The sequence below is a fragment of the Leuconostoc citreum genome, assembly GCF_007954785.1.
GTDB classification, from domain to species: Bacteria; Bacillota; Bacilli; order Lactobacillales; family Lactobacillaceae; genus Leuconostoc; species Leuconostoc citreum.
On sequence record NZ_CP042410.1, the window covers coordinates 173014 to 230684 of the forward strand.

Genomic DNA, 57671 nt, shown 5'->3' on the forward strand with positions numbered 1-57671 from the left:
AGAAGTTTTTACACGTGGCTTGGTACAATCAACATTGCAAAATGCGTTATCGCAAACGGAAACATTAGCTGGTGGCTTTAATGGTATGAGTGCTTTACTAGATCTAACTGACGATGAAATTGAACTATCTGGTGATAATGGCGCACAATTAGTGTCACGTCTAGCACAACTAACGCAACAGCGTTTAGGCGCTGATATAGGGTTGGCAATTTTAGCAGAAACACCCGAATCCAATGGACAGCATGATTATGTTAATGAAAAAGTTTGGTTTGGCTTAGTTAGCCATCAAGAGAGGTTACTAGTCACTTCACAAAGCTTTGCAAAAGATCATCAAGATAACGTTGAAGATGCGATTTTTGTAGCACTTGACTTAATTCGTCGACACTTATCGCAGCAAAATTTAGTAGATCGTGCTTGAAAAATAGGGGGAATAGATATGGTTAAACAGTTACAAGGTAAGACGGTTTTAATAACAGGTTCTTCTCGAGGTATTGGTTTGGCAATGGCTAAGCATTTTGATATTCTCGGGGCACAAGTCATTTTACATTCACGACAAGGTGTCGCAGACAATATAAAAGCACAATTCCAGACACAACCATTGGAAGTGATGTTTGATTTGACTAATCAGCAAGCCATTGATGATGGCATAAATGCCTTGTACCGAAGTCAGGCATTTAAAGGGGTTGATATTTTAATTAATAACGCAGGCATTACAGCCGATCAACTAGCTATCAATATGTCATCAGACAACTTTGCACAGGTTATTAATGCTAATTTAGTGGGGACGTTTAATGTGACGCAACCAATTTTAAAGCACATGCTTAAAGCCAGAACAGGCTGCATTATTAACATGAGCTCGATTGTCGGTCTGCATGGTAATATTGGACAGGTTAATTATGCTACAAGTAAAGCAGGATTAATCGGCATGACAAAAACGCTAGCCAAAGAAGCGGTAAGAAGACAAGTGCGTGTCAATGCAATTGCCCCTGGTATGTTTAAATCTGATATGACTGATGTGTTATCTGATAAGATTAAGTCTCGAATTCTAGAGACAATACCGATGCAACGCTTTGGAAATGTAGCTGAATTAGCTGAAGTAGCAGCATTTTTAGCTGAAGCACCATATATCACAGGGCAAACAATTGTGGTCGATGGCGGTCAAAGTATGTAACTTAGAGGAGGAAGTATGATGAAAAGCTATTCTAGTCCAGCTTTATATATGCAGGGTCAAAATATTCTATCACAAGATTACGATCAAATAACGTGTCTTGGTCACCGTGCAATTATTCTGAGTAACGGTATTGCAGTTAATGTTGCAGCAGAACCACTATGCCAGACATTAAATACGCAAAATTTAGTGAGTGAAGTTGTTGTAATTAGTGATCATTTTAATGATCATGAATTGACTAATTTAACAGCACTCATCAAAGAAAGAGCGGCAGATATTGTCATTGCTGTTGGTGGCGGTAAAGTTATAGACATTTCTAAGATTGTCGCCGCAAAAATTGACTGTCAATTAGTTATTGTGCCCACATTGGCATCGACAGATGCACCAACCTCAAGATTATCGGCAACTTATAATGCACAGGGACATTTTGAAAATTATATTTTTTTTGATCGCAGCCCCAGCCTCGTGATGGTCGATACGGACATCATAGTCAATGCACCAACACGAACACTGATTGCAGGCATTGCTGATGCACTGGCAACATTTGTTGAATATCGTGCTGTCAAGTGTGCTCATGGACAAAATATGTTTGGGGATAAGGCTACGATCGCAGCAGGCGTGTTGGCAGAACAAGCGACTAAAACAATTTTTAGAGAAGCAAAATTAGCGATTAAAGCCAATAGTGCACACACTGTAGATCAGCATTTTGAAAATGTTGTTGAGGCGAATATCTTATTAAGCGGTATCGGTTTTGAGAGCGGTGGTGAGGCGGCAGCCCATAGTATTGCTAACGGTTTAACGCAATTTGTTTCGCCTACCATTATGCATGGTGAAAAAGTAGCTTTCGGATTGTTGGGTCAACTAGTACTCTCGCAATCATCTAGTGTATTATATCAAAAATATCTCAAATTTTTGCGAGCCTTAGGTTTGCCAGTTTGTCTAAAGGATTTAGGATTAACACGAGATCGACAAACACTTTATCAGATTGCACAAGAAGTATTAAGACCTAATGAAACAATTCATCAAATGAATCTCTCATTGACAGCAGCTGATATTGTTAATACGCTGTTACAAATAGATAGTTACGCCAATTAATTATGGATGATCAGTATGTCTGATAAGCAAAAAAAGCGACTAACACGAATAAGGTGTGAGCCGCTTTTTGAATCAAATACTGTTATTTATTTAAATCACCATCAGCTATGGCAGCTAGTAAATCGCGCGATGGAATAAAGAACAATTGACCAGAAAGTATATCAGAAAAGCTAAGTAAGAAATCGGATTGATCTAGCATGTTTTGAAGCATGCCTTTAATAATATGCCAGTGACGTGAGTAACCCATAAAGTAGGTGCCAGTTTTACCTGAGGCGGGATTAGAAAAAGGGACATTCATACGAATTATTTTTTGTTCTTCACCGTTTGGTTCAAATTTTGAGGCAACATTGTGCGCATTATGATATTTATCTTCATCTGCTAATTCAAGATCTGAGAATTTTTCGCGACCAATGGCTTTTTCTTGTTCTTCAGTCTTCAAATTGTGCCAGAAATCCATGTTATGTTGCCATTTTTGTGCAAAAGCATAAGATCCATTAATGAAAGGTGCATCTTCATCACCAATTAATGCATACTCTGCGGTATCTTCAATAGCAGGTGCCTCTGTGCCATCAATAAAACCAATAATTGCGCGACCTTCAAAATAACGAAAACCTTTCGTCTCATCCACCACACTGGTAATATTTTTTAAAAAGCGCATAAATTGTGTTTGTGCTTCGTAAACAACGGCTTCATTACTAGCACGAATATGAAAGAAAATATCACCGTCAGTTGCTGGCATGCTATATTCAGGGCCGCGCAAGGTTTGGTATGTTTCTAATTCACTTGGTTTGGCTGCATTGGGAAATAAATATGTCCATGCTTGGTTGCTGAAGCCAAAGGCTACTTTCAAACCAGATTCTGCGGCTAAATGAGAATCACGAATGCGTAGTGATCTTATAATAGCTTGTGAACGGTCGGCAAATTCTTGTATTGCCTCTTGTGCTAGCGCTTGATTGTGTCTTGTTAATTTTAAAACGGTAAATTGTACATGTTCACCAACGTCTTTCCACACATCTTGTGCTTTGCTTGGGGTAATTGCCATAGTGATAACCTCCAAAAGTTAGATTTTATTTGCAACATTAGCGTACACTATTTTAATTCATTAATCAAGAATCATTCTAATTTAACTTGAAAAAATCATTCTAAAAGTTTAGAATGATTATAAGTTATTTACAGAGGGAGAAACAAAAAATGTTTAAAAATGTGAAACAATTAACCCCATTTTCGCTCGTTTTACTCGCTATTTCATTTACAATGTCAATTAGTCAATCAACTATGACAACAGCTTATCCGATTTTAATGAAAAATTTTGGGGTTGATGCTAGTACAGTACAATGGCTAACTACTGGCTTCATGATTGCGATGACACTTGTTATGCCACTTAGTCCATGGCTATTAGATAATATTAAACTAAAACCATTACTCAACGGAATTGTAGCCGTTTTTTTAGTTGGCACAGCAGTAGCTATGGTGACGCCTGTGTTTTCGGGTATTATTATTGGTCGGTTATTAGAAGGCATGGCTGTTGGCGCACTATTTCCAACTTTTCAAAGTGTTATTATGGAAAACACTAACCAAGAAAAACGTGGGACAACAATGGGGGTTGTTGGTCTAGTGATGGGTTCAGCACTTGCTGTTGGTCCGATTATATCTGGCGTTGTGTTGCAATGGGTATCTTGGCGCGCACTATTTATTTTATTTTTTGTTATACTACTTGGCCTTTTAATAGGCTGCCAGAAGTTGATTCAAAACACACATGAGCTTAAAAAGTCGCAATTTGACTGGTTATCAGCTGTTACGCTCATCGGCTTTGGGGGTATTTTGTACGATATTTCTAGTTTGCCAAAAAATGGCTTTAGTGTACAGTGGTGGCTGATTTTAGTTGTCAGTCTGATATTACTGACTTTTTTCGTGTTTCGGCAACACAGATTAACACAACCATTCCTTAATTTAACGGTATTTAAATATAAAGGGTTTTTACCAGGTATGTTGTTAACTGGTATTTCTTATTCAGGGCTCATTATTGCTACCGTCTTAATGCCGTTATTTTATCAACGTGTTTTTCATTTAACACCCCTTTGGTCAGGCCTATTAATGGTACCCGCCGCTATTTTTCTCAGCCAGCTCAATCCAAGAGCCGGACGTTTACTTAATCAAATTGGCCTAAAAAAGCTAGTCTATATTGGAACTAGTATGATGATTTTTGGGTATTTATTATTAAGTATTGCCGGCACTACATCCTGGCTCATTGGTTTACTGGCGGCGATGCTACTAGAAGGTGGCAATGCCTTTATTATGATGCCCGCGATAACAGCTGCTAACAATGCCTTAACGAAAGACCTGATGAGTCATGGGACAGCTCTAATTACAACAATGCGGCAAGTCATCGGCGCAGCGAGTGTTGTTGTGGCGTCTATATTAATTGCTTACTTTAGTACTACTAAGACGATTGGTACCGCATTATCTCAAACGAGCGCGTGGTTTGTTCTCGTGCCGATTATAGGGTTATTAATGACTAGTCGTTTACAAAATCATGTATCCAAATCTCAAATGAATAAATAGTAAAAAAGCAAGGAGTGCCTGTGATCCTTGCTTTTTTATTGTCCTATTATAAATAAAGGGTGTAATATTCAATTTTGCATAATTTAAGATAAGCTGTTTTTGCTATGTATGATTTAATGAGAGTCTTGTGCTTAAGCGTCAATATGAAGTCATTGACCTATTATACAAGCAAATTATGAGTTCATAGGAGAACAAAAATGCAAAACGGCGAAGTGTGTCAGCGTAAAAAACTGTACAAGTCAGGGAAGATATTAGTTACAGCAAGTATTTTTGCTGTTATGGGTTTTGGTACTGCCATATCACAAGCAAACGCGAGCAGTAGTGACAATGACAGCAAAACACAAACTATTTCAAAAATAGTAAAAAGTAAAGTCGAACCGGCAACTGTTCAACCAGCGGAACCTGCGGAACCTACTAATAAAATAGTTGACCAAGCAGATATGCATACGGTCAACGGGCAAAACAGCGTGCCACCAGTAGTGACTAATCAATCCAATCAACAGGCTGCAAAACCAACTACACCTGTTACCGATGTCACAGATACGCATAAAATCGAAGTAAACAACGTCCCTGCTGATGTTATGCCAGCAAATGATCCAGATAAACAATCAGTGACTAATGCACCAGTAGTGTCGCCAAAGCATGATACGGACAAGCAGGACGATTCACTAGAAAAACAGCAAGTATTAGAACCGACCGTAAATAGTAATATACCAAAAAAGCAGACAAATCAACAGTTAGCGGTTGTTACAGCACCAACAAATTCAGCACCTCAAACCAAAACAACAGCAGAAATTTCTGCTGGCACGGAGTTAGACACGGTGCCTAATGTTAAGCATGTAGATGGCAAAGTTTATTTTTATGGAGATGATGGCCAACCAAAAAAGAACTTTACTACTATTATAGATGGTAAACCTTACTACTTTGATAAAGATACAGGGGCACTATCTAATAACGATAAGCAATATGTATCGGAATTATTCAGTATTGGCAATAAACATAACGCCGTCTATAACACATCATCAGAAAATTTTACGCAATTAGAAGGACATCTGACGGCAAGTAGTTGGTATCGTCCAAAAGATATTTTGAAAAATGGTAAACGTTGGGTACCTTCAACAGTGACTGATTTCAGACCATTATTGATGGCCTGGTGGCCGGATAAGAGTACGCAAGTCACTTATCTGAATTACATGAAAGATCAGGGCCTCTTGTCTGGTACTCATCACTTTTCCGATAATGAAAATATGCGGACCTTAACGGCAGCTGCCATGCAGGCACAGGTAAACATTGAGAAAAAAATTGGGCAACTTGGCAATACGGATTGGTTGAAAACGGCGATGACGCAATACATTGATGCCCAGCCCAATTGGAATATTGACAGTGAGGCGAAAGGAGATGATCATCTACAAGGTGGTGCACTGCTTTATACAAATAGTGATATGTCGCCAAAGGCCAATTCTGATTATCGTAAGCTGAGCCGTACGCCTAAAAATCAAAAAGGTCAAATTGCTGATAAATATAAGCAAGGTGGGTTTGAACTATTACTAGCAAACGATGTCGATAATTCTAATCCAGTTGTGCAAGCAGAACAACTTAATTGGTTACATTATATGATGAATATCGGTAGTATTTTACAAAATGATGACCAAGCTAATTTTGATGGTTACCGTGTTGATGCTGTCGATAATGTGGACGCTGACTTACTACAGATTGCTGGTGAATATGCTAAGGCTGCCTATGGTGTTGACAAAAATGACGCGAGAGCGAATCAACATTTATCAATTTTGGAAGACTGGGGAGATGAAGATCCAGACTATGTCAAAGCACATGGCAACCAGCAAATTACAATGGATTTCCCCTTGCATTTAGCGATTAAATACGCGCTCAACATGCCTAATGATAAACGGAGTGGCCTTGAGCCAACCCGTGAACACAGTTTAGTCAAACGAATTACAGATGATAAAGAAAATGTTGCACAACCAAATTATTCATTTATTCGAGCTCATGACAGTGAAGTACAAACGATTATTGCTGATATTATTAAAGATAAAATCAACCCGGCCTCAACAGGGCTAGATTCAACAGTGACTTTGGATCAAATTAAGCAGGCTTTTGACATCTATAATGCTGATGAATTGAAAGCAGATAAAGTTTACACACCTTACAATATTCCAGCTTCATACGCTTTGTTATTGACTAATAAAGACACAATTCCACGTGTTTATTATGGTGATATGTTCACGGATTGATGGTCAATACATGGCTAAACAATCACCTTACTATCAAGCCATTGATGCGTTGTTGAAAGCTCGTATCAAGTATGCTGCTGGTGGTCAAACCATGAAAATGAACTATTTTCCAGATGAACAATCTGTTATGACATCAGTTCGTTATGGTAAGGGTGCAATGACGGCAAGTGACTCTGGTAACCAAGAGACACGCTATCAAGGTATTGGACTTGTTGTCAACAATCGCCCAGATTTGAAACTATCTGACAAAGATGAAGTCAAAATGGATATGGGTGCGGCACATAAAAACCAAGATTATCGCCCAGTTTTGTTGACGACAAAATCAGGATTAAAAGTCTACAGCACTGATGCAAATGCACCTGTCGTTCGAACTGACGCCAATGGCCAATTAACTTTTAAGGCAGACATGGTATATGGTGTAAACGACCCACAAGTGTCAGGGTACATTGCGGCTTGGGTACCAGTAGGGGCTTCAGAAAATCAAGATGCTCGAACGAAAAGTGAAACAACGCAGTCAACTGACGGGAGTGTTTATCATTCTAATGCAGCGTTAGATTCGCAAGTCATTTATGAAGGCTTTTCAAATTTTCAAGACTTTCCAACAACACCCGATGAGTTTACGAACATTAAAATTGCTCAAAATGTTAACTTATTTAAGGATTGGGGTATTACTAGCTTTGAAATGGCGCCACAATATCGCGCCAGCTCAGATAAAAGTTTCTTAGATGCTATCGTACAAAATGGTTATGCATTTACAGATCGATATGATATTGGTTACAACACACCAACAAAGTATGGGACAGCAGATAATTTGTTAGATGCTTTACGTGCATTGCATGGTCAGGGGATTCAAGCGATTAACGACTGGGTACCAGATCAAATTTATAATCTACCCGATGAACAGTTAGTCACGGCTATTCGAACAGACGGTTCAGGTGATCATACTTATGGTTCAGTTATTGACCATACTTTGTATGCATCAAAGACAGTTGGCGGGGGCATTTATCAGCAACAATATGGTGGGGCCTTCTTGGATCAATTAAAAACACAGTACCCGCAACTTTTCCAGCAAAAACAGATTTCCACAGATCAGCCAATGAACCCAGATATTCAAATTAAGTCATGGGAAGCCAAGTATTTCAACGGTTCGAACATTCAGGGGCGTGGAGCTTGGTATGTTTTGAAGGACTGGGGCACACAACAGTATTTTAATGTGTCAGATGCGCAGGCCTTCCTTCCAAAGCAATTATTGGGTGAAAAGGCCAAAACTGGTTTTGTTACGCGTGGTAAGGAGACTTCATTCTATTCCACTAGTGGCTATCAAGCAAAATCTGCCTTTATTTGTGATAACGGTAATTGGTACTACTTTGATGACAAAGGGAAAATGGTTGTTGGAAACCAAGTTATCAATGGCATCAATTATTACTTTTTACCAAATGGTATCGAATTACAAGATGCCTATCTAGTACATGATGGTATGTACTATTATTATAATAATATTGGCAAGCAACTGCACAACACATATTACCAAGATAAACAAAAAAATTTCCATTACTTCTTTGAAGATGGGCACATGGCACAGGGTATTGTCACCATCATTCAAAGTGATGGCACCCCAGTCACACAGTACTTTGATGAAAATGGTAAGCAACAAAAAGGCGTGGCGGTCAAAGGATTAGATGGTCATTTACATTACTTTGACGGTGCGTCAGGGAATATGCTCTTTAAATCATGGGGTAGACTAGCAGATGGCTCTTGGCTATATGTAGACGAGAAAGGTAATGCGGTTACAGGCAAACAAACCATTAATAATCAAACGGTTTACTTTAATGATGATGGTCGTCAAATCAAAAATAACTTTAAAGAATTAGCAGATGGTTCTTGGATTTATCTTAACAATAAAGGTGTTGCAGTAACAGGAGAGCAAATAATTAATGGGCAGACACTTTATTTTGGTAACGATGGTCGTCAATTTAAAGGGACAACACATATAAATGCTACTGGTGAAAGCCGTTACTATGACCCAGACTCAGGTAATATGATAACTGATCGTTTTGAACGTGTTGGTGATAATCAATGGGCTTATTTTGGTTATGATGGTGTTGCAGTAACAGGGGACCGAATCATTAAAGGGCAAAAACTCTATTTCAACCAAAATGGTATCCAAATGAAAGGCCACTTACGTCTTGAAAATGGTATCATGCGTTATTACGACGCTGATACTGGCGAATTAGTTCGTAATCGATTTGTATTGCTATCTGATGGTTCATGGGTTTACTTTGGCCAAGCCGTAACTGGCGTGCAAGTGATTAATGGCCAAACATTATATTTTGACGCAGATGGTAGGCAAGTCAAAGGGCAGCAACGTGTAATCGGCAATCAACGCTATTGGATGGATAAAGACAATGGTGAAATGAAAAAAATAACATACTAGAATGATTAAAAAATAACCTCACAGGCGTTGGTTGCCTGCAAGGTTATTTTTTAATGTTGAAATTGCCATGTTTTTTGTTGCCAAGCAGCTTCCCAAAAGTGCCATTCCATTTCTAAACTGCATAAAAATGTTTGTGCAACATGCTCTTTTTGTTCATTATTTAGAGTCGTTACTGCTCGGTTTAGCGCTTCAAAACGCCAAATATTGTAATCAGGTGTATCTGAATTTTTTTGTGGTGCATAAAGTTCAATCCACTCTTTCAAGGGGTTTTGCTCTCGATTAGCGCCACGTGAAACGAGTTGTTCACCAATGACCGCATAACTCCAAACACATGGTAGCAAAACAGCGATGGCATCCGCATAAGTACCGTGATATGCAGATGCATACATATGATCAGTATAGCGTTTTGTTTCTGGTTCACGTTGCCAATTTTCTATGTGGTGACCAGTGATGCCAAGCATGACTTCATGTGCTTGTGACTCATTTTGAACAAAGGCAGCGGTCGCTAAAAGATTGGTAATATCTTCGGCATTCGTTGTTTTTGTAATAGCTAATGAAGTGACCTGCAAATAATCTTTTAAATAGTGTTCATCTTGTTCAACATAATAATTTAAAACGTTGTGAGGCACCTGACCATTGGCGATAGCTTCGACAAATGGGTGGCTCATAATCGCGCTCATCATAGGTTGCGCACGTTCTAAAAGTGTTTCTGAAAAAGACATGTTTTTTCTCCTTAATACCAACCTGGGAATAATAGTAGCTGAAACATAAGTAAGATAATCGCGGCAATAACCCAATCACGTAATTTGATTTTTACAACTGCCAGATGTGTTCTGGTTGCCCCCTCTGTGAAGCCATGGCTAACCATACCTTCTGCTAAATTTTGAGAACAACGAATCGCAGCTAAAATGGCTTTGAAATATAACTGTGGTGCCCAAATATGAAGTGTTTGGCCACGCATTTGTGCTGCTACGCGTATAGTTTTAACTTGTTGATTCACTGCTGGCATGAAGTTCAAGACGCCAACAAGGGCATAAACAAATGTCGCGCTTAAATGTGCGCGTTGCTCAAGTGTCGCCAGGAAAATATCACGTTCATCATTGAGTTTTAATGTGAATAAACCACCAAGCCATAAGTAAGCAAAAACACGAGATAACATGATCCATGCCATATGAACATGATCACCGGTACCAAAATACATCAGTGAGAACCATGATCCCAGGCCAGGCAAAATTGGAAGTAACAATAGCCAAAGCCATTGTTGCCAACGCAATTTAAGGACAGTATAAATGAGAGCACTAACGATAATAATTACCAAATTAACAGTGACGCTTTTAATAAAAGTTAGTTCCAACGCAATCAACATAATAACACCAAATTTCATTAGTGGATTCATGAGGCATCCCCCTGAAATGTTAAGTGTTGTTGCTCGAATTCGAGATGATAGTCAAACCAATCCGTTACAGCATGCAGTTGATGACTAATCATGATAACAGTCTGTGATTGTTTATCGGTTACTTCGGCAATTAAGTCTAATAGTTGTTTTTGTGATTCAGCATCTAGTCCGGCCAGCGGTTCGTCAAATAATAACACTGGGGTACCTGTAATTAGCATCAACAAAACTTGCAGCTTTTTTTGTTGTCCACCAGATAGTTGATAAACAATATGGTCGCGAACATGTTTGAGATTTAAGCGTTGCAAGGTGGAAGTAATGACATCATCTGACCATTGTTTGGCGAAATGACTGGTAGCTTGCGCTTGTTTGAGTTCTTCTGCCATTGTCATTGCAATAAATTGTTGTTCAGCATTTTGAAAGATCAGGGCAACCTGACGTACATGCTGTGCAATACGGCGTTTAGCAATGTCTTGGCCTTGGTAGCTGATTTTACCACCATAAGGGTAAAGTTTGACTAACGCGGAAAAAAGAGTCGATTTACCTACACCATTTGGTCCAGTAATCAGGGTGCGTTTAGCTGTAGGAAAAGACAAACTTGTCTCATTTAGTAGTAGTCTGTCACCATTTGATAGGGAGACTTGTTTGAGATCTAAATCACCAGGCTGGGCTGCCGGTAATTTTGTATGAATTTCAGGGGCAATAGGTAACTGCGATAAAATATGATGGCTTTCTTCGGCATTTGCTACATGGAGTTGGCCATCAGACATCACAAAAATATCGTCAATGACATCAGCATAACCACTCCAATCATGATCAGCAATCAGAATGGTTTTACCTTGTTTTTGATAATCCTTAATTAAATGAATGAGCTGTAACCGTGATTGAGGGTCTACATTAGCAAAGGGTTCATCGAGTAATAGATAATCGCTGTCTGCTGCTAAGATAGCTGCTAAGGCTACCTTTTGTTTTTCACCACCAGATAATGTCATGAGGTCATGCGTGATAAATTCTTTCATACCGACACGTGCAAGTGATTGCGTAATAAGATTAGGTATTATTTGAGGAGAACGCTGTAAATTTTCCAGACTGAAACGCAATTCTTCAAATGGTGTTTTCATCACGAACTGGCGGGTTGGGTTTTGGAAAAGATAACCAATATGGTCAACGCGTTGATAAGGGACGATATCATGAATCGCATAGTTGTCAAGTGTTAGTTCTCCTGTCAGTTTACCACCACTAAATGTTGGATAAAGACCAGCAATTAATTTAAGTAGTGTTGATTTGCCGCTACCACTAGGTCCAACTAGCAAATTGAGACTACCAGGTCGCAACGTCATCGAGACGTTTTCGAGTACGGTGGTGTCTTGATAAGCAAAACTGACCTGTTTGACAACCAGATTAGCCACGATGCAAGACACCTGATTTTTCAATTAATTTTTGAATAGCAACAACTAGTACACCGCCAAAGAAAAACAATGAAATGAACCGTGTAATAAATAGGGCCACCAACAAACCAACATGATATGAAGCATAGCCATCACGGAATAATGACCAAATAAAAGTGATAATTGTACCAGTAATTGCTGAGGCGAAAATACCTCGCCAATGCCAATCTTTATAAGCTAAAGCGGCAAATCCGGCTTCACTACCCACACCTTGAACCAAGCCTGAGAGCAATGTTGCAACCCCCCATTGACCACCAAGCAACATTTCGACTGCTGAGGCAAAGAGCTCGCCTAATACACCAGCGCCAGCCTGACGAATTAATATGCTGGCTAGTGGCGCGGCCATCATCCAACCCCCGATTAATAAATCGTTAGCAAATGGGGCTAATCCCATGGGTGTCAAAGCAGCTGCTAGTATATTATAAACAGGGCCGAGGACCCAAAAGATAAAGCCAATAAACACCGCAACAAAAGCGAGCAGTAAGACATCGCGTAGCGCCCAATGGTGTTGTTTAGATTCTGAAACAGTTTGCATAATTGTTATGCCTCCATAAAATTTTTTGTAGTTTCTATTTTATGTCTGGCAAAGTGCAGTTATTGTGTGCTGATGCTTGAATTTTAGCAAATAAAAAACGCCTGGCAATTAGATGAGCCATGCGTTTGCTAAAATACACACTAAAGCGCAATGCTCCCTTCGCTGGTGCTAACCAGAGCAGGTTCAATGGGTGTTTCTCAGCCAAATGGCACCCCAGATTGTTAAATATAAAACTACACGTTAAACTTAACATAAATTGTGTAGATATGCAATTATTTTCATGAAAACGACCAGTATATTGACTTGACATTGCCTGATATAATATAAGTAACGAGGTAAATGATGGTTGAATATCAGTATGAAGTTGGTGTTATTGGCGCTGGTCCAGCAGGACTTGCAGCCGCTTTTGCCGCAAAAGCTTTGGGTAAAAAAGTGGTCATTTTAGAGCAATACTTATGGGGTGGAACCTGCCCAAATTACGGCTGTGATCCTAAGAAAATTTTGCTTGCAGCAGTTGAGAATATTAAAAGACAAAAAGCCTTACAAACGCGAGGTTTGCATGGCTATTCACAAATTAATTGGTCTGATTTAATGGCTCACAAACAGCGTTATGTTGATGCTGTGCAACCGCGTAAAATTCGTGGTTTGGATCAAGCAGGTATTGCGCGCTTTTATGGTCATGCCAGCTTTATCAATGAAGATACTGTTCGTGTCGGAGATTCTAAGGATACAATTAGAGCAAGTGATTGGGTTATTGCAACGGGTCAGCGACCGCAGACATTAAATTTTCCGGGATCAGGCTATACACAAAATTCAGAAGATTTTTTGAACATGCCAAATATGCCAGAAGACGTGACATTTATTGGGGCTGGTTTTGTGGGCGTTGAATTTGCAACAATTACGAATACGGTTGGTGCACACACGCGTATTGTTACTGAGGGGCAAACTGCTTTGCGGGCATTTGATCAGATATTGGTACAACAATTGATGACAGAGATGCAGGAAACAGGGATTGAATGGTATTTTAATGCTACTGTGTGCCGCATTGATAAGACTTTAACTGGTCGCTTGGTCGTTAAACTAACCAACGGAACAACATTTGAAACAGACCGTGTGTTTGTTACGGCTGGACGTATTGGCAATTTTGATCAGATGAATTTGGCCGCAGCTGGTGTGGCTTGTCAGGTGGCCGATTTGCCTGTTGATGAGCACTTACGTACCAGTAATTCCCATGTTTATGCTGTCGGGGATGTTGGCGGCTCACCAGTACCAAAACTTGTCCCAACGGGTAACTATGAAGGACGTTATGTGGCACAAGTGATTGCCGGAAAAACGAACGCGCCAATAAGTTATCCAACAACACCAATTGTCGTATTTGGATCACAGCACATCGCCCAAACGGGCTTAACGGTTGCCGCCGGTCGAACAGCAGGTTATCGTGTGATAGATATGGATATGAGCGATGTGATTACTTTTTTCCGTTACCATGATCAAGTGCGTGTACGTGTGGTATTGGACCACAATGACTGCATTGTCGGCGCGAGCGTCATTGCAGCTGAAGCAGAAGAAGTGATTAATTATTTTGTGACAGCGATTAATGAACGGCGTACATTAGCGGAAACACAGGCAAATTTGTATGCTTATCCATCTTTGGGTTCGGAATTTGCAACATTTTATTAACCTTGCATCTAAAAATGGGCCGACATTTAATGGCAAAAAGCATAACATGACTTTGTTCTGTCAATCAATTGTTACTATACGCGTTTTTAAACCAAAAAAAACAGTCCGAAGACTGTTTAGAAATTGCCCCTGTTGGATTCGAACCAACGCATAGTGGCACCAGAAGCCACCGCCTTACCGCTTGGCCAAGGGGCAATTACTCTATATATTTTACAGGGTCTCCTACCATTTTGCAAGTAGAAATTTGTCTTTGTCAAAAATAAGATTTTTCGTTATACTTAGGAAACAGACTAAGGGGGATACCATGCAGTACGCAACCTATGAAAATACCGTTGAGAAGCTAGAGCGTCATCACATTACAATTCGTGCCATTGCCGACATTGCTTACAATAGCGAAAAAGCTTATCTGCCGAATTTATCTATTGAGCAAGTGGAAGAAGCTGTTATCAGTATTTTGCATAAACGTGTTGTACAACACCAAGTCTGGGTAGCCTTAGAACTTGATCGTTTAGCAGAAGCACATTTACTCGAGTCGCCATTGCAAGATCTTGTTGAAAGCGATGATTCTTTGTTTGGTGTGGATGAAACACTAGCCACTGCTATTGCTATGTCTTACGATACCATTGGGGTAACGAATTATGGCTATATCGATAAATTAAAAATTGGTTTGGTGGGTGAACTTGACCGCAAAGGGAAAACCACCTCAGCTGTAACAACTTTTGCAGACGATATTGTTGGTGCTTTAGCTGCAGCTGCAGCATCTAAAGTTGCTCATAAATACCCAACTGGTATTTTGGACTCAGATAAAATTAATTAAAAACGCGTTGACGTTTTTTTTTATTGCCTTGATTTGCATAATCGGTCTATACCAATTATAATGAGTATAGACACAAGGAGGAGAGGTGCTCAAATGTCTACGTTAATAAACATGTTGTGGTGTGCGGTGTGTTAGTAACTAGACTACCTCGCAGATAATTATGGCAAAGTTACTGAAAAATATTGATTTATATACGGGTTATCAACATATAGCAGATGCCTATGTGCGTTTCACGGATGTTATACAAGATGTTGGCTATATGGTAGATTTTTCAGAGCAAGCAGATGATGAGCTAATTGCGGAGGCAACAGGACGATTGGTTGTCCCAGGATTTATTGATGTCCACAAACATGGTGGCTATGGTTTAGATACGATGGATGGTGATCCAGATAAATTAAATAACATGGTTAATTTGATGGTTACTGAAGGGATTACATCATTATTTCCCACAACAATCACGCAATCGCCCGAGAACATTGAGCGCGCACTTGTCACAATTAATCAGGTTGCAAAAAAAAATCCTGTGATTCAGGGCATTCATTTGGAAGGACCGTTTATTAATAAAGTCTTTATGGGCGCACAACCAGAAGAATACATTATTAATCCGAATACGGCTTTACTTAAAAAGTGGTATGCTTTATCAGGTGAACGCATTCGGCTAGTGACCTATGCACCAGAAAATGGCGGCATTCCTGATTTTGAAGCATTTATGTTGGCACATCGTATTGTTCCTTCTATTGGACATTCTAATGCTACACGCGCACAATTGTGCCATTCACGAGCAACGCATATCACGCATCTGTATAATGCCCAACGGCCATTACATCATCGTGAGCCAGGTGTCACCGGGCATGGTATGATAGAAGAAGCAATTACTGGTGAGCTAATTGCTGATGGTTTCCATATTACCCCTGACATGTTGGAGTTGGCTTTTCGCTTGAAGGGTGCGCAACGACTTGAATTAATCACTGATTCAATGCGTGCTGAAGGTTTAGGTGATGGTATCTCAGAACTTGGTGGTCAAAAAGTCACCGTAAAGGATAAACAAGCACGTCTAGATAATGGTCATTTAGCTGGGTCAGTCCTAGCTTATGATGATGCCTTCCGTAATATTCAAACGATGACTTCAGCCAGTATTCAAGACGCGGTGCAGATGAGTTCTGTTAACCAGGCACTTGAATTTGGATTAACACAAAAAGGGCATCTCGCGATTGGTAAAGATGCTGATTTCAATTTATTTAATAAGAAGGATATGCGATTACAGGCGACTTACTCAATGGGTCGCCGCTTTGCAAGGGAATAATGATGACAAAATCCGCCACACCACGTTATATTCAAATTCACAATCAAATAAAAGCGCGAATTGAAGCCGGCGAATGGCAGTCCGAAAAACGGCTGCCGGCTGAACGTGAGTTGGCGGAAACATTTGGCGTATCACGAATGACGCTAAGACAAGCTATTCAAACACTGGTAGATGAAGGCATACTTGAACGTAAAGTTGGTTCTGGGACTTATGTTGCCGAGCAGAAAGTAGCCGAGCGTGCTTTAGGGATGACTAGTTTTACGGAATTGATGTCAGCGACTGGACGTGTAGCAAAAACACAAACAATCAGTTATAAAATGACTTCACCCTCGGCCTCAGAAATGGCACAACTGGATTTATCAGAAAATGATGAAGTGTTGGTCATGGAACGCTTGAGAATGGGGGATAACGAACCAATTTTGCTGGAACGGGCAACGGTGCCCGCAACACTTGTGCATGGCTTTTCGCGCCATGATCTAACGGAGTCGTTGTATCATACTTTAGCAAAAGCGGGTATCAAACCAGGCCGAGCTGAGCAGACGATATCAGCCAGCCTAGCCAATGAACGTTTATCGGAATTATTACAAATTAAGCGCGGGGATGCTATTTTAAGTGTACGTCAAGTGTCATTTGACCAAAATGACCGTCCCTTTGAATATGTGAGATCGTATTATGTTGGTGAACGATTTGAGTTTAAATTAGCACGTTAAAAAAGCCTTGGTTATACACCAAGGCTTTTTATTTATGACTGAGCTTTTTAGCTAGGAAATCCCCAACTAATTGGACAATTAAGACAAAAATCAATACAAGAATTGTTGCTACCCATGTCGTATCTGAAGCAAAGCGATTATAGCCATACGAGATAGCCATATTTCCAAGCCCACCGGCACCAATTGCGCCAGCCATAGCGGTTAAACCAATTAAGCTGATTAGTGTTACAGTTGACACACGAATAATTTCTGAACGACCTTCGCGTAAATAAACACCAAATACAATATCCCAAAATGAGGCGCCAACTGCTTGTGCAGCTTCGACAATGCCGCCATCTACTTCAGCTAATGCTACTTGTACTTGACGTGCATAAAAGGGAAAGACACCCAATGATAAAGGTACTAATGCAGCAGTTGTACCAATTTGTGTACCGACAATTAGTTTCGTGAAAGGTGCGATAGCAGCCAGCAAAATAATGAATGGCACGGCACGGAATATTGAAACGACTTTATCAAAGAGCCAGAATAGAGCCCGATTTGGGGCGATACCATTTGGTGCAGTAATAACCAAGCCAATACCAAAAATCAAGCCCAGCAAACCGCCAAATAATGCAGACCAAAAGGTCATGAATAATGTTTGTGTAATAGCAGTTAGCCAACCGGTATCGCCGGTCCAACCTTGATAAACGACGTTAGGAAATGTTTGTGTAAACCATTGGCTCATAGTGTTGAACCTCCTTTAAGAACTTCTACTTCGACATGATGATCAGCTAGTGTTGATATGGCTGATTTGACTTGTTCTGCATGACCAGAAAGTACAACCAGTAAAGACCCTACCGGCGTATCCTGCAAAATTTCAATATTACCATATAAAATATTGGCCGTGACATTGAAATCGCGGAATAATCCAGTAATTAGTGGTTCGTCTGTCGTATCACCCACGTAGGATAAGCGAACAAAGACCTCGTCTGACTTTAAGTTTTGAACGAGTGGTTGGAAAGAAATTGTCTCGATAGCTTTATCAATATTAGTTGCTGTTTCGATAAATTCCTTAGTCAGTTGTTCAGTTGGTTGTGCAAAAATTTCTAGTAGTGAACCGCGTTCTATAATTTCACCATTTTGCATCACGGCAACTTTGTTGGCAATTTCTTTTACTGCCTGCATTTCGTGTGTGATTAAGACAATCGTTAGACCAAGTTCTACGTTTAATTTTTTCAAAAGTGCAAGAATTTGGTTGGTTGTCTTCGGGTCAAGAGCTGAAGTGGCTTCGTCTGAAATCAGTATTTCCGGATCATTAGCCAATGCCCGCGCAATGGCAACGCGCTGTTTTTGTCCACCCGATAGTTGTGAGGGATATTGTTCAGCACGGTCTGTTAAATCGACTAAGGCAAGTAATTCTTTAACTTTTGCCTCTTTTTGTGCTTGGGACAACGAACTGTGTTGTAGGGCGAAGGCAACGTTTTCGGTAACGGTACGTTCGTTTAGTAAATTAAAGTGCTGAAAAATCATACCAATTTTACGGCGACGATTGCGTAAATCTTTTGCTGAAATATGTGTTTTAGCCCCTGCTTCTGTATCAGCTTTGAAAAATGTTTCGTCGTTAACAACAACAGAACCGCTAGTTGGCTCTTGTAACAAATTGATAACGCGAACAAGAGTTGATTTACCGGCACCCGAATAACCAACGATACCATAAACATCCCCACGTTCGATGTGAACAGAAACATTTTTTACCGCGTTGATTGTTCGTTTTTTTTGGTGAAAGGTAACATTAATATTATCTAGTGCAATAATTGGTTGGCTCATAGAGTTACTCCCTTAGTGATTTATGATTTTATGTTTTGACTCATTGTAGCTGTTAATAAGCGCTTTGATGACATCAATATGCTCGTTATAGTCCGATAAACGAACATTTTCATTTGGCGCGTGATCATATGTTTGCGCATAACCAATGCCTAAACTGGCAATTGGTGCTTGCAGCGCATCGTGAATAATGGCCATTGGTCCAGTCCCAGGGGAGGTTGGCATCACACTTGGTTCAGCATGGTAGTATTGTCTGGCAACATTAATCACGCGTGCAATTTCTGGGTGAGACATGTCGCTTCGGTAACCCGGCTGTCCCAATGTCATAGTCAATGTGATATCTGGAAAACCTTGCGAGACTAGGTGATTATTGATATGTTGAATCGTTGACTCTGGGGACATATTTGGCACTAGTCGTGATTCCAATTTAGCATGAGCTTGCGCTGGTAAAACTGTTTTGACGCCTTTACCATTATAACCCGAGATTAAGCCTTCAATGCTAATTGTTGGTTGAAAGTACAAGATTTCTTTAAAATCAGCATCATAGCGATTAGTATATAGTGGTGCGTTCAGGCTGTATTTCTCAATGAGAGATTCAGGTGTAATTGGTAGCGCAGCGACTAAATCTTTTTCACGCTGATTAGGCGGCAACACGTCGTCAAAAAAATGTGGAACGATAATGCGACCGTGTTTATCGAACAGTGTCGCAATGGCTTGCGACAAGCGTATTGCTGCGGAATCGACAACGCCTGCTAACGAAGAGTGTAAGTCAGTATTAGCTGTTGTGACAGCTAAGTCAAAAGTGACGATGCCTTTATTACCACCAAAAATTTCAAGTACACCGTCATCGTTTTTACCACCGGATTCCCAAATAACTAAGTCAGCAGTTAAACCTTGCGTATGCTTAATCAGGTATTCTTGTAAGTAACGAGAGGCCGTTTCCTCTGAACCTTCAACAATAAAAACAATGTTAACTGGTAATGTCTCATGTTCATCGATATATTCTGCAACAGCAGCCATCCGTGCAGTGAGATTACCCTTATCATCGTCGACACCACGGCCAAATAATTTATCATCATGTGATGTCAATGACCATGGATCAGTTTGCCATAATGCCAGTTGCTCGGCGGGTTGCACATCATAATGATTATATATCACGATAGTTTGCGCATCTGGATGGGGACTGTGTAATTGGGCCATGATGAATGGTGCAAAGTAAGTGTCATCATAAATGACTTCAGCGCCGAGTAATCTAAAAGCATCAGCGATACAAGTTGCTGCCTCTGGTAGATGCGATTGTTGCGCCGAAACACTAGGAATAGCGATTAATGTTTTTAAAAGATTGAGATAATGATCACGAATAGACACTGGCTTCCCCCTTTTTTGTGATGAAGTTATGTACCTGCAAACTTAGTTTGCAGATGAGTGGGACTATTTTTTATAATCCCAAACAGTGATTTCAGCTGAACCATAATATTTCTTAACAAGCGCCTTTGTTTTATCAGTTTGTAGTGATTTCACAACATCCTTATAAATTTGCTTATCTTTATCTTTCTTATTGGCAGCGATGAAGTTAAAGTATTGCTCTGAATCTTTGTTTAAACGTTCAATGTAGATAGCTGTGTCAATATTTAACTTGGCAGATTTAGCAAAGTTTGTGTTAACTACGGCAGCACCAACCTTTGGATCTTTTAATGATGAGGGTGTTTGTGAGCCATCGACGGGCGTAATTTTAAGATTCTTAGGGTTGTCAATAATATCTTTAGGCGTAGCTTTGTCAGTCTCTTTAATCTTAATTAAACCGGCATCTGCTAATAAGTGAATGCCACGATTTTCGTTGGTAGGATCATTAGCAACTGTGATTTGCTCGCCATCTTTAATATCTGAAACATGTTGATACTTATCTGAATAAATGCGCAATGGTGTTGTCCATGTGTCACCAATCGATACAATGTCTGTCTTATATTGTGCATTCCAGTTTGCTAGATAAGGGTAATTTTGGAATGCATTTAAATCAATATCACCAGCAGATAGCGCTTTATTGGGCTGAAGGTAATCTGTAAATTTCTTTGTTTTTAAAGTAATACCATATTTATCTTTGGCTGTTTTAATGACAGATTTCCAAATTTCGTCTTCATTTTTGTCACCAGCCATCACACCAATTGTGACAGTTTTGTTCGCTTTTTGACTACCGTGACCACCAAAACTAAAATAAGCAGCAACAGCAATCACAACGACGATGATACCGCCAATTAACCAATTCTTTTTACGCATAAATAAACTCCTTTTCTATTCAGCTTATTGCTTACTATCCCAAGCGGGTAATTCTGCACCATCGTATACTTTTTTAATCACATCTTTTGTTGTTTGAGTTTGATAAGCTTTGACAACATTTTTTAGTACTTGTTTATCTTTATCCTTGTCATTTGCAGCAATAATGTTAACCCACTGATGAGAATCCTTATTGATTGGTTCTACAAAGATAGCCTTTTTATAATCAAGTCCAGCAGTGTCGGCGTAGGTACCATTCACCACAGCACCTTGTACATCAGATAGTGTTCGTGCAGTTTGGTCAGCGGCTAACTCTTTAATTTTAAGTGATTTAGGATTTTTGGTGATATCCTTCACGGTAGCTGTTTTTAAGCCGGCTTTTAGATCAATTAGTCCCGCAGCCTTTAAGACGTAGAGTGAACGGCTTTCATTGGTAGCGTCATTTGGTACAGCAATGGTATCACCCGCTTTGAAATCTGATACTTTTTGATAAGTGTTTGAGTAAAGTCGAATAGGGGAGATAACAGTATCACCGATCGCAACAATCTTATTGCCGGTTGCTTTGTTAGAGGCATCTAAGAAAGCATAATGCTGAAAGGCGTTGATATCTACTTCACCATCAGACAAGGCCTTGTTAGGCTGATTATAATCTGAGAATTGTTTGAATTTAAGTGTGATGCCGTATTTATCTTTAGCTGTTTTAGAAACTGAATCCCAAATAGACATGTCTTGCTTGGATCCAGACATAATACCAACTTTAACCACTTTACCATCAGTTTGGTTTGACGCTGGTTTACCAAAACTCAGGTATCCGATGGCGCCAATAGCAATGATGGCAGCGCCACCAATCAGCCAGTTTTTTGTTTTACTCATAATTGATTCTCCCAATAATATATTCATTTTAGAGATAGGCTAAGCAGCAGCAGTTAAACGAAAAAAAGCCGCTTCTGTATACCTAAATACAGAAGCGGCTAAATAGCGCGTTACCATTCTGAGTTGTCAGTTATTATTACTAATAACTTGCTCACTAACCATCGAGCATTGGGAGATGACCCTAGCTGAATGGTGTGCCCAGTAACGAGGGCCAAACCGTTGTCAACTAAATGGTAAACCAATTCGTCAACACCAATCACAGGTCATTTTCGCAATCGCACGCATGCTAATTTTCATCAACCATTAGCTTTCTGATTTTTGCTTAATTGCTACTTTTCTGCTCTACTTGTTTATCTCTAAAATCGTTAAACCTAATAATACATATCTCGATTATGTTTGTCAACTATTTTATTTCGTATTGTCAAAAATAAGGAGAAAAATACCAGTTAAAATAGCAGTCGAACCAAATAGTGTGTATTGTCCAAACCAAGGGACAAATAGTGTAGAAAGCAAGGCGCCAAAGAAGAACGCTAAAATAATTAGTGTAAATAGTCCAGCATTTCTCAAAGCAGCATGATCCTTGGTGTAAATAAAAGTCATGAGGTTTGCACCAACGTTACGCAGATTACCTGTTGACATCACACTTGTGAAAGGTAACCCTTGCACTTTAGGAAAAGCATCTAGTTGAATCGCTAGAAAAAAGGAAAGCAAAGTGATATATGTGGTACTACTGATATGATGTGATAATATCACAACTAAAATGATACCGATGGTTTCAACGAGGATACTGTGTTGTTGTGTCGATAACTGCTTAGGTTTGAAACGGTGCTTAATAATACCATTGAAAGCTGCGCCCAAAAGAAAAAATAAGATAGGCAAAATGAAGTTGACCGCACCTGTGTAATTGCCCTTGGCAAGCACGATGCCAGCCTGAATGATATTGCCTGTTTGCAAACTGGCGAAACGTTCACCATGAAATTGAAACGTGTAAGCGTCGACAAACCCAGAATTAGTGGCTAACAGTAGTGCAATCGGGAGGCGCTCGTGAATGGGGTGGTTAATCGTGTTTTCTGACATAATTTTGTGGACAGCAGCGCCGGTGTGATTCTTTTGGCCTGTGTCGATTCTCCGATAAAATTTACTTTTCTATTTTACGCTATTTTATGTGATACGTGGTGAAAACAATTGAAAATAGCATCATTAGAAACGGAAAAAACTTATTTTAGTCATCATATTTGTTATAATATGAGCAATGAGGAGAGCTAATGAAAAAAATAATCACAATTATCTTAACTATGATAACGACGTTTGTGATTGGCATCGGCATGGCGCAAGCCGATTATCAAATTACAAAATATCAACAGCACATCACAATTAATGAGGATGGTAGTGCTTTGATTGAAAAAGAGGTTCATTATCATTTTGATAAGCAGATGAATGGTATTTATCTTAATGAAACGTTAAAGGGGGCTGCTGACCAGAAACGCAACTACACTTGGGGCGGATTAAAAGCTATTACTATATCTGACAATGGTGGACCTTTTAAATCTGTTCCGCCAATGGAAAAATCAGCAGTCATAGGCTACGTAGAAACGCAGCATCAGGACGAGGTGCAAGAAAAAGTTTACTATCCGATAAAAGCTGATAAACAATTAGTTGTCAAGTACCTTTACCAAATCAACAATCTTGTCGTTAATTGGGATGATGTATCAGAATTAAATTGGTTAGTGATTACTAACTGGGATGTGGCGTTACATGATGTTAAAGTGACCATGTCATTACCTCATCAACCCAGTCAAACTCTGAAAGCTTGGGTACACAATGATCAAGGAATACAAGGACGTGTAGCTATCAATAAGGACAAGTCACAGCTGACTGTTACCACAGATGAAGTTGCACGCCATAAACGATTAGAATTAAGAAGTTATTTTGACAAAATGCAGACACCGCGTAATCAGAACAGCCAATCCGGTCAACGCGCTAAAGTAATTTCAAATCAGGAAGCAGCAAAAACGATCAAAGCCTATCGCGCTTTGCAACGTGTTAAACTATTCGGATTAGTGGTATTGCCAATGGTAACGTTATTATTACTACTTGCCATGCTAGGGTTTATGTATCATGTGAGACGAGCCATTAAGCAGGGAAAGCAAGCCAGCGGTGCCAGTCAACCGCCTGTGCATGTTTACGATATTCCTAATGACTTGGGACCAGCAATTATTAATGCGCGTATTGATTATAAGGCTGATGTGTCAAAAGTGATTGTGGCAACATTATTAGATTTGGTCGCTAAGCATAAAATTACAATAGCATACACGCAAGTCACTGATGTTTCGCATGCGGTTTACAAAGTAATCAATGAAGATGGTTTGCAAAATTATGAGCGGACATTTATTCGCATGATTTTTGGTCCATCGCGTGATAATGTGTTTCAATCTGAGTTTAAGCGACAAGATTCGGCTGTTTCTGACAGAATTCGGAAAGGTGTTGGCTTGTTCACGCAACAAATACGCAACCATGATGAGACAAAGGCGCTAATCAACCAAAAGCGCACAGATTATTATAATAATTTGAAAATCAGTCTCAATGGATTGATTGGTTTTAGTGGCTTTATTATTTTTATCGCCAATATACTAATGGCCAATTATAGTGGTATTTGGCAAATATGGTTAGCTGCAGTGTTTGAACTGATTATAAGTATTGCCATGTTTGGTATCGTTTATTATCAAAATACAACAGTATATAGTGTGCCCGATGGTTTTTCAGAAAAATGGGCATGGGACGGCTTTCGCTTGATGTTACATGATATTGCTAATTTGAAAGATAAAACAGTATTGGATGTGCAATTGTGGGATAAGTTACTGGCATATGCTGTGATATTTGGCGAAGCTAAAAAGGTGTCCCAAACTTTGAAATTATGGGCACAAGATGAAAACGTCGTTGTCCCTAATTTGCCACTCTATATGGTATACAGTAGTTTTGGTGTCGACTGGGCTGATAATTTAGCCCAGAATATCCAAACAAATAGTGCCTTTGAGAGTAACGTTTCTGGTGATGGGGGTAGTTTCTCTGGTGGTGGATTTTCAGGCGGTGGCGGCGGTGGCGGCGGTGCTTTTTAGCTGTGACACGGGGTTCAGCTTGCGTAGTTCACATGATTTTGATAAAATTAAAGTATAATTAAATCATTCCTGAGGGAGTAACTGGCGGATTTTCCGCGATAATACCGTCAAAGCAAGTAATTTCAAAGAGATTACTTATATCGAACACTATGTTCCGGTACTATCTGAAACGGTGAGACTCATGTAAAAACCAGACGTTGTTCGTTGGGTTATTTACATGAGTCTTTTTGTTTCTTGTGAGACACAGGGTGATGAGCGCAAAATGCGTGGGAGGAAAATATATGCCAAATCGGCCATTGTATAATCAGGATGCGACGGAGATATTATCTGATTTAAAGACAGATCGTCATCATGGGTTGAGTCAAGACGCGGCAACAGCGTTGCTAGAGAAAAATGGCTATAATCAGCTTAAAGAGGCAGCCTCAACGAGTTTATTGCAAAAATTCATTAATCAGTTTAAAGATTTTATGATTGCAATTTTGTTAGTTGCAGCTGTCGTTGCAGCTTTCACTGGTGAACTAGTTGATGCTATTTTTATTTTGGCCATTGTCATCATTAATGCCGTTTTTGGTGTTTTTCAGGAAGCCAAAGCGGAAGATGCTATTAACGCACTAAAAGAAATGTCAACACCCAACGCCAATGTTATTCGTGATGGGAAGGAAATGTCCGTGAAATCAACAGCGCTAGTTGTTGGTGATATTATTCGGTTAGAGGCTGGTGATATTGTACCAGCCGATTTGCGGTTAATTGAATCTGCTTCATTACAGATTGAAGAAGCCTCGCTAACTGGGGAATCTGTTCCGGTGAATAAAGTGTCTGATACCCTAACAGATAAAGATTTGCCATTAGGTGATCGTACTAATTTAGCTTTTATGAATACTAACGTGACTTACGGTCGTGCCGTCGGCGTTGTCATTGGGACGGGGATGCAGACTGAAATTGGTCATATTGCTGGAATGCTGGAGGCTGCAGACGAAACGAAGACACCTTTGCAAGAAAACTTAATACGACTAGGTCGTGTTTTGACATATCTGATATTAATTATTGCTGCGGTCACCTTTGTTGTTGGTCTCGCAAGAGGCAGGGAAACAATTATCGACATGTTGTTGACATCAATTTCCTTAGCTGTTGCGGCTATTCCCGAAGGATTACCTGCAATTGTCACGATTACATTGGCGCTAGGGACAACACGAATGGCTGCACGGCAAGCCTTAATTAGAAAATTACCAGCAGTAGAAACACTAGGTTCAACTGATATTATTGGTTCTGACAAGACTGGTACCTTAACCCAAAATAAGATGACAGTCGAAAAAGTTGTGGTCAATGCTGAAATTCAAGATGCAGCTACTACGGAAGAACTGAGTGGTACTTACGCACGTTTGGCTGATATTTTAGCGTTAAACAACGATACTAAGCGTACAGAGAATGGTTATGTAGGTGATCCAACAGAAACGGCCCTAATTGCTTTTAACGAAAACCATCACCGTGACATTGATACATTATTTTCAGAAATGCCACGTGTTGCTGAAATTCCCTTTGATTCTGAACGCAAGCTGATGTCAACAGTACATCCAGCACCTAATGGGTACATTGTTACCGTGAAGGGGGCACCAGATGAATTGCTTAAACGCGCCACACAGATTGAAATGCACGGTGATGTCGTACCATTGACAGATGAAATCCGGACAAAGTTGTCTGATATTAACTCGGAATTAGCAACACAAGCATTGCGTGTTTTGGCCTTTGCTTATAAATTGTCTGATACTGTGCCACCAAATATGACTTCTGATGCTGTGGAAAACAATTTGATTTTTACTGGTTTTGTTGGCATGATTGACCCAGAACGACCAGAAGTGGCGCAAGCGGTATTAGAGGCCAAGGCAGCCGGTATTCGTCCAATGATGATTACTGGTGATCATCGTGATACGGCAGCAGCCATAGCTATTCGTCTGGGCATTTTGAATGAAGCAGATAAGGCGACTGCGGTGATTTCAGGCTCAGAGCTAGATGCTATGACAGATGAAGCATTTGCTGCAAATGTGCATAAATATAATGTTTATGCGCGTGTGGCACCAGAACATAAAGTAAAAATTGTGACGGCTTGGCAGAAGAAGGGTAAAGTTGTTGCCATGACAGGCGACGGTGTCAACGATGCACCCGCTTTAAAAGCTGCTGATATAGGTATAGCTATGGGCATTACAGGTACTGAAGTGTCTAAAGGTGCTTCAGATATGGTTTTGGCTGATGACAATTTTGCGACAATTGTTCACGCCGTTGAAGAAGGTCGTAAGGTGTTTGCGAATATTCAAAAGTCATTACAATATTTGCTTGCTTCCAACTTAGCTGAAGTCATTTCAATTTTTGTGATGACACTATTAGGCTGGAATATTTTAGCACCAATTATGATTCTATGGATTAATTTAGTAACGGATACGCTACCAGCTATTGCCTTAGGTATTGAACCAGCGCAAAAAGATGCCATGTCACGTCAACCGCGTGGCCGCAGTGCAAGCTTCTTATCTGGTGGTGTTGGGGCAGCCATTATTTGGCAAGGTATTTTACAAGCTGTGATAGTATTAAGTGTTTATGGTTTCGCACTTGCCTATCCGGTACATGCTGCTGAATTTGAAGCTCATCGTGATGCGTTAACCATGTCATTTATGACGTTAGGTTTGATGCAAATGTTTAACGCCATCAACGTTAAATCGGTTTATGGTTCAATGTTTGGCCCCCAAGCTTTCAAAAATAAACTATTTAACTGGGCACTCTTGGGCTCGTTAATTGTGATGGCAGCAGTTGTTGTTATCCCGCCGTTAAACCCAATTTTCCATGTATCACATCTAGATGGCTATCAGTGGGCGATTGTATTAGTTGCAGGAATCAGTATCATTATTATTGTTGAACTGGTAAAATTAGTACAGCGAAAATTTTTTAAAAAAGGATAAAAACATTGGCAAAATTTAACCCTAAGCAAGCACAAATCTATATTCAAACACTTCAAAGTGTATTAACAAATACAGAAGACACGGCAACGCGCGTCACACCGTTCTTTACAAAATTAGATGATGCGAAAGCGGCAGACAAAATTTCAGAGATTCCTGCAGCTGAATTTGCAGAAATTAAAGCTGAATTTGAAGACGCTGTTGCCAGCTATCAAAGCAATGCGCAACAATTAGCCAAAGCATCAGCACCGGTGCGCCTTCTTGGCGTCCATAAGACATTGTCAGCTGCTTACACAAAGTACGCAGAGGCGACGCAGTTGATGTCTGAGGCTGTTATTGTTGCGGGACAAGCAGTTGATAACGACAAATATGCAAAGTCTGAAGCTGATCAAGCAGTGTATCTTGAAAAAATACATGCAGCGGTTGGCAAGATTATGAACAGTGCTAGCATGTCAAGATAATAAAAAAACGTTTACCCATTGGCGGTAAACGTTTTTTTATTTGGCATCATCTGGATCAACACCATAAATTTCAATGTGAAAACCGGTAATATTTAAACCACTTGCTTGTCTAGCAGCCTCAAACAGTGGTTTAACATCAAAATTATCAGCATCAATAATTTCATTGGTGCGACTATTAATAATATGGTAATGTGGTTCACCATAAAAATCATAATGTCGTTTGCCATCTTTTTGGGTATCAATGACAATGACAATCCCGACATCTACCAATTTTTCGAGTGTATTGTAAATTGTAGCAAGACTAATAGTGGTCAAGTCCGCATGAATCATTTCAGCTGTTGGATGCGTTTCGTGAGTCATTAGATAGTCCAAAATGGTCAGTCGCTGAGATGTTGCTTTTAAACCGTGATTTTGTAAAATATCACGTAATAATGGTTCTGTCATGAGCTAGCCTCCTATTAGTCTCTAAAAATATTATAGCACGTAAAATAGAATGTTTCTAATTAACTTGATTTATAATGATAAATTTGGTATAAATAGATTAGAATAATTCTAAAGAGGGAAATGATGGATAAGCAAAGTTTAATGCAACGCAATAACTTAATTCGTGCAGGCGTTATGGGTGCCAATGATGGCATTTTATCAGTTTCAGGTATTGTTTTGGGGGTGGCTGGGGCTACAAGTAACACAGGAACTATTTTGCTGGCGGGTTTTGCTGGTATGTTAGCTGGTACAGTATCAATGGCGATGGGGGAATATGTCTCAGTTAGTTCGCAGCATGATGCCCAGGAAAAAGTTCGGCGTGTACAGACCGAAGCACTAAAATCACAATATGATACTGAATTTACATTTGTTAAAGATAAATATGTGGCAGAAGGCATTTCGTCACATTTAGCACATCAGGCTGCCGAAGAAATGATGAGCAAAGATCCACTAACAACCACCGTACGTGAACGATATGGCTTTTCACTTGATCACGAATTGAGTGCTGGGGGTGCGGCATTAGCATCCCTGATTAGTTTTCCAATTGGTTCTATTTTACCGATGTTAGCCATTTCTGTGATGCCAAGAAGTATGCGCGAAATTGCTACCTTTATTGCCGTAGTCATTGCTTTGGCCTTAACAGGTTATGCAGCAGCCGCTTTAAATGGGGCCAACAAACAAAAAGCTGTGATGCGAAACATTATTGCCGGTGTATTTACGATGATTGTAACTTATGTCATCGGCTCGTTATTTAGATGAAAGGGGTGTGCTAAGCTATTATGTTTTTAGGCACAATAAAACCAATGGATATATTTAAAAAAGAAAAAGCGACAAAAGAACAAGCAACGATGGATGAAAAGCTCAATGCTATTCGTGCCGGTGTTTTAGGATCTAATGATGGCATTTTAACGGTTGTTGGTGTACTATTTTCGGTTGCAGCTGCGACAACGAATAATTTTGCAATCTTTATCGCCGGTCTTGCCGATTTAATGGCTTGTGCGCTATCGATGGCTTCAGGGGAGTATGCTTCTGTTAGTTCACAATCCGATAGTGAAAAAGTAGTTGTGGCACAAGAAGAAGCATTATTAAAAAGTGATTTTAGTGGACAACATCTGACTGTAGAGAATTTTTACGTTGACCGTGGTGTGACACGGTCAACAGCAAAGGCGATCGCAGACGAATTATTGACAAAAAAGCCATTAGAAACAATGTTGAGCATTAAGTATGATATCAAGCTTGGACATTACATGAACCCATGGTCTGCAGCTTGGGCGTCATTATTTAGTGCAGCTATCGGTGGTGTGTTTCCATTGGCTGCATTAATATTGTCACCAGCACGATATCAATTTATTGCGACAATTGCTGCGACAGCTGTTGCGGTAGCACTTACTGGCCTGTTAAGCGCCAAGCTATCTAATGGCCTAGTTAAGCGTGCTGTCATTCGTAATATTATCATTGGGTTGCTTACGATTGCTATTCACTACGGTATTGGTAAGTTATTCTAAAAATAGTTTTTTTAGTATAAATATTGATTGATATTTGGCATAATAGAGTTATGCTAAACCAAATGAAAAAACAATTCGATATCATTTATAAGCGTTACCATTTGGCAGTTTTGAAAGATCTTTTTGATCGTGCTCAAATAGGTTATGTTGGGCCAACGTTTGCTTATTACGCTTTGTTGACTATATTTCCAACGATTATGTCTGTTGTTATGCTTATTTCTATTACCAACGTCAATCAAAAAGACATGATAGCGGTTGGCTCAAGTATATTACCACAAAATATTCAAGCTATTGTGTTGCCAATATTAAGATCTGTCCTTTCGTCAACGCATTTGACACTTTTATCTTTTTCGGTACCATTCACGTTATGGACGGTGTCACAGGTGCTTGCAGTCTTTCGCATGTCGTTCAATCGCATTGCCGATGTTGAAGAACATATCAGTGGGCTCTTAACGCGCGTTTGGTCATTTCTTTGGCTACTTTTAATTATAGCGGCATTTGGTGTCTTGATGATTGGTAGTAACATTCTAGCAATTGTCGTTCGCTATATTCCCGGTAGTCAGGTGCAAAATATAATTATTAGTGGCTCGAAATGGTTTATATGGCTCGGCATGTTTTTGCTACTTGTCATGTTAAATTATTTTTTACCGACAAAAATGGGACGCGCACCAATTAAATGGGTCGCTCTTGGTAGCTTTATTGAATTAATCATGTTAAATCTACTTAATGTCGGTTTCACATGGTATGCACAAGTGGGTATCAAGCAGTACAACTTTTATCAATCAATAGGGTCTATTATTGTGTTGTTAATTTGGCTGAACCTGATTGGTACCATATTGGTATTAGGTTATGTGTTGATTCAATGGTTCAATATGATTAATCAGCAGGCTGATACGACACAATTGGAGGAGAGTGCTAGTGATCTTTGAACAGGAAGATTTTAAGGTTTTTGATGAACAAACATTAGATGGTCGTATGCAAGGTATTCGATCAGTTATCGACCCCAAATTTGAACAATTAGCCAAGGTAATTTTACCACTCTTATCGGAAGACGGCCAAGCGTGGTACGCACACATTGCGAAACATTTGCGACGAACTACTAATCCGCCTGAAAATACTTGGGTTGCTTTCGCGCCAAATAAGCGTGGCTACAAAATGATGCCACATTATGAAGTGGGAATGTGGGATGATCATGTGTATATTTATTTAGCTGTAGAAGAAAATATGAAACCAGCATCAACCCAAAAAATTGTAGCGCAAATGACAAAGGCACGGGAACTTGTGGCACAATTACCGGCCACTTTTACCTTAAGCCAGGATCATATGGTTAATAAGACAGAGCCGTTGACGTTAACGCATTATGATTTGGCCGTTCAAAAGTTTGCTGAGACGAAACATAGTGAGGTATTGATCGGTTTGCAGATTATGAAATCTGACTATGAAACATTATCATTTGAGGATACGAATCATATTATGGCGACTTTTAAAGCACTGCGTGCTATATATGAAATAATCAAATAAAAAAGTGTCTGTTCATAACAGACACTTTTTTAATGATAGATCAGCAAAGTTGATAAGGCTAACATTAAAACGTAACCCATATGCTGCCAGTTACCAATTTTTGCTTTAACAAACTGTAAAACAAAAGCAAATAAGCTAAATATGATAATAAATAACGTGCCAAAGTTAACAGCATGACTAAATAATGTCACCCAAAACAATCCAAGCGTTAGAATACTAAGTTTGCGACCATCAGGATTAGGCATCATAATTGGGGTGAAATAAAATAAAAAGGCAAAAAACAAGGGTAACAGTTGCCAAATAAAACGCTGTGTCAAGAAATTATTAGTGACGTAAAATATAGCAATGGGTATAGTAAATGTTGATAAAACACTCAGTAAAATCAAACCTAAAATATTTTGTAACCCTAGCCAACTTTGTTGAATGGCAATGAAAAAGGCGCTTAGGAGTAATAGTAGTATGAAAACTTCATGTCGCGTCTGAATGAGGGAACTAAAAGTAAACAATAAACTGATACCTAGAAAAAGGTAACTTAATAGACTACGAAAATTTTGCGTGATTAATAGAGTTACGGCGATTGATAGTACTAAAGTATAGCCAAATAGTGGCATAATTTGCCAACTCACAGTAGCAGCTGACAAAGCCTGCGTATGTAATAACGGTTGTCGCCACCAAACAATATTGAGACTAACCACAATCACGACAAGTGGCATCCATCGGCGCCAATCAAAAAAACCAGCAGGCGTAAAGTTTTCGTAACTACGGCGCTCTTGCGGATTGGTTGTGGCGCGTCGTGGTATCACGCGACCATCTGGGAGCTGATGCATTTGTTCATATTGACTATCCATAAGTAATATTGTACCTTAAACCTTAAGTTTTGATGGTACGAGTTTGTGATATTTATGTTACGATTTGCTTTTTTGCGCAACCTTTGCTATTCTGAATATACAATTTAAAACAGCTATCAAGAGCAGGTGAGTGATACAGCACTATGACCCTGCACCAACCGGCAAATATGTCAACGCATATTGTGTCACGGTGGTCCATCTGTACAGATAGTCGTCACGTTAAGCGCGTCCCGACTTATCATTGGGACGCGCTTTTAATTTGCGGCCAGTAGCTTTTTAATTTGAATTTTGAAGGAGGTCATGTTTTTATCATGACAAAGTATTTTACATCAGAATCAGTATCTGCGGGGCACCCAGATAAAATAGCCGATCAAATAGCGGATGCGATTTTAGATGCTGTTTTAGCACAAGATCCTAATGCACGTGCAGCAATTGAAGTGACAACTTCAACAGGCGATGTATCAATTTTTGGTGAATTATCGACATCTGCCTATGTCAATGTTCGGCAAATTGCGACTGAAACCATTCGTGAAATTGGTTATAATCATGCAGAATTAGGATTCACCGCTGATTCTGTTAATGTATCTAACAAAATTGTTGAACAATCAGGCGATATTGCGCAAGCAGTCGACAATGCTGATGATGACCCAGAACAATTAGGAGCAGGTGATCAAGGCATGGTGTTTGGCTATGCGACAAATGAAACTGATAGTTATTTGCCACTCACATTAGCCTTATCACACCGTTTGATGCGTAAAATTCGTGATGTGCGTGAAGCGGGCATAGTTGGTTACTTGCGTCCAGATGCTAAGGCAGAAGTCAGTGTTGAATTGGATGATCAAGATCATATTACACGCATTGCGGCTGTTGTATTATCCACACAACATGATGAAAATGTTTCTCTTGAACAATTAAGAAAAGATGTACGTGAATTAGTTATTGACCAAGTATTGCCACAAGAATTAGTTGATGATAAGACAATTTACTATATTAATCCATCTGGTCGCTTTGTGCTCGGTGGACCGCAAGCAGATTCTGGTTTAACGGGACGTAAAATTATTGTAGACACGTACGGTGGTGCAGCACATCACGGTGGTGGTGCGTTCTCTGGAAAAGATGCCACGAAAGTAGATCGCTCAGCAGCTTACTTTGCTCGCTATGTTGCAAAAAACCTTGTGGCAGCAGGCGTTGCTGATAAACTCGAGCTTCAAATTGCGTACGCTATTGGTGTTGCCGAACCAGTATCATTGAATATTGATACATTTGGCACAGCCAAAATTGACGAAGCTAAAATCCGCGATATTACGGCAGAACTTTTTGATTTCCGACCATTGGCAATTATTAACCAACTTAATTTACGACGTCCAATCTATAAGCAAACAGCAGCATTTGGTCATTTTGGTCGTACCGATATTGATTTACCTTGGGAAGCACTAGACCGTGTCGATGAAATTAAGGCTCGCCTCTAATTTTTTACCCGCTGGAATATGTTAGAATAGGATATGTTTAAAAAGCAGTCAACAATTCAATTTTTAATGTTCGGTGTAGCAATTGGCGAGAGCATGACGCAATTGTCTAATAGTCAGCAAGAAGCATTGCTACAACAGCCGATGAATTTTCAGCAGGACTTAAGATGGGGTGCCCAAACAAGTTTAGCTTTGACGACGGTCGCTAGCTTATCAAGAGGTTATCAGTTAGCCGATGTCATGAACCATTTTCAAAATTGGTACAGAAAACGGCAGTTCGCGCCTGAAAAAACAATCCAACATGTCGACGTGATTACCAAAAAAGCGATGGATAATTATATTAAAAATCGCGATACCTTGTCTTCAGGTGTTTTTGAGGACACAGCTGATAGCGAAGACATTCTGGTGAGAATGCTACCAGTGGCGCTCTATCTTCATCATGAATATGGGGTCTCATTTATTAATGATGAAATGGCTATGCTGACGTTGCATCGCATTGCCGGATTGACACATAATGATGAGGGCGCCTTGGTCAGTGTTGGTATGTTAAGTTTGATTGTGAGTCAATTATTAGAAAAACAATCTATTCGCGATGCAGTTGAAAATGGGCTTGCTTTTGGTTTTGAATATTACTCAAGGCACAAAGTGTTTGCTTCTGAATTAAGCGCTTTTGAAGAGTTGAATTTGCCGGACTTTGCTAATATTCCGGTAAGTAATATGACACTTGATGGTCGCAGTGCTAGTACACTAGAGGCAGTCATTTGGTCGTTGTTAAATAGTGACAGTTATACCGAAGCGATGCACAACGCGTTCCTACATGGGCATGCAAATAGTGTTGTGCCAACGATTGTCAGTGCTATTGCTGCGATTGTTTATCAGGAAGAATTAATATTACAAGCCAGTCAATATCTCGTTTCACGAAAATTGATTGTTGGCGTTGCTAGTCAGGCAGAACGGTTAGGACGATTTAATTAAAAAAGATGTTCACGATAACGTGAGCATCTTTTTTAGTTAAATCCAAAATGGGTAGGTTTGCAGGGTTGTTGTAAAAATAAAACTACCATTACCAAGCTCTTCACCATCTAATTGACCTGGTTGGATATCATGCACGTGTATTTGTGCACCTTTTTGTAGTGTAAAATGGTGTACTTTTTGGTCTTTTAAATGACGACCATCCTTTTTCAAGCCTATAAATAATGTTAAAAAGTGAATAAAAGACATTTTTTCAACAACAATCATGTCTAACTGTTCTTCAAACAGATCAGCTTGTGGCAGAATAGCCAAACCACCACCAAAATAAGGTTGGTTGACAATGGTTGCTAAAAATACTTGATGTAGATGATAATATTCCTCACCATTTGTAATTGTTACCGGAAAGCTATTTTGATTAAAGAAAGTAGAAAAGGCAGTAAAAGCATAACTCATTGCGCCAAAATGCAATTTGTTAAAGTATGTTTTCCATTTTGAGTGATTAGTTTGAGCAACGACTGCGGCATCAAAGCCCATACCCATGTTATTAATAAAATATTGTGTTGTTTGGTGCGGCGCTTCACCGATGATTTTGCCAACATTAATCATTTTGGGCTTAACAATTTGTTGTAAACGGTTAATGACTTCATCTGATGAACCAATATGACAAGCACGAGCGAAATCATTGCCTGTACCGGTAGGAATATAAGCAATAGGCAAGTATTGGTGTCGTTGTATTTGTAATAAACCATTAAGTGTTTCGTTAAGGGTACCATCGCCACCGATAACCAGCACCACAGCTTCCGCATCAACCAATGTTTTAGCCAAATTCTTGGCTAAATAAATAGCATGATCCGGATACTCTGTATCAAACCATTCGATGACATTAGGCATATTGCGTATATTGTTAGTTACCGCTGTATGTTCACCGTTGCCAGCATGCGGATTATGAATCACATAAAAATTAGGCATTGTCCTTGTCTTTCAATAAAACTAGTTTTATTGTAACAAAAAAAGCCCATTAGGGCTATGCCAGTTAACCTAAGAAATGACGAAGTTGTGCCATACGATTAATTAATGCTGTGACAGCAATTGGGGCACCATCTTTGATTTGAACGACTTGTAGCGCTATTTCTGCGTGTTGTTGTTCTTCTCTGGTTTGTGGGCCAACTTCAAGGTTAAAAATAGCTTTTAGAATCATAATATCACGTTCGACCTCAGCCCAAGCAGGACTTTGAGTTTTAAGCACTTCAAGTGCATCGAGATTGACATAATGTGATAGTTCTTGGAAATCTTTTTTCATGCTAGGATAATTACGTACAAGGGCGGATAGATGATCGGCGTTTAAGTTTTCTAATGCACGACCGAAACCAATAAATTCTGGTGGGACACCGATGGAATAAAAGGCGCCAGTAAAGTTAATCGCACGAGGTAATTCGATACCGTCAACTGACCGAGAATAGCCTAGAACACCCACGTGTTGGCGACGGTCACGACGCTTAGGAAAGGCCTTAAAGATTGGTTGCATATCAGGCACCAGCTGATCTAACGTATGAGCGTAGAAGGCCGCGGATTCTTCAGCAACCTCGGCCAAAATCGTTTGATCTTCGGCTGAGATCTGCAATGGTTCTACGACCGGTAATTTTGCTTTCAATTCACTGATGGCACTTTGAACGTCCTCGATGGGAAAATCATAGCGAAAAGCCGATTGGACAGTCGCTGTTCTCACACCTGGGAATTCTTTAATGTAGCGGTCAATACGCTTTGGTGACAAGCCACCACGGAAAATAGCAGAGCCTGTACCAGAAATTGGATAAATTTCTATATTTTCTTCGCGCGCAAATTCATGCAGACGTGCAATGGCCAATTTGTTTCCTGTGATTGAACTCATGAAACCAGCCGTTAATGCTGAATCAGAACCAGCTAGGAAGACACGAAGATACTTAGGACGGAACCCAAAGTGCTTCTCATGGAGCTGAAGGTATTCTTTTAGAATTTCAGGTGCATGCAGTTGTGTATCGAAATCTTCAAATAATGGAATCATTTCGATGTATGGTGTATTTTTATCTGATCTTGTAAATTCAACTGATTTAAAGTTAGCCAGCTTTTCAAAAAGCACTTGCATTTCTATTAATTGATCCGCACGTTGCGCCATTGGTAAAATTGTTTCAAATAATGGTCGTTGTGCAAAGCCTAAGTCATGTGCAAAATCCTCTGAACTGAGAATTGCGGTCATGGCCTGCATTAAATTATAGCCTTTTTCTTCCCAGATGTTAGGAAATCGGAAAGTGAGAAATTTATCTCTACCAATTTGATTTGTTTTAAAGTAATCGTATTCGGTGCTAAACAAACGGTCAATGACAGCCGCATCAGCGTGCTTGCCTTCCCAATCCCACATGTATTCATCAACGTTTAGCTCACTGAAATTTTCAAAAGCTTCATTCATTTCACGGTAAGCGCTGATAAAAGGTTGTTGAGAAGAATCCCAGAATGGTGCATTAGCGTTATCTGGATGTTGTGTACCCATAATTGTTGGGATTTTTCTTTCTGTCATTGGGGGCTCCTTTAATTGATACTTATATCATTCTAGCATACTATGACTTGATTAAAAATAAGAATGTCCAGATTTATTAGAAAACATGATTGTTTTTATTCAAAATGTTCGGAATATACAGCGGATTTGTTTATATTAAAAAAGCACCCAATAGATGGGTGCTTGGTTTAAATCATAATTAACATTGGCAAAATCATTGGCTTGCGTGCAGTTTCTTTATAAAGGAATCTAGATAAGTCATCAATGACAGCTTGTCGAATATCTGCTTCACTGGCATTTGAATTATTCATGATACGACGCATTGTACCAAAAATAATGCGTCGACCCTCATTAATGAGTTCGCCCGATTCACGCATATAAACAAAGCCACGTGACAAAATATCCGGTCCAGATAGAATTTCTTTCTTTTTTAAATCAATTGTCGCTGTGACCACCACTAAGCCATCTTGGGATAACTTTTGACGATCATGTAGTACAACAGAACCGATATCACCAATACCTGAGCCGTCAATATAAGTATCGTCACCAGGAAAATGACCTGCAACACGAGCGTTTTCGCCATCCAAAGCCAAGACATCACCATTTTCTAGGATGAAAGTATGGTCTTTTGGAATATCTAACTCATGTGCCAAAGAAGCATGGACTTTTAGCATACGGTATTCACCGTGAACTGGCATAAAGTACTTTGGCTTCATTAATGCTAACATTAATTTCTGTTCTTCTTGACCGCCATGACCAGAAGTATGAATGTTATTGACTTTACCATATATAACATTGGCACCGCCTTCTTCAAGCTTATTGATGACAGCATTGACCGAAGCGGTATTTCCTGGTATTGGGGAAGATGAGAAAATAACATTATCTTTTGGCTTCAAACGAATTTGCTTGTGTGTACCTTCAGCAATACGTGCTAGAGCGGCCATTGGTTCGCCCTGTGATCCAGTAGATAGTATTAATAATTCATCATCAGGTATATGTTTGATTTCTGATTGTTCAACCAACATGTTATCAGGGATGTTCAAGTAACCAAGGGCACGACCGTTTGTGACGGCAGATTCCATTGAACGGCCGAAAACAGCTATTTTACGCCCATGAGCAATTGCTGCATCAGTTGCCATGCGAACACGGTTCATATTAGAAGCAAAAGTTGCAAATATAATGCGACCATGTTCCAACTTGTCAAATATGCGATTAACAGATTTTGCAACCCAAGCTTCAGATTTCGTCCACTCTGGTCGCTCTGCGTTGGTCGAGTCACTCATCATTAGTAACACACCTTTTTCACCAAGACGCGCCATTGACCAAAGGTTAGGTGGCTGCTTTGTTGTTGGCGTCAGGTCAAATTTGAAATCACCAGTTTCGACGATAGTGCCAACAGGGGTGTGTACAGCAACACCAAACACATCAGGAATGGAATGGGTTGTTCGGAAAAATTCAACATTCAGTTGATCAAATTCTAGAACAGTGCCATCCGTAATTTCGTGTAGTTCAACACGGTTTAACATTTGCTTTTCTTCAAGTTTGTTCTTGATTAAAGCCATGGCTAATGGGCCGGCATAAACTGGCACATTAACAGCTTGCAAAAAGTAGGCGATAGCACCAATATGGTCTTCGTGTCCGTGAGTAATGACAAGTGCTTTGACGCGATCGATATTGTCGACTAAATAAGTATAGTCGGGAATAACATAGTCAATACCAAGTAATTCGTCTTCGGGGAACTTAATACCCGCGTCAACGACGATAATTTCATCTTGATATTCAATACCATAAGTATTCTTACCAATCTCGCCTAAACCACCTAGCGCATAAACTGCGACTTCGTTAGGTTTGATATCTACAGAATATGTCATAGGTTAGAATGTTGTCATCTTGAAGTTAGGGTTGGCCTTCTCATAAGTGACGGCCTTATCTGACAACTCTTCAATAAATTCAACGTTATAGTCAGTGTTTTCTTCAATTATTTCACGTGCTTGTGGTAAACTTTCAGCTGTTAGGTAAAGTGAAAGTGTCGTTTCCCGTTTGGGATTGCGCTCAGGGTGTTCTTGGTAATAAACTTTGTAAATCATAATGCCTCCAAATAGTGTTTTAATTTTAATTTGTCACGAACGAAAACCTATATTATAGTGTACCACATAGCATTTGAAAACGGGAAACTTGTCGACATATTCCTTGCTTATTGGTCCTAATATTGATAAATTGATATAAAGGAATAATTCAATGACAGTGCAAGCAATTACAGTATTCATGGGGTCACAACTCGGTAATCAATCGAGCTATATCACGATGGCAAAACAATTAGGTCAAACGATTGCTCAACGGCGTCTCAAAATGATTTACGGTGGTGGTCGAGATGGTCTAATGGGGATTGCTGCAAGGTCGGCCATGGCTGAAGGTGGCGAAGTTGTAGGTATCTCACCGAATAACTTGGCTGAGGAAGCGATAGCTATTGATAGTGTGACGAAACTCATTGAAGTTGCAGATATGGACGAGCGTAAGCGTCTATTAATGGCCTATGCCGATGCCTTTATTGCGCTACCAGGCGGATTTGGTACATTAGAAGAGATTGCACAAGTGATTAGTTGGGAAAAAATTGGGCTACACCATAAGCCACTGGTATTACTGAATACAAATGGTTTTTATGATAGTTTGTGGCATTGGCTGATGACGAGTGTGTCCAGTGGTTTTGTGACGCAAAATGATTTAGATAAAATCTACCTTGCGGATACTGTCGAGTCAGCCTTAACTTATCTTATTAATGAATCTGACAGATAATAGCACGGAGGAAATATGGCACAATCTGATATGATGGCCGAATTTATTGGCGTCTATATGTCATCGCTTAAAAATTTAGAAAAATTGATTTCACAGCCAACGAGTGCCTATGGCATTTCTTTTGAACAGTGGTTAATTATGTCGGCCGTGGCACACAGTCGCACACCATTGACTTTGACAGAAATTGCTGCCGAACGTGGTGTTACCAAGGGCGCGGTCGCGCGTCAACTAAAGCCACTCTTTGAAAAAGAATATTTACAGCAAGTAACAGACGACAAAGACCGTCGGCGAGTGTTGTTACATCTTACTGAGACAGGCGTAGTGGTTGAGACAACCATTACCGAAAAAGTTAGCAGTCGTTTCAATAAATGGCTCGGCATTTATGGTTTAGAAGAAGGTAAAAGTTTGTTGGCGCATTTACATCGATTAGAAGACCTAATTGTTAAACCAGAATTAGCGCATAAAAATATTGAGAAATAAGGTTTTTTGTGGTACAATTTTATCTTGTTTGACTACTGCAGAGACAGTTAATTTCTGTTATAATAAACATATTATTTATAAAAGAGGATACTAATCATGGCTATTGGCATGAATGATTTGAAAAATGGATTGACAATTGAGTACTCTAACTCAATTTGGCGTGTTTTGGATTTCCAACACGTTAAGCCTGGTAAGGGTGGTGCTTTTGTTCGTTCAAAATTAAAGAACCTCCGTACTGGTGCTGTGAATGAAGTGACATTCCGTCCTGGTGATAAGTTTGAACAAGCTGACATCACAACGCGTCCAATGTCATATTTATTTGCTGAAAATGATGGCCGTGTGTTCATGGATGTCGAAACTTATGAACAAGTTAATTTGCCAGATGATAAGATTGCAGCTGCCTTGAAGTTTTTGCTTGAAGGTATGGAAGTTAAGGTTACGATGTACGGTAACGAAATCTTAGGTGCTGAATTGCCTTCAACCGTTTCTCTAAAAGTTGTTGAAACACAACCAGGTATTAAAGGTGCAACAGCGACAGGATCAGGTAAGCCAGCGACTGTTGAGACAGGCGCAACGATTACTGTACCGGACTTTATTAACGAAGGTGAAACAATCATTGTTAATACAGAAGACGGTTCATACAAGGGCCGCGCTTAATTAAAGTGTGAACTTATGCCATTTGAGAGAATGATTATCGTGGAACAGCTTAAACGCACCAGGATTTTTATGTTGATAATCGGCATGACAGGGAACACGTTTGAAAAAGTTCCCCAGCGGAACTTTTTATTTTAGGAAATATTTTCGAGGATTAAATCATGGCCAGAGAAATAAAACGAAGTAAACAGACAACAAAAAATATTGTGTTAGCGACTGAAAGTCCAGTTGAGGGCACAACGCAAGTCACACCTGAAGTTATTGAGATTATTGCACAGATCGCAACACAAGAAGTGCCAGGGGTCTACTCAATGCGTGGTAAATTATCAGATCACTTCACAGGCGCTTTTGGTTCTAATGGACGCGGTAAAGGGGTTGAATTAACACAATCTGAGGATGGCTTAATCATTGACGCCTATGTCTTTTTGCAATATGGCGTGGCTGTACCTAAGGTTGCATTGGCAATTCAAAATGCTATTCGTTCGCAAATTTCATCAATGACTAATTTACTGATTGTGCAGACAAACGTTCATGTCAGTGGCATTGTTCCCGAGAAATTATCAAGTAAGATTGATCCTGACAATTTGTTTGGTGACGTTGTCACATCAGAGGTGCCCGATTAATGGCTAATTTAACACGACACGAATCGCGACAAGCCGCTTTCCAGATTCTATTTGCGCTGGAAAAGGACCCACAAAATAATAATATTGATCGTTTATATGATATTGTTTTAGAGGGTAAAGATTTTGATGATTACCTACCACGTTTGGTTAATGGTATTTTGGGTAATAAGATAGATTTAGATGCACAAATTTCAGAACATTTAGCGGCTGGTTGGGCAATTGCACGTATTAATAAAGCTGATTTAGTTATTTTGAGATTGGCTATTTATGAATTGAGTCAACAACTTGTACCATATAAGGTAGCAATTGATGAGGCACTGATTTTAGCAAAGACGTTTGCTGATGAAGATGATCGTAAATTTGTTAATGGCGTTCTGAAAAATTTTGCACCTAAAGTAGAAGCAACAGACACTAAAGATTGATTGAAAAGGCGCCTAGCGGCTTTTTTTATTATGATATACTGATAACAAACTGATGCCAATCTTATCTCTGATAAGAAAAAGCGAGTAAAAACGGAGGATCAGGTATTTAAAACACGTGTGGCACAAACTTCGGTTGTGCCAAATGATAGTGCTAGATACATATAGAATATGGCAATTTATGATTTAACAAAAACACCAGCTGATAGTTACGATACGCATACACATCTCAATGATGACAAATTATATCACGACGTTCCAGCGTATATTGGTCGTGCTAATGAGTTTCGCGTCATGGAAATGAATATTGTTGGCTATGATGCCACGGGTAACGAGCGTGCATTAGAAATTGCACAAGCGCATGATAATATTTATGCTGTACTAGGTTTTCAACCCGAAGATACGGCTGATTTTGATGAAGCTGCAGCATTGTTATTGTCGCATCAACTTGAACAAGAAAAAGTAGTTGGCGTTGGAGAAACTGGTCTGGATTATTATTGGGATACACCATCACGCGAGATACAAAAAAAAGCTTTCCAGACACATCTCGCTTTAGCTAAAAAATATGACTTACCAGTGATTATTCATAATCGCGATGCCTTCAATGACGTTTACGATATAGTGAAGGCAAGTGGTGTCACTAAAGGTGTTATGCACAGCTTTTCTGGGACACCAGAGCAGGCTTTAGCATTTGTTGACTTAGGCATGCATATTTCCTTTAGTGGAGTGGTCACTTTTAAAAAGGCAGAAGAGGTTCGTGATGCGGCGCGAGCTGTCCCACTTGACCGTATTTTAGTCGAAACAGATGCCCCTTACTTAGCGCCAACGCCATTTCGTGGTAAAGACAATGAACCTGCACTTGTGAAATATGTTATCGATTCCTTAGCCGAAACTTTAGCTGTCACGCCTAAGGCGTTATCAGAAATAACACGAACAAACGCGCATCGTCTATTTTTAAACCATGAGTGATAAGCCGAAAATCAATGAATTTATTGTGGTTGAGGGTCGTTCTGATACGGAAAATTTGGCACGTGCTGTTTTAGCAGACACAATAGAAACTGGTGGCAGTGCTATTAATGCTGATGCCATAATCCGGGCACAGGTAGCCGCTAAAACAAGAGGCGTTATCATTTTAACCGATCCTGATTTTAATGGTCAGCGCATTCGGCGTCTTGTTGCTGAAGCTGTGCCAACTGCTAAACATGCTTATATAACACAAGCACAAGGTCGTGCAGCAAAGGACAATGTGCACAAATCACTCGGTGTCGAGCACGCAACACCTGACACATTGAGAATGGCATTGTCTCGTGTGATGACACCCCAAAAAACCGTTACAACTGATATTACGCAATATTTTTTACAGGAAAATGGCTTACTGAATGGGCCGAATGCACGTCAGTTGCGCCAAAAAATCGGCGAAACATTAAACATCGGTTACACTAACGGCAAACAACTATTAAAACGTGCCCAACAATTTGGTTTAACGCGAGATCAAATTTTGACAGCACTAAAAAAGGAAACATAGTATGGCAGATATAATTGATATTGCAAATCCAACACGAACACAGGCTATTTTAAATCAGTATGGGTTACATGCTAAAAAGAAGTTTGGACAGAATTTTTTAACTGATTTGAATGTACTGCACGGTATTGTTGATGTTGCGGGTATCACGTCAGAAGATTATGTTATTGAAATTGGCCCAGGCATTGGGGCTTTAACCGAACAACTGGCACGTTCAGCCAAAAAAGTTGTTGCGTTTGAAATTGATCCACATATGGTTGCTGTACTAGCCGAAACATTATTACCTTATGATAATGTGAAAGTCATTGAAAACGATATTTTAAAAGTTAACTTGGCTCATGTGATTGCGACTGAATTTGGTGAAGGGGCACACGTCAAGATTGTGGCCAACTTACCTTATTACATTACAACCCCCATCCTCATGCAATTATTACGAGCCAAAATTTCATGGGACAATATTGTGGTTATGATGCAACGTGAAGTTGCTGATCGTTTAAACGCTGAGATAGGAACGAAAGCCTACGGTGTACTCACGTTAACGATTCAATATTATGCTCAAGCACAATTGGCAATTAAAGTACCGGCAAGTGCTTTTAATCCGTCGCCAAATGTTGATTCAGCAGTGGTGATGTTGACGCCGATTGTTCCAGAAACTGTTGTTGATAATCCAGATAAATTATTTTCCGTTGTTAAAGGTAGTTTTGCCCATCGGCGTAAGAGTTTATGGAACAATATGTTGCAAATGTTTGGTAAACAAGAAGACGTTAAGCAACGGATACAAGACGCTTTGGACTCAGTAAACATTGCCTCATCTATTCGTGCCGAGCGTTTATCTTTGAATCAGTTGACAGCGCTTTATGAAGCCCTTAAGTTGCAAGGATTGATTAAATAACCGTATATTATTGCATTTTCTGTTGCCATTATACACTCATCATTTGTGAAAAAAACCTAATTATGTTATAATAGATTAAGTTTTCACGAAAGGTGGTATAAAAATGCCAAGTAGTTTGCAAGACATCAAGATTAAGTTAGATGCACATGTCGGTGAGGCTGTCACCGTAGTTGCACAAGCTGGTCGCAAAAAAATAACCGAACGTAGTGGTGTATTACGTTCGACATTCCCCTCGCTGTTTGTGGTTGAGTTAGACGATGCAAACTTTGAGCGGGCATCATACAGTTATACTGATATATTAACGAATAACATTGATATTACCTTTACCGATTAATTTTTATTTCGCCCGTTAGGGCTTTTTTTGTAGGTGAGAGATAACAGCAACCATGAACAGACAAGCAATATACGCTATTTTGACAATTTTATTAATTCCGTTAGGTTTACTGTGGGTATTTGTTTATATGACAACAGACACACCAGCCCCAAAACATGTACCAGTAAAAATTGTTACTGATAATGTTGCTTATCAACAAATTGCGGCATCTGTTGCTGGTAAGAGTGGGCAAGTGACTTTGGTGTCTGCTAATTTACCTACCAAAAATCAGCGTCAGGCCTTTAAATCGGCAGAAATTATCTTAACAGATAGCCATCAAGATCAATTACTAACGCAACGCAATAAACAGCAGTTACATTCAAAAATTCTAGTTGCTAGTGATGTTGTCAATGATCAAGGCGCAGGGAACTATTGGTTGAGTCCGGAAATCATGTTGCGAACGATTAATAGGTTATCAGATTTACTGAGTGACTTCGATCCGCAAAATCGTGACGTCTATATGCATAATAGTCAAAAGCTGTTAGATAACCATCAGGCCTTATCGAATGGTATCAATACCTTGAAATCAAAAAATAACGTTCAGTATATTGCGACCAACAATGCGCAACAAATTTTTATGTCGCAATTGAATTACCGACGTGTTTTACCAGATGTTGAAACGGCAGACGATAAAGCATTTGACCAAATAAGCCAGGATTTTAAAGCCAAAAAAATAAAATTTATATTAACGGCACCCCAGGATCAGAGTCAAAATGATCAGCGCTTGGTGAAGCTGGCAAAAGATGCTAAAATACCAGTAATTACTTTTAATCAAGTTTTGCCTCATGACGAAAATATTTTGGCTTGGCAATTCAATTTTGTAACACAAATAAACAATGCAATTCAGACAATAGAAAGTGGTAAATGATGGCAATTATCCAGACACGTGATTTTGGTATCCGTTATGGTGAAAAAGCTGTCTTGTCACACGTGAACGTTGACGTGCCGGCAGGACGCTTTTTTGCCTTATTGGGAGAAAATGGGGCAGGTAAAACGACCTTTATTAAAGCTATCATTGGTCATAATCAGCAGACCAATGGCTTATTAACCCTTAATGCGAAACGTATTGGTTTCGTACCACAATTTCGTGATATTACGAGAGATTACCCATTGAGTATAGCAGAATTTGTGGGATTAAATTATAATAAAGGCTGGCGATTATGGTTTTCTCCCGTCGAGAAACAGCAGATTGCGGCTGCTTTACAACGTATGGATTTATCTGATATTGCGTCAAAGCGTTTAGGTTTGGCATCTGGTGGTCAGCAGCAACGTGCCTTTGTGGCACAGGCTTTAGTACAGCAACCCGACCTACTTATTCTTGATGAGTCGACAGCTAGTTTGGATCATGAACATAAAGTGGCGTTATTACAAAATATTAAACAGCTACAAAAGGCACAGGATCTTACCGTTTTATTTATTACGCATGAGTTAAAGTTAGTATCACAATATGCTGATGGTTATTTATTATTTGACAATGGTCATGTAACGCAAGGTGAAGCAAAAGACCTAGGGGCACTAACGACTAAAATGACAGCACCCTATGATGAGGATGAGGTAAGGGATGTTTAATTATGATTTTATGCAAAATGCATTCATGGCAGGGACTGTTGTTAGCATTGTCGCTGGTATTGTTGGGACATTTGTGGTGGCACGGAACTATGCTTTCTTAACGCATACATTAAGTGAAATTGGTTTTGCTGGTGCAGCATTTGCCCTGTTTGCTGGTTGGCCAGCATTGTTGGGGATGATGCTAGCAACTAGTGGTGCTTCAGTGGCTATTGGTGCGCTCGAATCTGGTTATACCAAGCGCGATAATGTGACTAGTGCAGTCTCAGCTTTAGCCATTGGTTTAGGTATTTTATTTTTAGCTCTTGGACATACAAGTACCACAGCTGCAACTGGTATTTTATTTGGTTCAGTATTAGGCATTAGCCGTCAAGATTTAGTACTGTTACTAGCTTTGGCGCTACTCGTCATTATTGTTTTGTTTTTTAACTATCGTGCATTGAGGCAACTCTCATTTGATGAAGCTGGTATGTTTTTGCAACATGGGACACAAAAAATGGTTCGTTATATTTTCCTGATTATTATTGCCTTGTCAGTTAGTATTTCGTCGCAATTAGTTGGGTCATTATTAATTTTTGTTCTGGTAACTTTACCAGCTGCTAGTGCAAAATATTATGTCACTACAACGCCACAATTGATGGGTGTAGCCATTGTCTTTGCGCTATTTGGCACCTGGGTGGGACTAACTTTGGCCTATCTGACGAACTTGCCAACGAGCTTTTTCATTGCTGTAATTGAAGTGTTGATTTATTTAGTTTCTGTCTGGCAATTTCAAAAAAACGCTTAAATACCGAACATTGACGGTGTTTAAGTGCTATAATTAAACTCAAATACTAATACTCAAAAAGGAGAAAACGTGCTAATTAACTTTTAGCACGTTAACATATTATGAAAACACGTCGTTCCGATCGTCTTGTCGACATGGCGCGCTACATGCTTGAGCGCCCACGCACATTAATTTCATTGTCTTATTTTGCGAAGCGATACGATTCAGCTAAGTCCTCTATTTCTGAAGATTTATCTATCCTAAAACGCACATTTCAGGAGCGCGGGACAGGATTAATTGAGACAGTACCTGGCGCAGCTGGCGGTGCGCGTTTTGTACCTTTTATGGCTGAAGATGAGGCGAGAGACTTCATTGAACAAATACGCCGAGATGTTAATGACGAGACGCGTGTACTACCTGGTGGGTACGTGTATCTTTCAGATTTATTAGGCCGACCTGATATTTTAAGACAAGCTGGGCGACTGATTGCAACCCAGTATTTAAGAGATAACATTGATGCTGTTATGACTGCAGCCACGAAAGGTGTACCTCTGGCACAAGCAGTTGCTGAACAGTTGAATGTACCTTTTGTGATTGTTCGTGATGATGCTAAAGTGACTGAGGGACCAACGGTTTCAGTTAATTATCTAACAGGATCATCAAAGCGTGTTGAAAAAATGGAGTTATCACGTCGTTCTTTGCGAACAGGCTCTCGTGTATTAGTGGTGGATGATTTCATGAAAGCTGGTGGTACCATTCAAGGTATGCAGACGCTTGTGAGTGAGTTTGATGGTACCGTGGTTGGTACCGCTGTTTTTGCTGAAGGACGTTCGGCAACTCGATTGTTAGATCGATTCACATCGTTGCTTCATGTTGATACGAATTTGAAAAATGGTGATCCCATTTTGGTGACCGCTGGTAACTATTTGCAAGAAATTTATAAGCACGAGGCCTAATTTTAATGAGTGATGAAGTAAACGTTTTAGTATTAGCTGCTGGTCATGGTTCACGCATGAAATCTCGTGTACCAAAAGTATTACATCATGTTGCGGGACAAACAATGATTGATTGGGTTCTAGATGCTGTTGCGCCTTTAACACCTAATCGACCAATTACTGTCATTGGTGTGGGGGCTGAAAGTGTTCAAACTCATGTTGGAGAACGTAGTGACTTTGTTTTACAGGCACAGCAATTGGGTACAGGACATGCAGTACAACAAGCACAAGATAAATTATTAGCGAGTCACGGTGTGACTTTGATTATGTCTGGAGATACACCAATGTTTCGAGCAGAAACATTATCAGAATTTATTGCGGCACACCGTCAGTCAAACAATGCTGTCACTGTATTAACTGCTGTGACGCAAGAGCCAACTGGTTATGGCCGTATCGTTAGAGCAGACGACGATACAGTATTAAAAATTGTTGAACAAAAAGATGCCAGTGTGACGGAACGTCGAATTCAAGAGATTAACACAGGTGTGTACGTATTTGACAATCAACTCTTATTTGAAGCTTTGGCGCAGGTTAAAAATAATAACGCACAAGGCGAATATTATTTGCCAGATACATTAGACATCCTAAGACAAGCCGGACACCAAATTGGTGCGCACGTGTTGCATGATTTCACAGAGTCATTGGGTGTGAATGATCGTGTCGCTTTATCCGTTGCCAATCGTGTGATGCACGCTCGTATTAACCAACAATTAATGATTTCTGGCGTTGAGTTGCTAGATCCTGATCATACATATGTTGACGCAGGTGTTATTATTGGTCAAGATACGGTGATCGAGGGTGGCGTGACAATTCTTGGTCAGACGACAATTGGCCAGGACAATTTATTGACACATGGTACACGTATTGTTGATAGCGTTATTGGTAACCATAACATTATCACAGATTCACACATTGAATCAGCAACGATTGCTGATCATGTTACTATTGGTCCGTTTGCCCATCTAAGACCAGAAGCAGATTTAGCTAATGGCGTGCATATTGGTAATTTTGTCGAAGTGAAACAAGCCAGCTTAGCTGCTAATACGAAAGCGGGTCATTTAAGCTATATTGGCAATGCAACCGTTGGACAATCAGTTAATATAGGTGCCGGCACAATATTTGTCAACTATGATGGTGTGCATAAATTTAATACCAACGTAGGCGATCATGCATTTATTGGGTCAAACACTAAGCTTGTGGCACCAGTGACAATTGCTAACGAAACAATTACGGCAGCAGGATCAACCATTACAGAAGATGTTCCGGAACATGCGATGGGTATTGCGCGTTCACGACAAGTGAATAAACAAGACTTTTGGAAACGCATGCCACATAAGTAATTTTTAAAAAGCCGTCGGTCAAGCTACGTCGCGGCTTTTTTATTATGCAACCGTTAACGTCAGTATTTGTGGTAATATAAAAATACGATATAAGTGAGGATAAAGCATTGAATATTACAGGCCAAAAGGCACTTGAAAATATTGTAGAAAATCATTTTTATGTGGATATATTAACAGTTGGCGATGAGCAGAATATTGACTTGGATGGCTTATTTGAGCGATTAGATAAGCACATCACTGATATAACATTTATGCATCTGGATATTTTAGTAGCTGGCGGTGTTAGCGAAGGCGGGACAACGTTGACATTAGAGACAAATATTATTAATCTACCTCTGCGTTACACTAGTCAGCTCAAGAAGCTAGTTTGGCCTGAAAAAACAGATAATGATGTCAATCTCTACATGATAATTGAAAATGAATTTGTCAGTCAATCACATCTTGTGATTGCATTAGCTAGTTCAGTTGCGGCTTATTTGGATGATTCTGATAGCGTTAAATATAAAATATCACAATGGTTTACTAACGAATTATCCGTAATACAGGAGCACCAATCAGGACAAAAAAATGACGAGAAATGAGCTATAGGATGATAGCCTGTCTCGTCATTTTTCTTGTTGTATTTTTGCCGTTAGATGGGATATTTGATTGTTGGTAAGATATGAAAATGCGAGAACGTGTGGGGAGGACGTCTGTTTAACACCATCTAAGCTACCAAGATCATAAACAGCAATAATGTATTCAGCCATTGCTTGTTTCGAATCAGCATGAAAATCAGGTATGACAATATCATCAAGATGGTTTTTTTGGGGATTGGCGATACGATTGATTGCATGTGTTTCAATATTTGTTATTTTTATCATAGGCTTATTATAAAGGCAAAGCCTTGTTTTGCCAATCTTTGTAGTATACTAAAATTATGTTTAAAAGAGGCTTTAATTTTAATACAACACGCATATCTTTTGTTGGCCGTGGCTTACTAATAGGGGTATTATCTGGTGTTGTAATTAGTGTTTTTCGCTATGCCATTGAAAAATTATTATTGTTTTGGATTGAAATATATCAGTATGTTGCGTTACCAAAGCATGGTTGGTTTGTTATTATTATTGTGTTGGTTAATATATGTATTGGTTTGTTGATTGCAAAAATGGTGCAGCAGGAGCCAAATATTTCTGGCTCTGGTATCCCTCAGGTTGAAGGCCAACTCATGGATGAGCTTAACACAAAATGGTGGGCGATACTCTGGCGTAAGTTTGTGACGGGTATTTTAGGTATTGGTAGCGGACTCATGCTTGGTCGAGAGGGGCCTTCCATTCAACTTGGTGCTGCGGTGGGACAAGGCGTTGGTTATACGCTACATTTGGATAAAAATGACAAAAAAATTGCGATAGCTAGTGGTGCTGCTGCTGGCCTATCAGCTGCTTTTAACGCACCAATTGCTGGTGTGATGTTTGTATTAGAAGAAATCTACCACAGCTTCTCACCACTAGTATGGTTGTCTGCACTGAGTGGCGCCATTGCGGCTAACGGCGTATCGAGTAGTTTATTTGGTTTAAAACCAGTTTTATCAGTGACGCAAGTACCTGTATTACCACTATCTAGTTATGGGTTACTGGTTATACTTGGCTTGATTTTAGGTTGTTTTGGTTATTTTTATCAACGCATCTTGTTAAAAACAAATATTTGGTACCAGAAAATTTTCCCAGTAGCGCATGCGTACTTTGGTATTGTGCCTCTGCTGATGATTATACCAGTTGGCTTACTTTGGCCTAAGGGTTTGGGTGGTGGTAACGGCATTATTTTGTCATTAGGTCATGTTATACCATCGCTGCAAATTCTTTGTGTCATGATTGTTGTGCGCTTTATTTTTTCTATGGTGAGTTACGGTTCGGGATTACCTGGCGGTATCTTCCTGCCAATTCTAACGCTTGGTGCATTAATTGGTGCTGCGACCGGGCAGTTGTTTGTTTTATTGGGTTGGCTAGAGAGTCAATATGTTATTGATTTTATGGTTGTTGGTATGGCAGGTTATTTTGCCGGTATTGGTAAAGCCCCATTTACAGCTATATTATTAATTGTTGAGATGGTGGGTAGTCTAACACATTTGATGCCACTAGCCATTGTTAGCTTACTCTCTTATTTGACGGTAGACTTATTAGGTGGCGAACCAATTTATACGAGTTTATTAAAACGATTAATTGGGCCAGGGCCGTTTATTAAAAGCCAGGAAACAATCACTATTGATATACCAGTATTGGTGGGGAGTGTGTTAGCTGATCAATCGGTACGTGATGTGCCGTGGCCTAAAAATAGTTTGTTAGTTTTGGTCTTACGTGAAAATAGTAGCATTATACCTCATGGTGATTTAATTTTAAGGCCGGGGGATCAATTACGTATTCAAATCGAAAAGAAACAATCACAGGCAGTACGAACGCAATTTTTGACATTACATTAGTGTCATGGTAGAATTAAATTATGCGATGAGTCGAAGCGCTTGAAAAATTAGCGCCGATTGCGGCCTGCTACGTTAAATCGTAAATCTCGTATAGATGCAGGTGTTAATAGTGGTTGTGGAACCCTATTTTCTCACCATGACTAACAGTGCTTGCACTGTGGCGACGCGACTTTGCTGTTGGTGTGACAACCAATAGTCGCCCGTAAGAGCGAATCTTACATGCCAAACTAACACCTGACAATTGTCAGGTGTTTTTTAGTTTTTCAAGATGATTGTGCGTATAATCTATTGGAGGTTTCAACCAATGATAGATCAAATACTGGCAATAAAAGAGAAAATACTAGCTTATCGATTCATAAAATGGGTTATAAGTGGCATAATGCTAATCCTAGTTCTGGGAATCTATGCGATTTATATGTTGTCACATCAACAGGAACTTACAAGCGTGAAGACGGATCCATCAAAGGAAGCCAGAAAAGCAACGATGACAAATGCTTCAACTGAGATAAAGAGTCAATCATCTGATGCGGTAATCATGGTTGATGTTAAAGGTGCGGTCAAAAAACCAGGTGTTTATAACGTTGTCGATAATCCACGTGCACAGAAAGCAATCGCTCAGGCAGGGGGAATAACATCAGAAGCGGATATTACAACAGTTAATTTAGCTCAGAAAATGTCTGATGGTACGGTGATTTATGTGCCCAACAAAAATGAACCACAACCTAATAACGAGAGAACGGTGATTGCTAAAAAGAGTGATAGTGCAAAAATTAATCTTAATACGGCGACTGCCAATGAACTTCAAATGTTGGAGGGCGTTGGAGCAAAAAAAGCAGAGCAAATTATTGCGTATCGAGAAACACATGGACATTTTAAGGATGTAACAGAATTAAAGGGTATACCCGGAATAGGGGACAAACGTATTGAATCTTTAAAAGATAAGTTATTGGTTTAAAATGAGCCGATATCTTTTAATTGTGACGCTTATTATTAGTGCACTAAGTGTTTTTGTTTATAGACAAGATACGCTGACACTTTGTTTTTTATTAGCTTGCCTGACTTTACTAATTTTTAATTTTAAGCAACAAATGATTTTTTTACTCAGTTTATTAGTGATACCATTTCTATGTTATTTTATGTTAGATACCTATCAGCTTGGTCAGCAAGCTAAGCAATCAGAAAATCAAAGATATATTTGCCGAGGCACCATTTTACCAGATAGTATTGCCATAGATGGTGACCAATTAAGTGCTAATGCCAAGCTTTACGAGTCACGTCAGGTCATTCGAGTGTATTACACATTCACTTGTCTAAAAGACAAGCAACAATGGCAATCCAATACAGATGTTTTGCAATTTAGTGCGTCTGGGCATTATAAACGGATGATGCCAGCTACGAACTTTAACCAATTTGATATGCGACGTTATTATGAAGCAAAACACATAACACATCAGCTAACAGTTCAATCGTGGTCTAATTTAAAGCAAAAATCAGTCCATTCTCTACTCGATACTTATCGCAACCATATTCATAAATGGCATGCGATAGGAATAAAGAAAGCAGAGATGTTACCACAGCCACTAAACGAATATGCTGAGTCAGTAATTTTTGGTGCTGCACCAAAATCGTTTTATGTTAATAATCCAGGCGTACAAAAACTTGGTTTAATTCATTTATTTAGTATTTCTGGTTTCCACATTAACTATTTATTGAAAATGGTAATGGGTATGTTTCGACGTTTATTTATTCCTAAAGAAATATCAGCAGTTATTGCAGGCATGATTTTATGTATTTATTTTGTTTTTTCAGGAGAAACAGCTGTCTTAATGCGCGCGGTTATTGTTGGCTTATTTTTTTTGTTACGCATGACTGGTTGGTGTAAAGTAACGCCGCCCACAGTTTGGTCGGTTAGTTTGTTAGGCACCTTAATATACGAGCCATGTATTTTATTAACATTAGGTGGACAATTATCATTTACTTTGACTTTCTGTCTGTTGTTTGCTAAGTCTTTGAATTTTTGGCAAACTAATATGCTATTAAGTTTGGTGAGTTTTCCTTTTATTGTGGCACAGCAATATACATGGCACATCCTTCAAACATTAGTCAGTTTTGCTGTTATTCCTATTTTCAGTACGCTAATTGTTCCTTTTACATTACTCGGTTTTGCAGGGCAAGATATACCTGGTATAGCGAAGGTTGTCAATGTGTTAATACAATGTTTTACTAGTTGTTTAGATAGCATGTCGATGTTGCCTGGTGATATGATTATTGGTAAACTGCCTAGTGTCGTGCTAGTATTATTTTTTACTTGTTCGTTGTTGATTTACGTTAAACAAAGCGCTTTAGCATTTTTTTGTCGTGGTATGTGCCTATTATTACTATTTTTTGGGACTCTTTGGGTACGTTACCCATTATATGGTGAGTTTACAACCTTTGATGTTGGACAGGGGGATGCCGCTTTAGTCAGAACGCCATTTAATCGATCAGTGACCTTGATTGATACTGGTGGTCAGGTTGACTTCAGTGCCAAAAAGGATTGGCAAATAAAACAGTATCAACGGACTAACGGCGAGTCCGTCATTGTGCATTACCTTCACAGTCGAGGTATTTCTCAGATTAATAACCTTGTGCTATCACATCACGATTATGATCATATTGGTAATGCTAAAGTTATTTTGAAACATCTTTCGGTTCAACGCGTCATTATCCCTGCTGGTATGCTAAAACAACAAAAATTTTTAAAAGAAATCCAACCCTACCTTGGTAGAACAAAGGTATGTGAGTTAACCGCCGGTGATGAAATACCAAATTGCCCATTTCATATTGTCCATCCCTTTACTTCGGGACAAGCAGAAAACCAAGACTCAATTGCGTTATTTGGCTGTTTAGGCAATCAACGAATTTTGACAGCTGGCGACTTAGATCGTGCAGGGGAAAAAGCAATTGCAGAACGATATCCAAAGCTGAAAGTTGATATATTAAAACTTGGGCATCACGGTTCTAAAACCGCTAGTGATCCGGAAACACTTAGAAAGTGGCAACCACAGTATGGTATAATTTCAGCTGGACGTGACAATCGATATAACCATCCACATAAAGAAACAATACGAACGTGTACGGTCAATCAGATAACAAACTTGAATACACAAAAAGACGGCATGATTCGCTATATTTATGATAATAATCAAACAAGCTATTTTGAGGTAAAAATAACGCATGAACTTAAAGCAACTGTATCAACAAATTCAAAATAATGCACTGGCCAATTTTTATGTAGTTATTGGCGATGAAGACATACTTATTCAGCGAGCAAAACAAGCTTTTAAAGCAATTATTAAGTCTGACGATCGCGAAATGAATTTTTCGCAATTCGATTTGTCGCAGCAGGATTTAAGTGAAGTAATCGACGATGCCATGTCATTACCTTTTTTTGGGGATAGACGTGTTATATTAATTCAAAATCCTGAATTTTTAACAGCGAAGGGTAAAATCAGTGAGACAAATCAAGACCAGTTATCAAAACTTATTGAGAGCCCTGTTGCAGACAATGTGGTCGTCTTTTTGATTAATGATTTAAAAATAGATAAGCGAAAAAAAATCACTAAACAGGTGCTTAAGCATGCGGAACAGATTGAATTAGCAGCACTTAATGAAAGTGCTGCTAAACAAGCCATAACACAACAATTACAGCAACAAAACTATACAATGTCACCTGATGCACTGCAAGAACTCGTAGTAAGAACCAATGCACAATATACCGTAATGGTCAATGAACTGCCAAAATTATTAGCCTATGCAGTATACGATAAGAAGATTACTTTAGATGCAGTTAATGCGCTTGTACCAAAAACGTTAACTGCTAATGTTTTTGATTTAGTTGATGCAGTTATGACCAAAAAAATCAAACAAGCACTAATCATATATCGTGCGCTATTACAGAATGGTGAACCGGCATTACGAGTGAATGCAGTTTTAACCGGACAATTTAGATTATTAATCCAAGTTGCTGGATTAAAGGGGAGTGATCAGGAAATTAGTCAACAGTTGGGTGGCATTCATCCTTATCGTATTAAGTTAGCACGTAAAATGCTGGGTAAATACAATTTACCGGCATTGCGGACTGGTTATTTAGGGATGATTTTAATTGAAAGTAAGTTAAAATCAACCAATCAAGACCCAGAAATGTTATTTGAAAGATTTATTTTACAATATGTATAGTAAAAAAGACTTGGAACATGTCCAAGTCTTTTTTACTATGAATTACTTTACATACTTAGCTAAACGTGACTTTTCACGTGAAGCCTTGTTCTTCTTAATCAAACCCTTTGAGTGGGCACGATCAATTGCAGAAGAAGCAATTTTGTACAATTCTGCCAAGTTGTCTTCACCAGCAGCTGCAGCCTTTTCAAAACGCTTAACAGCTGTACGGTAAGCACTAGCTTGTGGTTCGTTACGATCGTGTTGCTTTTTTGTAAGACGAACACGTTGAATTGCTGATTCAATAACAGGCATATGTCTTTTCTCCTTAAATTTGATACGAGGTTTTCAGGTTAATCTGAAAGATTAACGACGCAAACCTAAGCGTTGGATCAATTCACGATAGCG

56 protein-coding genes, 1 tRNA gene, 1 pseudogene and 2 riboswitches (2 of these 60 only partly in view) are annotated in these 57671 nt (G+C 39.4%); of the genes and pseudogenes, 37 read left to right on the plus strand and 21 right to left on the minus strand.

Translation table 11 applies throughout. The features are described from left to right. The 3 genes in view from FGL72_RS00895 to FGL72_RS00905 are tightly spaced (at most 18 nt apart) and all read left to right on the plus strand, a layout consistent with a single transcriptional unit that may run on beyond the window. Positions 1 to 418 carry the final stretch of a CinA family nicotinamide mononucleotide deamidase-related protein gene (locus FGL72_RS00895; RefSeq protein ID WP_004901426.1) on the plus strand. The gene continues 836 nt to the left of window position 1, outside the view, so only the last 418 of its 1254 coding nucleotides appear in the window; its start codon lies beyond the left edge, outside the window; its stop codon occupies positions 416 to 418. 18 nt (positions 419 to 436) lie between these two features. Next, on the plus strand, positions 437 to 1171 hold the full coding sequence (locus tag FGL72_RS00900) for an SDR family oxidoreductase (RefSeq protein ID WP_146992297.1): 735 nt from the start codon (positions 437 to 439) through the stop codon (positions 1169 to 1171). A gap of 18 nt (positions 1172 to 1189) precedes the next feature. Next, positions 1190 to 2263 carry a glycerol dehydrogenase gene (locus FGL72_RS00905; protein WP_133286083.1) on the plus strand — a complete coding sequence of 358 codons (1074 nt, stop codon included), beginning with the start codon at positions 1190 to 1192 and terminating at the stop codon, positions 2261 to 2263. A gap of 82 nt (positions 2264 to 2345) precedes the next feature. On the opposite strand, the gene FGL72_RS00910 is transcribed toward FGL72_RS00905, so the two are convergent. After that, the gene (locus FGL72_RS00910; RefSeq protein WP_085699639.1) at positions 2346 to 3305 is read right to left on the minus strand and encodes a Dyp-type peroxidase; all 960 of its coding nucleotides are present in this window, start codon (positions 3303 to 3305) and stop codon (positions 2346 to 2348) included. A gap of 149 nt (positions 3306 to 3454) precedes the next feature. Here FGL72_RS00910 and FGL72_RS00915 point away from each other — a divergent pair, with 149 nt between their 5' ends. Further along, a complete protein-coding gene (locus FGL72_RS00915) occupies positions 3455 to 4825 on the plus strand; it encodes an MFS transporter (RefSeq protein WP_133286013.1) in 1371 nt (456 codons plus the stop codon). A 197-nt stretch (positions 4826 to 5022) separates the two neighbouring features. Continuing rightward, positions 5023 to 9511, plus strand: a pseudogene (locus FGL72_RS00920) (glycoside hydrolase family 70 protein). A 50-nt stretch (positions 9512 to 9561) separates the two neighbouring features. Here the strand turns inward: FGL72_RS00920 and tenA are convergent. From tenA to FGL72_RS00940, 4 genes are read right to left on the minus strand one after another with little or no spacing between them, the layout of a single operon-like run. Continuing rightward, positions 9562 to 10233 carry a thiaminase II gene (tenA, locus tag FGL72_RS00925; RefSeq protein ID WP_085699643.1) on the minus strand — a complete coding sequence of 224 codons (672 nt, stop codon included), beginning with the start codon at positions 10231 to 10233 and terminating at the stop codon, positions 9562 to 9564. Positions 10234 to 10244: 11 nt separating this feature from the next. Further along, a complete protein-coding gene (locus FGL72_RS00930; protein WP_146992299.1) occupies positions 10245 to 10907 on the minus strand; it encodes an energy-coupling factor transporter transmembrane component T family protein in 663 nt (220 codons plus the stop codon). Continuing rightward, positions 10904 to 12313 (minus strand): ABC transporter ATP-binding protein, encoded by a 1410-nt coding sequence (locus FGL72_RS00935; protein WP_146992301.1) that lies wholly within the window; start codon positions 12311 to 12313, stop codon positions 10904 to 10906. Before FGL72_RS00935 ends, FGL72_RS00930 begins: the two co-directional genes overlap by 4 nt. Next, positions 12306 to 12887, minus strand: a complete 582-nt coding sequence (locus FGL72_RS00940; RefSeq protein ID WP_004901403.1) for an ECF transporter S component — start codon at positions 12885 to 12887, stop codon at positions 12306 to 12308. The genes FGL72_RS00935 and FGL72_RS00940 overlap by 8 nt, the downstream gene beginning before the upstream one ends. Positions 12888 to 13023: 136 nt before the next feature. Then, a riboswitch (TPP riboswitch) is annotated at positions 13024 to 13113 on the minus strand. Between the two features lie 116 nt (positions 13114 to 13229). On the opposite strand from FGL72_RS00940, the gene FGL72_RS00945 reads away from it, so the two are divergent. Continuing rightward, positions 13230 to 14567 carry a dihydrolipoyl dehydrogenase family protein gene (locus FGL72_RS00945; RefSeq protein ID WP_085699647.1) on the plus strand — a complete coding sequence of 446 codons (1338 nt, stop codon included), beginning with the start codon at positions 13230 to 13232 and terminating at the stop codon, positions 14565 to 14567. A gap of 123 nt (positions 14568 to 14690) precedes the next feature. Here the strand turns inward: FGL72_RS00945 and FGL72_RS00950 are convergent. Further along, positions 14691 to 14762, minus strand: a tRNA-Gln gene (locus FGL72_RS00950). A gap of 109 nt (positions 14763 to 14871) precedes the next feature. Here FGL72_RS00950 and FGL72_RS00955 point away from each other — a divergent pair. The 3 genes from FGL72_RS00955 to FGL72_RS00965 all read left to right on the plus strand — a co-directional run bounded on the left by FGL72_RS00955 (position 14872) and on the right by FGL72_RS00965 (position 17397). Further along, positions 14872 to 15384, plus strand: coding sequence for a phosphatidylglycerophosphatase A family protein (locus tag FGL72_RS00955; RefSeq protein WP_004901399.1), 513 nt, complete (start codon positions 14872 to 14874; stop codon positions 15382 to 15384). Between the two features lie 160 nt (positions 15385 to 15544). Continuing rightward, positions 15545 to 16687 (plus strand): N-acetylglucosamine-6-phosphate deacetylase, encoded by a 1143-nt coding sequence (gene nagA / locus FGL72_RS00960; protein ID WP_085699649.1) that lies wholly within the window; start codon positions 15545 to 15547, stop codon positions 16685 to 16687. 2 nt (positions 16688 to 16689) lie between these two features. Then, complete coding sequence (locus FGL72_RS00965) at positions 16690 to 17397, plus strand: GntR family transcriptional regulator (protein WP_085699651.1); 708 nt, start codon at positions 16690 to 16692, stop codon at positions 17395 to 17397. A gap of 28 nt (positions 17398 to 17425) precedes the next feature. Here the strand turns inward: FGL72_RS00965 and FGL72_RS00970 are convergent, their stop codons facing one another. The 6 genes from FGL72_RS00970 to FGL72_RS00995 all read right to left on the minus strand — a co-directional run bounded on the left by FGL72_RS00970 (position 17426) and on the right by FGL72_RS00995 (position 23421). Next, positions 17426 to 18121: a methionine ABC transporter permease gene (locus FGL72_RS00970; RefSeq protein ID WP_004905337.1), complete on the minus strand. Its 696-nt coding sequence runs from the start codon at positions 18119 to 18121 to the stop codon at positions 17426 to 17428. Further along, the gene (locus FGL72_RS00975) at positions 18118 to 19203 is read right to left on the minus strand and encodes a methionine ABC transporter ATP-binding protein (RefSeq protein ID WP_004901388.1); all 1086 of its coding nucleotides are present in this window, start codon (positions 19201 to 19203) and stop codon (positions 18118 to 18120) included. Before FGL72_RS00975 ends, FGL72_RS00970 begins: the two co-directional genes overlap by 4 nt. A 12-nt stretch (positions 19204 to 19215) precedes the next feature. Beyond that, the gene (locus tag FGL72_RS00980; RefSeq protein WP_133286015.1) at positions 19216 to 20568 is read right to left on the minus strand and encodes a M20/M25/M40 family metallo-hydrolase; all 1353 of its coding nucleotides are present in this window, start codon (positions 20566 to 20568) and stop codon (positions 19216 to 19218) included. A gap of 63 nt (positions 20569 to 20631) precedes the next feature. After that, the gene (locus FGL72_RS00985) at positions 20632 to 21474 is read right to left on the minus strand and encodes a MetQ/NlpA family ABC transporter substrate-binding protein (protein ID WP_004901382.1); all 843 of its coding nucleotides are present in this window, start codon (positions 21472 to 21474) and stop codon (positions 20632 to 20634) included. A 24-nt stretch (positions 21475 to 21498) separates the two neighbouring features. After that, on the minus strand, positions 21499 to 22344 hold the full coding sequence (locus FGL72_RS00990; protein WP_004905335.1) for a MetQ/NlpA family ABC transporter substrate-binding protein: 846 nt from the start codon (positions 22342 to 22344) through the stop codon (positions 21499 to 21501). Between the two features lie 408 nt (positions 22345 to 22752). Further along, positions 22753 to 23421: a YoaK family protein gene (locus FGL72_RS00995; RefSeq protein ID WP_004906641.1), complete on the minus strand. Its 669-nt coding sequence runs from the start codon at positions 23419 to 23421 to the stop codon at positions 22753 to 22755. A gap of 188 nt (positions 23422 to 23609) precedes the next feature. Here FGL72_RS00995 and FGL72_RS01000 point away from each other — a divergent pair, with 188 nt between their 5' ends. The 3 genes from FGL72_RS01000 (at position 23610) to FGL72_RS01010 (ending at position 28863) form a co-directional block, all read left to right on the plus strand. Then, a complete protein-coding gene (locus FGL72_RS01000) occupies positions 23610 to 25460 on the plus strand; it encodes a DUF2207 domain-containing protein (protein WP_133286016.1) in 1851 nt (616 codons plus the stop codon). A gap of 281 nt (positions 25461 to 25741) precedes the next feature. After that, a complete protein-coding gene (locus tag FGL72_RS01005; RefSeq protein ID WP_100666214.1) occupies positions 25742 to 28405 on the plus strand; it encodes a cation-translocating P-type ATPase in 2664 nt (887 codons plus the stop codon). 5 nt (positions 28406 to 28410) lie between these two features. Continuing rightward, positions 28411 to 28863 (plus strand): hypothetical protein, encoded by a 453-nt coding sequence (locus FGL72_RS01010; RefSeq protein ID WP_024046988.1) that lies wholly within the window; start codon positions 28411 to 28413, stop codon positions 28861 to 28863. A 36-nt stretch (positions 28864 to 28899) separates the two neighbouring features. Here FGL72_RS01010 and FGL72_RS01015 read toward each other — a convergent pair whose 3' ends face one another. Further along, a complete protein-coding gene (locus FGL72_RS01015; RefSeq protein ID WP_004904825.1) occupies positions 28900 to 29307 on the minus strand; it encodes a Fur family transcriptional regulator in 408 nt (135 codons plus the stop codon). A gap of 123 nt (positions 29308 to 29430) precedes the next feature. On the opposite strand from FGL72_RS01015, the gene FGL72_RS01020 reads away from it, so the two are divergent. The 4 genes from FGL72_RS01020 to FGL72_RS01035 all read left to right on the plus strand — a co-directional run bounded on the left by FGL72_RS01020 (position 29431) and on the right by FGL72_RS01035 (position 32372). Then, positions 29431 to 30105: a VIT1/CCC1 transporter family protein gene (locus FGL72_RS01020; protein ID WP_004902611.1), complete on the plus strand. Its 675-nt coding sequence runs from the start codon at positions 29431 to 29433 to the stop codon at positions 30103 to 30105. A 44-nt stretch (positions 30106 to 30149) separates the two neighbouring features. Next, positions 30150 to 30851 (plus strand): VIT1/CCC1 transporter family protein, encoded by a 702-nt coding sequence (locus FGL72_RS01025; RefSeq protein ID WP_036058469.1) that lies wholly within the window; start codon positions 30150 to 30152, stop codon positions 30849 to 30851. Positions 30852 to 30913: 62 nt separating this feature from the next. Further along, a complete protein-coding gene (locus FGL72_RS01030) occupies positions 30914 to 31780 on the plus strand; it encodes a YihY/virulence factor BrkB family protein (protein ID WP_133286017.1) in 867 nt (288 codons plus the stop codon). Beyond that, the gene (locus FGL72_RS01035; protein WP_133286018.1) at positions 31770 to 32372 is read left to right on the plus strand and encodes a DUF1054 family protein; all 603 of its coding nucleotides are present in this window, start codon (positions 31770 to 31772) and stop codon (positions 32370 to 32372) included. Before FGL72_RS01030 ends, FGL72_RS01035 begins: the two co-directional genes overlap by 11 nt. Positions 32373 to 32401: 29 nt before the next feature. Here FGL72_RS01035 and FGL72_RS01040 read toward each other — a convergent pair whose 3' ends face one another. After that, positions 32402 to 33220: a hypothetical protein gene (locus FGL72_RS01040; protein WP_004902602.1), complete on the minus strand. Its 819-nt coding sequence runs from the start codon at positions 33218 to 33220 to the stop codon at positions 32402 to 32404. Between the two features lie 110 nt (positions 33221 to 33330). Next, positions 33331 to 33434: riboswitch (SAM riboswitch) on the plus strand. Between the two features lie 97 nt (positions 33435 to 33531). Here FGL72_RS01040 and metK point away from each other — a divergent pair. Further along, positions 33532 to 34689, plus strand: a complete 1158-nt coding sequence (metK, locus tag FGL72_RS01045) for a methionine adenosyltransferase (protein ID WP_146992303.1) — start codon at positions 33532 to 33534, stop codon at positions 34687 to 34689. Between the two features lie 33 nt (positions 34690 to 34722). Continuing rightward, positions 34723 to 35661, plus strand: a complete 939-nt coding sequence (locus tag FGL72_RS01050) for an ADP-ribosylglycohydrolase family protein (protein ID WP_004902595.1) — start codon at positions 34723 to 34725, stop codon at positions 35659 to 35661. A gap of 36 nt (positions 35662 to 35697) precedes the next feature. On the opposite strand, the gene FGL72_RS01055 is transcribed toward FGL72_RS01050, so the two are convergent. From FGL72_RS01055 to FGL72_RS01070, 4 genes are all read right to left on the minus strand, one after another. After that, the gene (locus tag FGL72_RS01055; protein ID WP_040177325.1) at positions 35698 to 36627 is read right to left on the minus strand and encodes a diacylglycerol/lipid kinase family protein; all 930 of its coding nucleotides are present in this window, start codon (positions 36625 to 36627) and stop codon (positions 35698 to 35700) included. 64 nt (positions 36628 to 36691) lie between these two features. Next, a complete protein-coding gene (gene ppcA, locus FGL72_RS01060) occupies positions 36692 to 38209 on the minus strand; it encodes a phosphoenolpyruvate carboxylase (protein ID WP_004904811.1) in 1518 nt (505 codons plus the stop codon). A 167-nt stretch (positions 38210 to 38376) separates the two neighbouring features. Beyond that, positions 38377 to 40059: a ribonuclease J1 gene (gene rnjA, locus FGL72_RS01065; RefSeq protein ID WP_004902588.1), complete on the minus strand. Its 1683-nt coding sequence runs from the start codon at positions 40057 to 40059 to the stop codon at positions 38377 to 38379. 3 nt (positions 40060 to 40062) lie between these two features. Then, positions 40063 to 40275, minus strand: coding sequence for a DNA-directed RNA polymerase subunit epsilon (locus FGL72_RS01070; RefSeq protein ID WP_004902587.1), 213 nt, complete (start codon positions 40273 to 40275; stop codon positions 40063 to 40065). Between the two features lie 151 nt (positions 40276 to 40426). On the opposite strand from FGL72_RS01070, the gene FGL72_RS01075 reads away from it, so the two are divergent. The 15 genes from FGL72_RS01075 to FGL72_RS01145 all read left to right on the plus strand — a co-directional run bounded on the left by FGL72_RS01075 (position 40427) and on the right by FGL72_RS01145 (position 51192). Next, a complete protein-coding gene (locus FGL72_RS01075) occupies positions 40427 to 40981 on the plus strand; it encodes an LOG family protein (RefSeq protein ID WP_004902585.1) in 555 nt (184 codons plus the stop codon). Between the two features lie 15 nt (positions 40982 to 40996). Next, positions 40997 to 41461, plus strand: a complete 465-nt coding sequence (locus FGL72_RS01080) for a MarR family winged helix-turn-helix transcriptional regulator (protein WP_004904807.1) — start codon at positions 40997 to 40999, stop codon at positions 41459 to 41461. A 96-nt stretch (positions 41462 to 41557) separates the two neighbouring features. Continuing rightward, complete coding sequence (efp, locus tag FGL72_RS01085; RefSeq protein WP_004902581.1) at positions 41558 to 42118, plus strand: elongation factor P; 561 nt, start codon at positions 41558 to 41560, stop codon at positions 42116 to 42118. A 158-nt stretch (positions 42119 to 42276) separates the two neighbouring features. Then, complete coding sequence (locus FGL72_RS01090; RefSeq protein ID WP_146992305.1) at positions 42277 to 42738, plus strand: Asp23/Gls24 family envelope stress response protein; 462 nt, start codon at positions 42277 to 42279, stop codon at positions 42736 to 42738. Further along, positions 42738 to 43160, plus strand: a complete 423-nt coding sequence (gene nusB, locus FGL72_RS01095) for a transcription antitermination factor NusB (RefSeq protein WP_004902577.1) — start codon at positions 42738 to 42740, stop codon at positions 43158 to 43160. Before FGL72_RS01090 ends, nusB begins: the two co-directional genes overlap by 1 nt. A gap of 168 nt (positions 43161 to 43328) precedes the next feature. Beyond that, entirely contained in the window at positions 43329 to 44126 is a 798-nt protein-coding gene (locus tag FGL72_RS01100; RefSeq protein ID WP_004902576.1) for a TatD family hydrolase, read from the plus strand. Further along, the gene (gene rnmV / locus FGL72_RS01105; RefSeq protein ID WP_146992307.1) at positions 44119 to 44682 is read left to right on the plus strand and encodes a ribonuclease M5; all 564 of its coding nucleotides are present in this window, start codon (positions 44119 to 44121) and stop codon (positions 44680 to 44682) included. The genes FGL72_RS01100 and rnmV overlap by 8 nt, the downstream gene beginning before the upstream one ends. A 1-nt stretch (position 44683) precedes the next feature. Beyond that, positions 44684 to 45571: a 16S rRNA (adenine(1518)-N(6)/adenine(1519)-N(6))-dimethyltransferase RsmA gene (gene rsmA / locus FGL72_RS01110; RefSeq protein WP_004902573.1), complete on the plus strand. Its 888-nt coding sequence runs from the start codon at positions 44684 to 44686 to the stop codon at positions 45569 to 45571. Positions 45572 to 45674: 103 nt separating this feature from the next. Further along, on the plus strand, positions 45675 to 45905 hold the full coding sequence (locus FGL72_RS01115; protein WP_004902570.1) for a Veg family protein: 231 nt from the start codon (positions 45675 to 45677) through the stop codon (positions 45903 to 45905). Positions 45906 to 45957: 52 nt separating this feature from the next. Then, the gene (locus FGL72_RS01120; RefSeq protein WP_004904799.1) at positions 45958 to 46812 is read left to right on the plus strand and encodes a metal ABC transporter solute-binding protein, Zn/Mn family; all 855 of its coding nucleotides are present in this window, start codon (positions 45958 to 45960) and stop codon (positions 46810 to 46812) included. Beyond that, positions 46809 to 47513 (plus strand): metal ABC transporter ATP-binding protein, encoded by a 705-nt coding sequence (locus tag FGL72_RS01125; RefSeq protein ID WP_004904796.1) that lies wholly within the window; start codon positions 46809 to 46811, stop codon positions 47511 to 47513. Before FGL72_RS01120 ends, FGL72_RS01125 begins: the two co-directional genes overlap by 4 nt. Beyond that, a complete protein-coding gene (locus tag FGL72_RS01130) occupies positions 47506 to 48297 on the plus strand; it encodes a metal ABC transporter permease (protein ID WP_036069417.1) in 792 nt (263 codons plus the stop codon). The genes FGL72_RS01125 and FGL72_RS01130 overlap by 8 nt, the downstream gene beginning before the upstream one ends. A 101-nt stretch (positions 48298 to 48398) precedes the next feature. Further along, the gene (gene purR, locus FGL72_RS01135; RefSeq protein ID WP_004902563.1) at positions 48399 to 49232 is read left to right on the plus strand and encodes a pur operon repressor; all 834 of its coding nucleotides are present in this window, start codon (positions 48399 to 48401) and stop codon (positions 49230 to 49232) included. 5 nt (positions 49233 to 49237) lie between these two features. Beyond that, positions 49238 to 50611 carry a bifunctional UDP-N-acetylglucosamine diphosphorylase/glucosamine-1-phosphate N-acetyltransferase GlmU gene (gene glmU / locus FGL72_RS01140; RefSeq protein ID WP_004902560.1) on the plus strand — a complete coding sequence of 458 codons (1374 nt, stop codon included), beginning with the start codon at positions 49238 to 49240 and terminating at the stop codon, positions 50609 to 50611. A gap of 107 nt (positions 50612 to 50718) precedes the next feature. Next, on the plus strand, positions 50719 to 51192 hold the full coding sequence (locus tag FGL72_RS01145) for a hypothetical protein (protein WP_040190534.1): 474 nt from the start codon (positions 50719 to 50721) through the stop codon (positions 51190 to 51192). Between the two features lie 24 nt (positions 51193 to 51216). Here the strand turns inward: FGL72_RS01145 and FGL72_RS01150 are convergent, their stop codons facing one another. Continuing rightward, positions 51217 to 51474 (minus strand): hypothetical protein, encoded by a 258-nt coding sequence (locus FGL72_RS01150; RefSeq protein ID WP_004904787.1) that lies wholly within the window; start codon positions 51472 to 51474, stop codon positions 51217 to 51219. Positions 51475 to 51530: 56 nt separating this feature from the next. On the opposite strand from FGL72_RS01150, the gene FGL72_RS01155 reads away from it, so the two are divergent. The 4 genes from FGL72_RS01155 to holA all read left to right on the plus strand — a co-directional run bounded on the left by FGL72_RS01155 (position 51531) and on the right by holA (position 57284). Further along, positions 51531 to 53066, plus strand: coding sequence for a ClC family H(+)/Cl(-) exchange transporter (locus FGL72_RS01155; RefSeq protein ID WP_146992309.1), 1536 nt, complete (start codon positions 51531 to 51533; stop codon positions 53064 to 53066). Between the two features lie 304 nt (positions 53067 to 53370). Next, positions 53371 to 54021, plus strand: coding sequence for a helix-hairpin-helix domain-containing protein (locus tag FGL72_RS01160; protein WP_146992312.1), 651 nt, complete (start codon positions 53371 to 53373; stop codon positions 54019 to 54021). Between the two features lies 1 nt (position 54022). Beyond that, positions 54023 to 56320, plus strand: a complete 2298-nt coding sequence (locus FGL72_RS01165) for a DNA internalization-related competence protein ComEC/Rec2 (RefSeq protein ID WP_146992314.1) — start codon at positions 54023 to 54025, stop codon at positions 56318 to 56320. Then, entirely contained in the window at positions 56283 to 57284 is a 1002-nt protein-coding gene (gene holA / locus FGL72_RS01170; RefSeq protein WP_040177318.1) for a DNA polymerase III subunit delta, read from the plus strand. Before FGL72_RS01165 ends, holA begins: the two co-directional genes overlap by 38 nt. 42 nt (positions 57285 to 57326) lie before the next feature. Here the strand turns inward: holA and rpsT are convergent, their stop codons facing one another. After that, a complete protein-coding gene (gene rpsT, locus FGL72_RS01175) occupies positions 57327 to 57578 on the minus strand; it encodes a 30S ribosomal protein S20 (protein ID WP_004902547.1) in 252 nt (83 codons plus the stop codon). 51 nt (positions 57579 to 57629) lie between these two features. Beyond that, a protein-coding gene (gene rpsO, locus FGL72_RS01180; protein WP_004902545.1) for a 30S ribosomal protein S15 crosses the window boundary here: on the minus strand, positions 57630 to 57671 show its final stretch. The gene runs 228 nt beyond the window's last position; the window shows 42 of its 270 coding nt (coding positions 229-270); the start codon falls outside the window, past its right edge; it ends in the stop codon at positions 57630 to 57632.

Coding starts and splice junctions, on each gene's coding strand:
- FGL72_RS00955 (WP_004901399.1), top strand. CDS start 14,872: ATGCAGTACGCAACCTATGAAAATACCGTTGAGAAGCTAGAGCGTCAT.
- FGL72_RS01055 (WP_040177325.1), bottom strand. CDS start 36,627: ATGCCTAATTTTTATGTGATTCATAATCCGCATGCTGGCAACGGTGAA.
- FGL72_RS01075 (WP_004902585.1), top strand. CDS start 40,427: ATGACAGTGCAAGCAATTACAGTATTCATGGGGTCACAACTCGGTAAT.
- FGL72_RS01020 (WP_004902611.1), top strand. CDS start 29,431: ATGGATAAGCAAAGTTTAATGCAACGCAATAACTTAATTCGTGCAGGC.
- FGL72_RS01155 (WP_146992309.1), top strand. CDS start 51,531: ATGTTTAAAAGAGGCTTTAATTTTAATACAACACGCATATCTTTTGTT.
- FGL72_RS00975 (WP_004901388.1), bottom strand. CDS start 19,203: ATGAGCCAACCAATTATTGCACTAGATAATATTAATGTTACCTTTCAC.
- FGL72_RS01125 (WP_004904796.1), top strand. CDS start 46,809: ATGATGGCAATTATCCAGACACGTGATTTTGGTATCCGTTATGGTGAA.
- FGL72_RS01100 (WP_004902576.1), top strand. CDS start 43,329: ATGGCAATTTATGATTTAACAAAAACACCAGCTGATAGTTACGATACG.
- FGL72_RS01120 (WP_004904799.1), top strand. CDS start 45,958: ATGAACAGACAAGCAATATACGCTATTTTGACAATTTTATTAATTCCG.
- FGL72_RS00930 (WP_146992299.1), bottom strand. CDS start 10,907: ATGAATCCACTAATGAAATTTGGTGTTATTATGTTGATTGCGTTGGAA.
- FGL72_RS01005 (WP_100666214.1), top strand. CDS start 25,742: ATGCCAAATCGGCCATTGTATAATCAGGATGCGACGGAGATATTATCT.
- FGL72_RS00990 (WP_004905335.1), bottom strand. CDS start 22,344: ATGAGTAAAACAAAAAACTGGCTGATTGGTGGCGCTGCCATCATTGCT.
- FGL72_RS00940 (WP_004901403.1), bottom strand. CDS start 12,887: ATGCAAACTGTTTCAGAATCTAAACAACACCATTGGGCGCTACGCGAT.
- efp (WP_004902581.1), top strand. CDS start 41,558: ATGGCTATTGGCATGAATGATTTGAAAAATGGATTGACAATTGAGTAC.
- FGL72_RS01080 (WP_004904807.1), top strand. CDS start 40,997: ATGGCACAATCTGATATGATGGCCGAATTTATTGGCGTCTATATGTCA.
- FGL72_RS01000 (WP_133286016.1), top strand. CDS start 23,610: ATGAAAAAAATAATCACAATTATCTTAACTATGATAACGACGTTTGTG.
- FGL72_RS01025 (WP_036058469.1), top strand. CDS start 30,150: ATGGATATATTTAAAAAAGAAAAAGCGACAAAAGAACAAGCAACGATG.
- holA (WP_040177318.1), top strand. CDS start 56,283: ATGAACTTAAAGCAACTGTATCAACAAATTCAAAATAATGCACTGGCC.
- metK (WP_146992303.1), top strand. CDS start 33,532: ATGACAAAGTATTTTACATCAGAATCAGTATCTGCGGGGCACCCAGAT.
- FGL72_RS00915 (WP_133286013.1), top strand. CDS start 3,455: ATGTTTAAAAATGTGAAACAATTAACCCCATTTTCGCTCGTTTTACTC.
- glmU (WP_004902560.1), top strand. CDS start 49,238: ATGAGTGATGAAGTAAACGTTTTAGTATTAGCTGCTGGTCATGGTTCA.
- FGL72_RS00985 (WP_004901382.1), bottom strand. CDS start 21,474: ATGCGTAAAAAGAATTGGTTAATTGGCGGTATCATCGTCGTTGTGATT.
- FGL72_RS01030 (WP_133286017.1), top strand. CDS start 30,914: ATGAAAAAACAATTCGATATCATTTATAAGCGTTACCATTTGGCAGTT.
- FGL72_RS01015 (WP_004904825.1), bottom strand. CDS start 29,307: ATGACAGAACCATTATTACGTGATATTTTACAAAATCACGGTTTAAAA.
- FGL72_RS01090 (WP_146992305.1), top strand. CDS start 42,277: ATGGCCAGAGAAATAAAACGAAGTAAACAGACAACAAAAAATATTGTG.
- rpsT (WP_004902547.1), bottom strand. CDS start 57,578: ATGCCTGTTATTGAATCAGCAATTCAACGTGTTCGTCTTACAAAAAAG.
- FGL72_RS01115 (WP_004902570.1), top strand. CDS start 45,675: ATGCCAAGTAGTTTGCAAGACATCAAGATTAAGTTAGATGCACATGTC.
- FGL72_RS01150 (WP_004904787.1), bottom strand. CDS start 51,474: ATGATAAAAATAACAAATATTGAAACACATGCAATCAATCGTATCGCC.
- FGL72_RS00965 (WP_085699651.1), top strand. CDS start 16,690: ATGACAAAATCCGCCACACCACGTTATATTCAAATTCACAATCAAATA.
- nagA (WP_085699649.1), top strand. CDS start 15,545: ATGGCAAAGTTACTGAAAAATATTGATTTATATACGGGTTATCAACAT.
- ppcA (WP_004904811.1), bottom strand. CDS start 38,209: ATGACAGAAAGAAAAATCCCAACAATTATGGGTACACAACATCCAGAT.
- rnmV (WP_146992307.1), top strand. CDS start 44,119: ATGAGTGATAAGCCGAAAATCAATGAATTTATTGTGGTTGAGGGTCGT.
- FGL72_RS00910 (WP_085699639.1), bottom strand. CDS start 3,305: ATGGCAATTACCCCAAGCAAAGCACAAGATGTGTGGAAAGACGTTGGT.
- FGL72_RS01050 (WP_004902595.1), top strand. CDS start 34,723: ATGTTTAAAAAGCAGTCAACAATTCAATTTTTAATGTTCGGTGTAGCA.
- purR (WP_004902563.1), top strand. CDS start 48,399: ATGAAAACACGTCGTTCCGATCGTCTTGTCGACATGGCGCGCTACATG.
- nusB (WP_004902577.1), top strand. CDS start 42,738: ATGGCTAATTTAACACGACACGAATCGCGACAAGCCGCTTTCCAGATT.
- FGL72_RS01040 (WP_004902602.1), bottom strand. CDS start 33,220: ATGGATAGTCAATATGAACAAATGCATCAGCTCCCAGATGGTCGCGTG.
- FGL72_RS01160 (WP_146992312.1), top strand. CDS start 53,371: ATGATAGATCAAATACTGGCAATAAAAGAGAAAATACTAGCTTATCGA.
- FGL72_RS00970 (WP_004905337.1), bottom strand. CDS start 18,121: ATGAGCCAATGGTTTACACAAACATTTCCTAACGTCGTTTATCAAGGT.
- tenA (WP_085699643.1), bottom strand. CDS start 10,233: ATGTCTTTTTCAGAAACACTTTTAGAACGTGCGCAACCTATGATGAGC.
- FGL72_RS00900 (WP_146992297.1), top strand. CDS start 437: ATGGTTAAACAGTTACAAGGTAAGACGGTTTTAATAACAGGTTCTTCT.
- rsmA (WP_004902573.1), top strand. CDS start 44,684: ATGGCAGATATAATTGATATTGCAAATCCAACACGAACACAGGCTATT.
- FGL72_RS01165 (WP_146992314.1), top strand. CDS start 54,023: ATGAGCCGATATCTTTTAATTGTGACGCTTATTATTAGTGCACTAAGT.
- FGL72_RS00995 (WP_004906641.1), bottom strand. CDS start 23,421: ATGTCAGAAAACACGATTAACCACCCCATTCACGAGCGCCTCCCGATT.
- rnjA (WP_004902588.1), bottom strand. CDS start 40,059: ATGACATATTCTGTAGATATCAAACCTAACGAAGTCGCAGTTTATGCG.
- FGL72_RS01130 (WP_036069417.1), top strand. CDS start 47,506: ATGTTTAATTATGATTTTATGCAAAATGCATTCATGGCAGGGACTGTT.
- FGL72_RS00945 (WP_085699647.1), top strand. CDS start 13,230: ATGGTTGAATATCAGTATGAAGTTGGTGTTATTGGCGCTGGTCCAGCA.
- FGL72_RS00905 (WP_133286083.1), top strand. CDS start 1,190: ATGAAAAGCTATTCTAGTCCAGCTTTATATATGCAGGGTCAAAATATT.
- FGL72_RS01070 (WP_004902587.1), bottom strand. CDS start 40,275: ATGATTTACAAAGTTTATTACCAAGAACACCCTGAGCGCAATCCCAAA.